The organism is Paenibacillus sp. RC84, assembly GCF_041260495.1.
Taxonomy (GTDB): domain Bacteria; phylum Bacillota; class Bacilli; order Paenibacillales; family NBRC-103111; genus Paenibacillus_F.
Genome location: NZ_JBGBYL010000003.1, coordinates 516181 through 573182 on the forward strand (window position 1 = coordinate 516181; position 57002 = coordinate 573182).

The 57002-nt window shown below is 55.7% G+C and carries 56 protein-coding genes, 1 pseudogene and 1 riboswitch (2 of these 58 only partly in view); of the genes and pseudogenes, 48 read left to right on the forward strand and 9 right to left on the reverse strand.

What is annotated here, in order from left to right:
* Positions 1–2995 carry the 3' portion of a methionine synthase gene (gene metH / locus ABH899_RS09710; protein ID WP_369995813.1) on the forward strand. The gene continues 449 nt to the left of window position 1, outside the view, so the window shows 2995 of its 3444 coding nt (coding positions 450–3444); its start codon lies off the left edge, out of view; it ends in the stop codon at positions 2993–2995.
* 256 nt (positions 2996–3251) lie between these two features.
* Positions 3252–4187, forward strand: a complete 936-nt coding sequence (rnz, locus tag ABH899_RS09715; RefSeq protein ID WP_369995814.1) for a ribonuclease Z — start codon at positions 3252–3254, stop codon at positions 4185–4187.
* Positions 4188–4231: 44 nt separating this feature from the next.
* Here rnz and ABH899_RS09720 read toward each other — a convergent pair whose 3' ends face one another.
* Both ABH899_RS09720 and tlp read right to left on the reverse strand, forming a co-directional pair.
* Positions 4232–4438: a hypothetical protein gene (locus tag ABH899_RS09720; protein ID WP_369995816.1), complete on the reverse strand. Its 207-nt coding sequence runs from the start codon at positions 4436–4438 to the stop codon at positions 4232–4234.
* Positions 4439–4536: 98 nt separating this feature from the next.
* The gene (tlp, locus tag ABH899_RS09725) at positions 4537–4764 is read right to left on the reverse strand and encodes a small acid-soluble spore protein Tlp (protein ID WP_009672545.1); all 228 of its coding nucleotides are present in this window, start codon (positions 4762–4764) and stop codon (positions 4537–4539) included.
* A 160-nt stretch (positions 4765–4924) separates the two neighbouring features.
* Here tlp and ABH899_RS09730 point away from each other — a divergent pair, with 160 nt between their 5' ends.
* On the forward strand, positions 4925–5899 hold the full coding sequence (locus ABH899_RS09730) for a metal-dependent hydrolase (protein WP_369995817.1): 975 nt from the start codon (positions 4925–4927) through the stop codon (positions 5897–5899).
* 43 nt (positions 5900–5942) lie between these two features.
* On the opposite strand, the gene ABH899_RS09735 is transcribed toward ABH899_RS09730, so the two are convergent.
* Positions 5943–6545 (reverse strand): nitroreductase family protein, encoded by a 603-nt coding sequence (locus ABH899_RS09735; protein ID WP_369995818.1) that lies wholly within the window; start codon positions 6543–6545, stop codon positions 5943–5945.
* Positions 6546–6659: 114 nt separating this feature from the next.
* Between ABH899_RS09735 and ABH899_RS09740 the strand changes: the two genes are divergently transcribed.
* Positions 6660–6917: a hypothetical protein gene (locus ABH899_RS09740; RefSeq protein WP_369995820.1), complete on the forward strand. Its 258-nt coding sequence runs from the start codon at positions 6660–6662 to the stop codon at positions 6915–6917.
* 285 nt (positions 6918–7202) lie between these two features.
* Here the strand turns inward: ABH899_RS09740 and ABH899_RS09745 are convergent, their stop codons facing one another.
* The gene (locus tag ABH899_RS09745) at positions 7203–7352 is read right to left on the reverse strand and encodes a hypothetical protein (protein ID WP_369995821.1); all 150 of its coding nucleotides are present in this window, start codon (positions 7350–7352) and stop codon (positions 7203–7205) included.
* A gap of 106 nt (positions 7353–7458) precedes the next feature.
* Here ABH899_RS09745 and ABH899_RS09750 point away from each other — a divergent pair, with 106 nt between their 5' ends.
* The 8 genes from ABH899_RS09750 (at position 7459) to ABH899_RS09785 (ending at position 16564) form a co-directional block, all read left to right on the forward strand.
* Positions 7459–9705, forward strand: a complete 2247-nt coding sequence (locus ABH899_RS09750) for a DEAD/DEAH box helicase (RefSeq protein ID WP_369995822.1) — start codon at positions 7459–7461, stop codon at positions 9703–9705.
* A gap of 52 nt (positions 9706–9757) precedes the next feature.
* Entirely contained in the window at positions 9758–10231 is a 474-nt protein-coding gene (locus tag ABH899_RS09755) for a GNAT family N-acetyltransferase (protein WP_369995823.1), read from the forward strand.
* Positions 10232–10485: 254 nt separating this feature from the next.
* Positions 10486–12198 carry a ribonuclease H-like domain-containing protein gene (locus ABH899_RS09760; RefSeq protein ID WP_369995825.1) on the forward strand — a complete coding sequence of 571 codons (1713 nt, stop codon included), beginning with the start codon at positions 10486–10488 and terminating at the stop codon, positions 12196–12198.
* Between the two features lie 471 nt (positions 12199–12669).
* Positions 12670–13479 carry an Fpg/Nei family DNA glycosylase gene (locus ABH899_RS09765; RefSeq protein WP_369995826.1) on the forward strand — a complete coding sequence of 270 codons (810 nt, stop codon included), beginning with the start codon at positions 12670–12672 and terminating at the stop codon, positions 13477–13479.
* 24 nt (positions 13480–13503) lie between these two features.
* Positions 13504–14376: a deoxyribonuclease IV gene (locus ABH899_RS09770; RefSeq protein ID WP_369995827.1), complete on the forward strand. Its 873-nt coding sequence runs from the start codon at positions 13504–13506 to the stop codon at positions 14374–14376.
* Positions 14376–14708, forward strand: a complete 333-nt coding sequence (locus tag ABH899_RS09775; RefSeq protein WP_369995828.1) for a cyclic-phosphate processing receiver domain-containing protein — start codon at positions 14376–14378, stop codon at positions 14706–14708. Before ABH899_RS09770 ends, ABH899_RS09775 begins: the two co-directional genes overlap by 1 nt.
* Before the next feature lie 41 nt (positions 14709–14749).
* Positions 14750–15514, forward strand: a complete 765-nt coding sequence (locus ABH899_RS09780; RefSeq protein ID WP_369995830.1) for an ABC transporter ATP-binding protein — start codon at positions 14750–14752, stop codon at positions 15512–15514.
* Between the two features lie 3 nt (positions 15515–15517).
* Positions 15518–16564 carry a 23S rRNA (cytidine(2498)-2'-O)-methyltransferase RlmM gene (locus tag ABH899_RS09785; RefSeq protein WP_369995831.1) on the forward strand — a complete coding sequence of 349 codons (1047 nt, stop codon included), beginning with the start codon at positions 15518–15520 and terminating at the stop codon, positions 16562–16564.
* 11 nt (positions 16565–16575) lie between these two features.
* On the opposite strand, the gene ABH899_RS09790 is transcribed toward ABH899_RS09785, so the two are convergent.
* Positions 16576–17046, reverse strand: coding sequence for a TspO/MBR family protein (locus tag ABH899_RS09790; RefSeq protein ID WP_369995832.1), 471 nt, complete (start codon positions 17044–17046; stop codon positions 16576–16578).
* A gap of 344 nt (positions 17047–17390) precedes the next feature.
* Here ABH899_RS09790 and ABH899_RS09795 point away from each other — a divergent pair, with 344 nt between their 5' ends.
* The 12 genes and pseudogenes from ABH899_RS09795 (at position 17391) to ABH899_RS09855 (ending at position 28800) form a co-directional block, all read left to right on the forward strand.
* A complete protein-coding gene (locus tag ABH899_RS09795; protein WP_369995834.1) occupies positions 17391–18518 on the forward strand; it encodes a CpaE/TadZ family protein in 1128 nt (375 codons plus the stop codon).
* Complete coding sequence (locus ABH899_RS09800) at positions 18515–19771, forward strand: TadA family conjugal transfer-associated ATPase (protein WP_369995835.1); 1257 nt, start codon at positions 18515–18517, stop codon at positions 19769–19771. Before ABH899_RS09795 ends, ABH899_RS09800 begins: the two co-directional genes overlap by 4 nt.
* Positions 19768–20700 carry a type II secretion system F family protein gene (locus tag ABH899_RS09805; RefSeq protein WP_369995836.1) on the forward strand — a complete coding sequence of 311 codons (933 nt, stop codon included), beginning with the start codon at positions 19768–19770 and terminating at the stop codon, positions 20698–20700. Before ABH899_RS09800 ends, ABH899_RS09805 begins: the two co-directional genes overlap by 4 nt.
* 4 nt (positions 20701–20704) lie before the next feature.
* Complete coding sequence (locus ABH899_RS09810; protein ID WP_369995837.1) at positions 20705–21574, forward strand: type II secretion system F family protein; 870 nt, start codon at positions 20705–20707, stop codon at positions 21572–21574.
* A gap of 39 nt (positions 21575–21613) precedes the next feature.
* Positions 21614–21823, forward strand: a complete 210-nt coding sequence (locus tag ABH899_RS09815; RefSeq protein WP_009672424.1) for a Flp1 family type IVb pilin — start codon at positions 21614–21616, stop codon at positions 21821–21823.
* A 4-nt stretch (positions 21824–21827) separates the two neighbouring features.
* Positions 21828–22829, forward strand: coding sequence for a TadE/TadG family type IV pilus assembly protein (locus ABH899_RS09820; protein ID WP_369995839.1), 1002 nt, complete (start codon positions 21828–21830; stop codon positions 22827–22829).
* Between the two features lie 38 nt (positions 22830–22867).
* On the forward strand, positions 22868–25132 hold the full coding sequence (locus tag ABH899_RS09825) for a hypothetical protein (protein ID WP_369995840.1): 2265 nt from the start codon (positions 22868–22870) through the stop codon (positions 25130–25132).
* Between the two features lie 36 nt (positions 25133–25168).
* Positions 25169–25807: a hypothetical protein gene (locus tag ABH899_RS09830; protein WP_369995841.1), complete on the forward strand. Its 639-nt coding sequence runs from the start codon at positions 25169–25171 to the stop codon at positions 25805–25807.
* A gap of 14 nt (positions 25808–25821) precedes the next feature.
* The gene (locus tag ABH899_RS09835) at positions 25822–26337 is read left to right on the forward strand and encodes an A24 family peptidase (RefSeq protein ID WP_369995843.1); all 516 of its coding nucleotides are present in this window, start codon (positions 25822–25824) and stop codon (positions 26335–26337) included.
* Positions 26338–26482: 145 nt separating this feature from the next.
* Positions 26483–26773, forward strand: a pseudogene (locus ABH899_RS09840) (DUF6382 domain-containing protein); the annotation flags it as partial.
* Positions 26774–27181: 408 nt separating this feature from the next.
* Positions 27182–28435 carry an FHA domain-containing protein gene (locus ABH899_RS28590; protein ID WP_483312618.1) on the forward strand — a complete coding sequence of 418 codons (1254 nt, stop codon included), beginning with the start codon at positions 27182–27184 and terminating at the stop codon, positions 28433–28435.
* A gap of 74 nt (positions 28436–28509) precedes the next feature.
* On the forward strand, positions 28510–28800 hold the full coding sequence (locus ABH899_RS09855; RefSeq protein WP_009672411.1) for a Dabb family protein: 291 nt from the start codon (positions 28510–28512) through the stop codon (positions 28798–28800).
* 512 nt (positions 28801–29312) lie between these two features.
* Here the strand turns inward: ABH899_RS09855 and ABH899_RS09860 are convergent.
* Positions 29313–30131, reverse strand: a complete 819-nt coding sequence (locus ABH899_RS09860; RefSeq protein ID WP_369995844.1) for a CAP domain-containing protein — start codon at positions 30129–30131, stop codon at positions 29313–29315.
* Between the two features lie 6 nt (positions 30132–30137).
* Positions 30138–30273: riboswitch (cyclic di-AMP (ydaO/yuaA leader) on the reverse strand.
* Between the two features lie 531 nt (positions 30274–30804).
* Between ABH899_RS09860 and ABH899_RS09865 the strand changes: the two genes are divergently transcribed.
* The 6 genes from ABH899_RS09865 (at position 30805) to kapB (ending at position 37267) form a co-directional block, all read left to right on the forward strand.
* Positions 30805–31893, forward strand: coding sequence for a M42 family metallopeptidase (locus tag ABH899_RS09865; protein ID WP_369995845.1), 1089 nt, complete (start codon positions 30805–30807; stop codon positions 31891–31893).
* 107 nt (positions 31894–32000) lie between these two features.
* Positions 32001–33950, forward strand: a complete 1950-nt coding sequence (locus ABH899_RS09870; RefSeq protein ID WP_369995847.1) for an ABC-F family ATP-binding cassette domain-containing protein — start codon at positions 32001–32003, stop codon at positions 33948–33950.
* A gap of 105 nt (positions 33951–34055) precedes the next feature.
* Positions 34056–35672 (forward strand): ABC-F family ATP-binding cassette domain-containing protein, encoded by a 1617-nt coding sequence (locus ABH899_RS09875; protein ID WP_036740543.1) that lies wholly within the window; start codon positions 34056–34058, stop codon positions 35670–35672.
* A gap of 164 nt (positions 35673–35836) precedes the next feature.
* Complete coding sequence (locus ABH899_RS09880; protein WP_369995848.1) at positions 35837–36370, forward strand: hypothetical protein; 534 nt, start codon at positions 35837–35839, stop codon at positions 36368–36370.
* 116 nt (positions 36371–36486) lie between these two features.
* On the forward strand, positions 36487–36849 hold the full coding sequence (locus ABH899_RS09885; RefSeq protein ID WP_369995849.1) for a thioredoxin family protein: 363 nt from the start codon (positions 36487–36489) through the stop codon (positions 36847–36849).
* Between the two features lie 19 nt (positions 36850–36868).
* A complete protein-coding gene (gene kapB, locus ABH899_RS09890) occupies positions 36869–37267 on the forward strand; it encodes a kinase-associated lipoprotein KapB (RefSeq protein WP_009672499.1) in 399 nt (132 codons plus the stop codon).
* Between the two features lie 208 nt (positions 37268–37475).
* Here the strand turns inward: kapB and ABH899_RS09895 are convergent, their stop codons facing one another.
* Positions 37476–39002, reverse strand: a complete 1527-nt coding sequence (locus ABH899_RS09895; RefSeq protein ID WP_369995851.1) for an N-acyl-D-glucosamine 2-epimerase — start codon at positions 39000–39002, stop codon at positions 37476–37478.
* A 268-nt stretch (positions 39003–39270) separates the two neighbouring features.
* Between ABH899_RS09895 and ABH899_RS09900 the strand changes: the two genes are divergently transcribed.
* The 3 genes from ABH899_RS09900 to ABH899_RS09910 are packed head-to-tail and all read left to right on the forward strand — an operon-like array spanning position 39271 to position 41514.
* Entirely contained in the window at positions 39271–40353 is a 1083-nt protein-coding gene (locus ABH899_RS09900; RefSeq protein ID WP_326056518.1) for a Gfo/Idh/MocA family protein, read from the forward strand.
* A 20-nt stretch (positions 40354–40373) separates the two neighbouring features.
* Positions 40374–41054, forward strand: a complete 681-nt coding sequence (locus tag ABH899_RS09905) for a trimeric intracellular cation channel family protein (RefSeq protein WP_369995852.1) — start codon at positions 40374–40376, stop codon at positions 41052–41054.
* The gene (locus tag ABH899_RS09910; protein WP_369995853.1) at positions 41044–41514 is read left to right on the forward strand and encodes a hypothetical protein; all 471 of its coding nucleotides are present in this window, start codon (positions 41044–41046) and stop codon (positions 41512–41514) included. Before ABH899_RS09905 ends, ABH899_RS09910 begins: the two co-directional genes overlap by 11 nt.
* A 149-nt stretch (positions 41515–41663) precedes the next feature.
* On the opposite strand, the gene ABH899_RS09915 is transcribed toward ABH899_RS09910, so the two are convergent.
* On the reverse strand, positions 41664–42338 hold the full coding sequence (locus tag ABH899_RS09915) for a stalk domain-containing protein (RefSeq protein WP_369995855.1): 675 nt from the start codon (positions 42336–42338) through the stop codon (positions 41664–41666).
* Between the two features lie 314 nt (positions 42339–42652).
* On the opposite strand from ABH899_RS09915, the gene ABH899_RS09920 reads away from it, so the two are divergent.
* The 7 genes from ABH899_RS09920 to ABH899_RS09950 all read left to right on the forward strand — a co-directional run bounded on the left by ABH899_RS09920 (position 42653) and on the right by ABH899_RS09950 (position 49019).
* Positions 42653–42811, forward strand: a complete 159-nt coding sequence (locus tag ABH899_RS09920) for a hypothetical protein (RefSeq protein ID WP_009672540.1) — start codon at positions 42653–42655, stop codon at positions 42809–42811.
* A complete protein-coding gene (locus ABH899_RS09925; RefSeq protein WP_326056529.1) occupies positions 42808–43011 on the forward strand; it encodes a hypothetical protein in 204 nt (67 codons plus the stop codon). The genes ABH899_RS09920 and ABH899_RS09925 overlap by 4 nt, the downstream gene beginning before the upstream one ends.
* Before the next feature lie 304 nt (positions 43012–43315).
* Complete coding sequence (locus ABH899_RS09930; protein WP_369995856.1) at positions 43316–44227, forward strand: AAA family ATPase; 912 nt, start codon at positions 43316–43318, stop codon at positions 44225–44227.
* A gap of 2 nt (positions 44228–44229) precedes the next feature.
* The gene (locus ABH899_RS09935) at positions 44230–46206 is read left to right on the forward strand and encodes a nitric oxide reductase activation protein NorD (protein WP_369995857.1); all 1977 of its coding nucleotides are present in this window, start codon (positions 44230–44232) and stop codon (positions 46204–46206) included.
* Between the two features lie 136 nt (positions 46207–46342).
* Complete coding sequence (gene purT, locus ABH899_RS09940; RefSeq protein WP_369995859.1) at positions 46343–47524, forward strand: formate-dependent phosphoribosylglycinamide formyltransferase; 1182 nt, start codon at positions 46343–46345, stop codon at positions 47522–47524.
* A 104-nt stretch (positions 47525–47628) separates the two neighbouring features.
* Positions 47629–48108: an acyl-CoA thioesterase gene (locus ABH899_RS09945; RefSeq protein WP_326052889.1), complete on the forward strand. Its 480-nt coding sequence runs from the start codon at positions 47629–47631 to the stop codon at positions 48106–48108.
* A gap of 128 nt (positions 48109–48236) precedes the next feature.
* Positions 48237–49019 carry a TIGR00266 family protein gene (locus ABH899_RS09950; protein ID WP_369995860.1) on the forward strand — a complete coding sequence of 261 codons (783 nt, stop codon included), beginning with the start codon at positions 48237–48239 and terminating at the stop codon, positions 49017–49019.
* Positions 49020–49231: 212 nt separating this feature from the next.
* Here ABH899_RS09950 and ABH899_RS09955 read toward each other — a convergent pair whose 3' ends face one another.
* Positions 49232–49429, reverse strand: coding sequence for a hypothetical protein (locus ABH899_RS09955; protein WP_009672458.1), 198 nt, complete (start codon positions 49427–49429; stop codon positions 49232–49234).
* 330 nt (positions 49430–49759) lie between these two features.
* Between ABH899_RS09955 and ABH899_RS09960 the strand changes: the two genes are divergently transcribed.
* From ABH899_RS09960 to ABH899_RS09995, 8 genes are all read left to right on the forward strand, one after another.
* Positions 49760–50854: a sulfate ABC transporter substrate-binding protein gene (locus ABH899_RS09960; RefSeq protein WP_009672473.1), complete on the forward strand. Its 1095-nt coding sequence runs from the start codon at positions 49760–49762 to the stop codon at positions 50852–50854.
* 69 nt (positions 50855–50923) lie between these two features.
* Positions 50924–51757 carry a sulfate ABC transporter permease subunit CysT gene (gene cysT, locus ABH899_RS09965; protein WP_218230023.1) on the forward strand — a complete coding sequence of 278 codons (834 nt, stop codon included), beginning with the start codon at positions 50924–50926 and terminating at the stop codon, positions 51755–51757.
* 22 nt (positions 51758–51779) lie between these two features.
* A complete protein-coding gene (gene cysW / locus ABH899_RS09970; RefSeq protein WP_369995861.1) occupies positions 51780–52691 on the forward strand; it encodes a sulfate ABC transporter permease subunit CysW in 912 nt (303 codons plus the stop codon).
* A gap of 3 nt (positions 52692–52694) precedes the next feature.
* On the forward strand, positions 52695–53750 hold the full coding sequence (locus tag ABH899_RS09975) for a sulfate/molybdate ABC transporter ATP-binding protein (protein WP_369995862.1): 1056 nt from the start codon (positions 52695–52697) through the stop codon (positions 53748–53750).
* Between the two features lie 42 nt (positions 53751–53792).
* The gene (locus tag ABH899_RS09980) at positions 53793–54626 is read left to right on the forward strand and encodes an alpha/beta hydrolase family protein (protein ID WP_369995864.1); all 834 of its coding nucleotides are present in this window, start codon (positions 53793–53795) and stop codon (positions 54624–54626) included.
* Positions 54627–54651: 25 nt separating this feature from the next.
* Positions 54652–54873, forward strand: coding sequence for a YezD family protein (locus ABH899_RS09985; RefSeq protein WP_009672490.1), 222 nt, complete (start codon positions 54652–54654; stop codon positions 54871–54873).
* 222 nt (positions 54874–55095) lie between these two features.
* Complete coding sequence (locus ABH899_RS09990) at positions 55096–56403, forward strand: NCS2 family permease (RefSeq protein ID WP_369995865.1); 1308 nt, start codon at positions 55096–55098, stop codon at positions 56401–56403.
* Between the two features lie 38 nt (positions 56404–56441).
* Positions 56442–57002, forward strand: partial view of an alpha/beta fold hydrolase gene (locus ABH899_RS09995; RefSeq protein WP_369995866.1) — the 5' portion only. Its footprint extends 393 nt past the window's final position; the window shows 561 of its 954 coding nt (coding positions 1–561); its start codon is at positions 56442–56444; the stop codon falls past the right edge of the window.

Consider the following 57002-nt stretch of genomic DNA (forward strand, 5'->3'; position numbering starts at 1 on the left):
GATCGAATCGGGCGTCGATGCCATTCTGCTGGAGACTTCCCAGGATACGCTCAACGTAAAAGCGGGTGGGATCGCGATCCAGCGGGCTTTTAAGACGACGGGCATCGAGCTGCCGATTATGATTTCCGGCACGATCGAACCGATGGGCACGACGCTGGCCGGGCAAAATATCGAATCCTTCTATATTTCCCTGGAGCATCTCAATCCGATTTCGGTCGGACTGAACTGCGCGACGGGGCCCGAATTCATGCGGGATCATATCCGGACCTTGTCCGGGCTTGCAGGCACTTATATTTCGTGTTATCCGAATGCGGGTCTTCCCGACGAGAACGGACATTATCATGAGTCGCCCGAATCCCTGGCCAAGAAAATGGCCGCATTTGCGGAGCAGGGATGGCTGAACATCGCGGGCGGCTGCTGCGGCACGACTCCCGCTCATATCCGCGCGCTGGCCGAAACGCTGAGCGCTTACAAACCGCGTACCGAACTGGGTACGCACCCGTCGGCCGTATCCGGTATCGAGACGGTATACATCGAGCCGGAGAACCGTCCCTACATGGTGGGCGAGCGGACGAACGTGCTCGGTTCCCGGAAGTTCAAGCGTCTGATTGCCGAAGGCAAGTATGAAGAGGCATCCGAGATCGCCCGTGCTCAGGTTAAGGGCGGCGCCCACGTCATCGACGTCTGTCTGCAGGACCCGGACCGCGACGAAACGGAAGACATGATCAAGTTCCTGGAGCTTGTCGTCAAAAAGATCAAAGTTCCGCTCATGATCGACTCGACGGATACGCGTGTCATTGAGCTGGGGCTGAAGCACTCGCAGGGCAAAGCGATCATCAACTCCATTAACCTCGAGGACGGGGAAGAAAAGTTCGAGAAGGTGCTTCCGCTTATTCACTGTTACGGAGCCGCGGCGGTAGTCGGTACGATCGACGAGCGCGGCCAGGCGATTACGCGCGAAGATAAGCTGGAAGTCGCGCAGCGTTCGCACGATCTGCTCGTCCACAAGTACGGAATGAACGCCGAAGATATCATTTTCGACCCGCTTGTATTCCCGGTCGGCACCGGGGACCAGCAGTATATCGGTTCCGCCAAGGAAACGATCGAAGGCATCCGTCTCATTAAAGAAGCGATGCCCGCAACCAAAACCATTCTCGGTCTCAGCAACGTTTCGTTCGGCCTTCCCGAAGCCGGACGCGAGGTGCTGAATGCCGTTTATTTATACCACTGCACGAAAGCGGGTCTCGATTACGCGATCGTGAACACGGAGAAACTGGAGCGGTACGCGTCCATTCCCGAAGAGGAAAGAACGCTTGCCGAGAAGCTCATTTACGAGACGAACGACGAGACTCTGGCCCAATTTGTGGCTCATTTCCGGGTAAAGAAGGTTGAGAAGAAGGAAAAGATATCAACCCTTACGCTCGAAGAGCGGCTGGCCTCTTACGTGGTCGAGGGAACGAAGGAAGGGCTTCTTCCCGATCTGGAGCAGGCGCTTCAAAAATATTCGCCGCTGGAAGTGATCAACGGTCCTCTGATGGAAGGGATGGCGGAAGTCGGACGCCTGTTCAACAACAACGAACTGATCGTAGCGGAAGTGCTTCAAAGCGCCGAAGTTATGAAGGCGTCCGTCGCTTATCTGGAGCAGTTCATGGAGAAGAACGAGTCTGCGGTGAAAGGAAAAATCATTCTGGCCACCGTAAAAGGCGACGTCCACGATATCGGCAAAAACCTCGTGGAGATTATATTATCCAACAACGGCTACCAGATCGTGAACCTCGGCATCAAGGTTCCGCCGGAACAGCTGATCGAGGCTTTCCGCAAAGAAAAGCCGGACGCGATCGGGCTGTCGGGTCTGCTCGTGAAATCCGCGCAGCAGATGATTATCACGGCGCAGGATTTGCGCAACGCCGGAATCGACGTCCCGATCATGGTGGGCGGCGCCGCTCTGACGCGGAAATTCACCAAGACGCGCATCTCGCCGGAGTATGACGGCCTCGTGCTGTACGCCAAAGACGCGATGGACGGTCTGGACATCGCGAACAAGCTGAGCGACCCCGTGCAGCGGGAGCGTCTTATCCAGGAGCTTCGGGAATCGAAGGATTCCGATGTGATGGAAGCCGGTCGCAAGGAAGGGACCGAAATGCCGGTCCTTACGCGCGTATTCTCGTCCACGGTCGACCGCACCCTGCCGGTGGCGGTACCGCCGGATCTGGACCGCCACGTCCTGCGGGATTACCCGATCGGCCATCTTATGCCGTACGTGAACATGCAGATGCTTCTCGGGCATCACCTGGGCCTGAAGGGCAAGGTCGACAAGCTCATCGCCGAGCAGGACCCGAAAGCCATGCAGCTGAAGGATACTGTGGACACCATCCTGTACGAAGCGCAGAAGAACGGCATCATCCGTTCTCAGGGGATGTACCGGTTCTTCCCGGCCCAAGGGGACGGAAACGATGTCGTCGTGTACGATCCCGAAGACACGTCGAAGGTGCTGAAGCGCTTCACCTTCCCGCGCCAGGGAACCGAGCCGTTCCTGTGCCTGGCCGATTATCTGAAGCCGGTAGACAGCGGCGTCATGGATTACATCGGCTTCCTCGTCGTGACGGCGGGGCAGGGCGTCAGCGAGCTGGCGCGCGAATGGCGCGAGCAGGGCGATTATCTGCGCTCCCATGCGCTTCAGTCGACGGCTCTCGAAGTCGCGGAAGCTTTTGCGGAGCGCGTGCACCATATTATGCGCGACGTGTGGGGCATTCCGGATTTTGCGGAAATGACGATGCAGGAGCGTTTCGGGGCGAAGTACACCGGCCAGCGGTTCTCGTTCGGGTACCCGGCTTGTCCGAACCTGGAGGATCAGGAGCCGTTGTTCGAGCTGATGAAGCCGGAGGATATCGGGATCGAGCTGACCGAAGGCTGCATGATGGAGCCGGAAGCGTCCGTATCGGCTATCGTGTTCGCACATCCTCAGGCGAGATATTTCAACGTCGATAAAGTTTAACGTTTCGTCTCGTCCGCAGATGAGTATGAATAAATAGACGGCTGAAGAAAGGTTCGGCCGTCAGGCTGCGAAAGGCAGGACGGTTCTTCCGAGAGCCGTCTTTTTTGCCCTCTTCCGGAGGGGGGAAGGACCGGGGCTGTGGAAGACTTTGCGGGAACATCCCGTGGGATGCAGAGCCGTTTGACTTCCGGAACGAATTTTTATAGCATGTTAAAAAGCAGGGAAACTGACATCTGCAGAAACGAGGAACAGGGTCGTGGAATTGTATTTTCTCGGAACGGGAGCAGGCATGCCTGCCAGGCACCGTAATGTGACATCCATTGTGCTGAATTTGCTGCCGGAGCGGGGGAGCATCTGGTTTTTTGACTGCGGGGAAGGGACGCAGCATCAGATCTTGAGATCGCCGGTCAAGCTGAGCAAGTCAGAGAAGCTGTTCGTTACGCATCTTCACGGCGATCATATATTCGGCCTGCCGGGACTTCTGAGCAGCCGTTCTTATCAGGGCGGGGATACGCCCTTTACGATTTACGGACCCAAGGGCATTAAAGCGTATGTGGACATGTCCCTGCAGCTTAGCCAGGTTCATCTCGACTATGAGCTGGTTATCCGGGAAATTCCGTCCGAAGGCGGAGTCGTCTTCGAGGACGAAACGTTTCGGGTCGAAGCCGCGTCTCTGGAGCACCGGATCGAATGCTTCGGCTACCGGATCGTCGAGAAAGACCTTCCGGGGAAGCTCCAGCAGGAGAAGCTGCATGAGCTGGGCATTACCGCCGGACCGCTTTACGGCCGTCTGAAGCAAGGCCAGACGGTTAAGCTGGAGGACGGGCGAGAGCTGCGCGGAAGCGATTTCGTCGGCCCTTCGATCAAGGGCCGGACGATCGCGATCCTCGGCGACACGAAGCCGTGCGGCAATTCGGCGCTGCTTGCGGAAGGCGCCGACGTGCTCGTTCACGAGGCGACGTTTGGAGCCGAACGGGAAGATCTTGCCGCGGCGTACGACCATTCGACGACGGAACAGGCGGCGCGTACAGCCGCGCAAGGCGGCGTGGGCGCGCTGATCATGACGCACATCTCCTCGCGCTATCAAGGAGAGGGAGCCGAACGCCTTCTCGAGGAAGCGAGAGCGGTCCACCCGGATTCGTGGCTGGCCGAAGACTTCTACAGCCACGCTGTCCCGCGCAAGCAGAGCTGAGCAGGGCCGCTCAGACCGGTTGGCCTCGGTCCTTTGAGGCGGATTCACTGCGCGGAGCCTCTGCTGACGGTAAAAGTTTCCGCCAGCGGCAGCGGCGGCTCCGCGGCATAACGGCGGAATCCGCGCGTTGCAGGCCGGAACGGCTGAAGACGCGGGGAAGTCCCCTGTCTGTCAGCCGGTGTGAGCGGTAGCTTGCGGCAGCGGTAGGCGGAAATCGCTAGAGGACGGATACCGGCAATGCACAAACGCATACAGAAAAAAGTCCCGGCCGAAATTCAGCCGGGACTTTTTTCTGTTACAACCGCTCAAGAGCCGCTGTATACTTCCGCTCCACCGGTGAATACCGGAATCACTCGGTCGTATCGAATTTGGCTTCATCCTGCAGCTCGCTTTTGAAGCCGCGGACGCTTTGACGGCGGCGTTCGTTTTTGGCTTCCAGCGCTGCTTGTTCCGTTGCGGAAATTTCGTCCGCATGCTCGTCCAGGTATTCCTGAGATTCATGAAGGCGGGCTTCCGTGTTCCGGATGCTGTTTTTCAAATGAACGGCGTTATCCCCGCGGTTATCTTTCTTGGCCATCGGTATCCCTCCTTTCCATCTCCTACGATTCGCTTTTGGCGCATGCCGTATTCATAAAATCTTCATCTTCTGCTAACGCTCCAATGATGCAGGCTTGCTAGGCTGATCCCAGGGGAGCCGGGAATGCCCCGAAGGAACAGCACTCCAGGGAGGGAATAAGATGGATACGGGTAGTCATCTGCTTTTCGGAGTCACGTTAGCGGGACTGGCCACACTGCAGCCGGAGGTTGCGCACGATCCGCTTCTTCTGCAAGCGGTGCTGGCCGCAACCATAGCGGGCTCGCATGCGCCGGATCTGGATACGATCGCGCGTCTGAAAGGGTATGCCGTCTATCTCAGGCACCACCGGGGTATCACGCATTCGCTGCCAGCCCTGCTGGTTTGGCCCGCTTTGCTGAGCGCTCTGGCCGCAGCGGTCTTCGGCGCAGGGGAACATTACGTGCTCCTCTTCGGCTGGACGGCTGCGGCCGTTACGCTCCACGTGGGGCTGGATTTGCTGAATGCATACGGCGTGCAGTGCTTGAGACCCTTTTCCTCCCGCTGGCTCCACCTCGATATTCTGCCTCTTACCGATCCTTTTCTCTTGACGCTGCACGGAGGCGGGGCTTTGCTGTGGGTGGCGGGAGCCGCAAACCCGGGCATATGGATGGCTGTCGTATATGCGGCCAGCTTTATCTACGTCATTGCGCGATGGTTTCATATGCGCATCCTTCTCCGCAGGTTGACCGGTTATGCGAAAGACTTGCTCGGAGCAGCCGGACCGCTGCAGCTAGTTCCTGGTTTGACCTGGAGAAGCTGGCAGTTTGCGGCGGAAACGGAATACAGTTATCACAGCGGAACGGTGCGCGGGTCGAGAATCGTTCTGAAAGATACCTACGTCAAGGACCGGACTCATCCGGTTATAGAGGCGGCCATGGCTGCCGAGGGTGTCCGGGCATTTCTGGATTTTGCGCAGAGTAGTCATGTAAGCTGGGATTCGCATGGGGAAGGCTATGTGGTGAAATGGCGCGAAGTGAGATTTTGGCACGAGCATAAACTGCCGTTCGGCATTGACGTGACGCTGGATAGGGAAATGAAAGTTCTGTCCGAACAATTGGGATGGACAAAAAAAGCCTGGGAACCTCCCTATGTATAAAGAGAGGACCCCAGGCTTCCCGGCCCGGCTATACCGGTTCGGATTATTCAAAAGCGTTCCCGAATCGTCCCGCGAATAAAGTCTCTTGGAGCTCGCGGCGTCCCGACGGTTGTTCGCGCTGCAGGTGCTGCTCGGAGAGCGACTCCGCATTTCCGTGATACCCGATGGCGACGACGGCATGGATATCGTAATCGTCGGGCACTGCGAGCAGTTGCCGGGCACTCTCCCGGTCGAATCCGGCCATGGCATGGGAGATCAGTCCCTGACGCACCGCTTCCAGAGCCAGATAGCTCCAGGAGGCTCCTGCGTCAAACGCGTGAGAACCGTTCACCCCTCCGGCGGGGGACGGCGTATGAGAGAGAATGAGCGCCAGCACGGGCGCCTTCAGGCACCAGGTTTTGTTGGAAGCCGAAATAAATTCGGCGAACACCCTTTTCTCTTCTTCCGTACGCGCGACAATGTAACGCCAAGGCTGAAGATTGCTGGCGGACGGAGCCCAGCGGGCCGCCTCGAACAGGCTCATCAAAATTTCACTGGAGATTTCCTTTTCGAGAAAGGCCCGCGACGACCAGCGGTTAAGAAAAATCGGATTGATGTCATAAGCGGCATGACGCTCATTTTGTACGTCGAAACGATGTTCCGGCATGACCATTCCTCCTGTCTGTTTCTGACACGAAATCAAACAACGGTTCACCTCTTTATTTGGACGCAAACGGCGAATCCTAAACAAACTGGTGTATGTGCCAGGAAAAAACAGGGCATGCTAGTACAGCTTCATTTTAACAAAATGGGGGTGCTGAACATGAATTTTACGAGCCAAGATATTATTGTGATCGAAAGAGCCCTTCAGCTTGCCATCCGCAGCGAGACGAAGGAGACGAAAGCCGAGGAATACCGCGAGGTGCTTCACAAGCTTCAGCTGAGTTCGATGCAGGCTTTGCAGGAACAGAGCGCCGTCACAACCGCCGTTCAGGATGGCATCCGCTATGACTATGACGATTCGTCGGATCTCGTGTAAACGTCACGGACCGGATAGCTGCGGGATACGGCTTCTGCCGCCAGCATACCGCTGAGGGCGACCATGGGTGTCCCTCCTCCGGGATGTGCGGTTCCGCCCGCATAATAAAGGCCTTGAATCCGGCGGTCCGCGATGGATGGCCGGAATAAGGTCGGTTTCAGTCCGTGGGACGACCGCCCGTAAGGGCTCCGTACCTGGAACCGCTCAATTCGGCCATGTCTCCCGGATGCAATATCCGTTCTACTTCCGTATTCACGGACAAGCCCTGCAGACCCCGCGGTCTCTCTACGAGTATAGAAATGTGCCGACCGGAATGGACGTCTTGCTGTCCACTCCTTTTTTGCGTGCCTGCCTTTCCGATGCTTCGATGGGCTTGTAGCTGCCGACCGCAGAGACGATCTCGCCCTCGCATCCGGCCCCGGTGTTGTGCTTCACGAAAGCCCCGTATAAAAACTGGGGCTTTTTTTCTTTTGCCCGGGAAGCGTATAATAAATGAGAACAGCCGTTCTAAGCAGTTGAGGTATAAGAAGGGACGCGAACCATGAGGAAGAAACAGCTTGCCGAATTAATTCAGGAACTCCGGACCGATGAAAATATAGTGAACTGGCACGAGATCGAACCCCAGGAAGCGAAAACGAAAGCCATTCCCGGAAGCGTGGATACCCGGATCAAGTCCGCTTTGGCAAAGCGGGGGATCACGGAGCTGTACACCCATCAGCACACCGCTTATGAGACGGTGCACACCGGACAGAACATCGTGGCGGTAACGCCGACGGCTTCGGGCAAAACGCTCTGCTACAATCTGCCTGTGCTTCAGGCCATTGCGGATGACGATACGAGCCGCGCGCTGTATCTGTTTCCGACGAAAGCTCTGGCGCAGGACCAGAAGAGCGAGTTGAACGAAATCATCGGTGAAATGGGCATCGATATCAAAAGTTACACGTACGACGGGGATACTTCGCCGGCCATCCGGCAGATCGTACGGAAAGCGGGGCATATCGTCATTACGAATCCGGATATGCTTCATTCCGCCATTTTGCCGCATCATACCAAATGGGTCAGCCTTTTCGAGAATTTGAAATATATCGTCATCGACGAACTGCACACGTACAGGGGCGTATTCGGCAGCCATGTCGCGAATGTTATCCGGCGCCTGAAGCGGATCTGCAAGTTTTACGGCAGCGATCCGGTATTTATCTGCACCTCCGCCACCATTGCCAACCCGAAAGAGCTTGCGGAGCAACTGACCGGCTCTCCGATGAGGCTCATCGACGATAACGGCGCGCCCAGAGGGCGGAAACATTTCGTGTTTTACAACCCGCCCGTTGTGAACAAGCCGCTTAATATCCGCAGAAGCGCCGCAGCAGAAGTGAATAACCTGGCCAAGCAATTTCTGAAAAATAAAATTCAGACGATTGTTTTCGCGAGAAGCCGGGTCAGGGTGGAAATAATTCTGAGCCGAATCCAGGAGCTCGTTAAGAACGAGCTTGGGACCAAATCCATCCGGGGGTACCGGGGCGGTTATTTGCCGAAACAGCGGCGTGAAATCGAGAGAGGATTGCGGGCCGGGGAGATTTTGGGCGTTGTCAGCACCAACGCGCTGGAGCTTGGCGTAGACATCGGACAGCTGCAGGTTTGCATCATGACCGGCTATCCGGGAAGCATCGCGAGCACTTGGCAGCAGGCGGGACGTGCCGGACGCCGGCATGGAGAGGCGCTTATCGTGATGGTAGCCAGTTCTACCCCTATCGATCAATATGTAGTCCAGAACCCGGACTATTTTTTCGACAGGACGCCGGAAGCGGCCCGGATCAATCCGGAAAATTTAATTATTCTGGTCGATCATCTAAAATGTGCGGCATACGAGCTGCCATTCAAAGAGACGGAAGAATTCGGCCCCCTGGAAGTTGCCGAGATTATGGAATTTTTAGTGGAAGAGCGCGTCCTGCATCATAACGGGGATACGTTTTATTGGGCCAGTCAGTCGTTTCCTGCCAATGAAATCAGCCTGCGCTCGGCTTCCCAGGAAAACGTCGTCATCGTCGATCAATCCGATGTGGCGAACGTGCGGATTATCGGGGAGATGGACCGGTTCAGCGCCATGACGCTTCTGCATGACGAAGCGATTTATTTGCACGAAGGCGTGCAATATCAGGTCGAGAAGCTGGATTGGGAGCACAAAAAAGCTTACGTGCGAGAAGTCGATGTGGAATACTATACCGATGCGAATCTGGCTATCCAGCTAAAAGTATTGGAAATCGACAAAACGTCGGACCGGGACCGCTCTTCCCTGAACTTCGGGGATGTCACGATTAATGCCATTCCGACTATTTTTAAGAAAATCAAACTCACGACCGGAGAAAATATCGGATCGGGGCCCATTCATCTGCCGGAAGAAGAACTGCACACAAGCGCTGCATGGGTAGAACTCAAAGAAACGAATTTGGAGGAAGGCACGAAAGCCCTGGAACAAATTTTGTGGGGCATCGCAAACGTGATGAAGCACATTGTGCCTGTTTTGGTAATGTGCGACCGGAACGACGTTCATGTCGTTTCGCAAATTAAAGCGAACCATACCGGACTGCCGACGATTTTTCTCTACGATCATTATCCCGGCGGTATCGGCCTTGCCGAAGAAGTCTATACGCGTTTCGACGAAGTCAGAAAGGCCGCGAAAAATCTCATTCAGAAATGCCCGTGCGAAGACGGCTGCCCGTCATGTATCGGGTCCGAGATTGAAGGAATCCATGCGAAGCGAACGAGCCTTCAGCTGTTGGATCAGTTTTAATCTCCGCGAGTTTTCTAAGCGGTAAATTTATGAAATAAACGGAGGTGTCCGTATGGTCGCGTTAGAACCGATGTCACCCGAGCAGTTTAATGAGTGGCTGCAGCTTTCCGTAAAGGAATACGCCGAAAGTAAAACAAAAGCCGGCAACGTGGCGGTTGAGAAAGCATTGGAGGGTTCGGCCCGTGAATTTAAAGAGCTGTTGCCGGACGGATTAAACACGGCGGACAGTTATATTTTTAATGCGACAGACGAGGAGAGCAATCAAATCGTCGGCACGCTGTGGATCAAAATCCGAAGTGAACAGCAGGAGGTATTTATTTACGGAATTCGCATGAGTGAAGATTTTCGCGGGAAAGGGTTTGGCAAGCAAACGCTGCAGGCTCTGGAAGCTTTCATAAAAGAGAGGGGCTTTCCTCTAAAAATTTCCCTGCACGTCTTCGGAGACAATGAAATCGCCCTGAACCTCTATAGATCTGCCGGTTTCGAAGCGACTAATATTCGCATGTCCAAGGTTATCAGCGGATGAACGCTAAATACCCGTTACCCGAAAATGCCCATGTAAGGATGGATGCCCATCATGTACCGGTACCGAAACAAAAAGACTGAACACCAAACTAAAAAGCCTGTGGCTGCAGAAGAGGCTTTGGCGATCGAAACTTGTGAGTCCGGCGGTTCACAAGAGACCCGTGAATCCCGCGAGGCACGAGGACTCGCACGGTTCTTCGCGCCCGCAGCGCAGCAGGTGCACGGCCTTGGCGGGGCAGCGCCGGGAGCAGCCCGATGAGCGGGCTGCGCGACCGGCTTGCCCGGCATCTGAAGCCGGGCAAGCCGGCGGATAAGGCCGCAGCCGCACCGGAGGCGGGAGCGGAACAGCGGCAGGCTGAGCTGACGCCGGAACAGGCGCAGCAGGGAGCGGCGGAAGGCGGCGGACTGGCCGCCTGTCCGCTGAGCGAGTCCGTCGCCGGCGCTGTGGCGGACTCGGCTGCCGGCCCGGCCCGCGAGCCCGCAGCTGGGCTCGCCGTCGCCGGCAATGCGCCAACTGGGGGCCACGGCTATGCCGGGCACGCCGCCAGCGGCTCCCCGGGGGACGCGCGGCCCGGCAGCGGGCAGGCGGGCGATCCTGCCGCTCCCGCAGCGCCGGCCCCGGCACATCCGGAGGCGGCAGCGTGGGCGAAGCTGGGCGCGGAGCTGTACGAGTTCCCGGCAGGGTCCTTCGTACGGCGTGTATGCACCTACCCGATGGATGCCTACCATGGCCGGTACCGGCTTGACGCGCTCCATGAGCATGTCCGGGAGCTCGGGGCGTTCCACCCCGAAGCGGAGCCGGTCGATGCGGAAGGCCTCCTGTTCTTCGATACGGAGACGACCGGTCTCGGAGTCGGGGCGGGCAATGTCGCCTTTCTCGTAGGCATCGGCTATTACGAAGCCGGCCGTTTTGTCGTCGAGCAGCTTTTTATCCGGCATCCGGCCGAAGAGCGTGCGATGCTGGCTTATCTGGAGGAGAAAATGGAGCGGTTCACCCATGTCGTCTCTTACAACGGGAGGACCTTCGACTGGCCGATTTTGCAGAACCGGTTTATTCTGAACCGGATGCGGCCGGACATCGACCGTTTGCTGCATCTGGATCTGCTGCATCCTTCCCGCAGCTTGTGGAAGCATTCCATGCCGTCCGTACGGCTGGGCAAGGTGGAAGAAGCGCAGCTCGGGTATGCACGCGAAGACGACGTTTCCGGGGCGTTCGCTCCCGAGTTGTATGTCCTGTATCTGGCCGAAGGCAAGACGGACGTGCTGCGGGGCGTCTTCGTCCATAACGAGCGGGATATAGTGTCCCTTGCTGCATTATCCGCTCTGATTACACGGTATTTGGCCGATGAAGAGCCTCTGGAGCCAAAATCGCCCGGAGATCTGTTCCGTCTGGGCCAGTGGCTGCTGAAAATGAACCGCCTCCCTTCCGCCGAGAAGATTCTGGAACTGGGATTTTCCAGACTGCAAGAGCAGGGGGAAGAGGGGCATACGGTCAGCGCCGATCTGCTTCTCCGTTACGCGGCCTACTATAAAAAAGCCGGTGTCCGCGATAGAGCCGTCGAATTGTGGACCCGGCTGATTCGTCAGGCGGGATCGGCGGCTGCGGCGCCGGTGGAAGCCTATATTGAGCTCGCGATGCACTACGAGCACGGATGCAAAGATTATGCGCTCGCTTTGGAGTTGTCGCGCGAAGCGCTGGATGTCTTGCGCCAAAGACGCAGGCTCTTACGGCGCAGCGAGAAGGCGGCCGACGAAGAGCGGCGGATCGCGCACCGGATCGAACGGCTGCAGCGCAAACTCCGGGATTGCGGCAAGTCCGTTTCGGAGAGAAAAGCATCCGCTAAAGCCGCTATTCCGTCCAAGCCGGCCAAGCTCCCCGGCCAAGCCAGGTCGGCCAAGCCGTCCGGCAAGCCCCGGCCCGCTTATGCGGCCGACAGTTTGTTCGACGTGTCCCGGAACCCCGGCTGAACCGGCGGGCAGCGTCCCGCCCCAATTACCGCGGAATAAAATTCCGCAGTCCGATTTTTCCAAACGTCATGCCCTATTACGGGAATGGCGTTTCCCTTTTTTTTTGATAAATAAAACCGAAAAAATGTCTTCTGGCGGGTCACCGATCCGGTGCTGGAGGCTGCGTTTTCGCTGAGTTCGCTGGCCCTCGGAGAAAGCCAGGGCAGGTCGTCCCGTTCCGTCTGCCCGAGGGTCCCGAGCCCGGAACGCGAATACCGCCGGGCTGCGGACCGATCAGACCGCGTCCGTCGTGTCGGCCTTAGGCATCCGTAGCCTCCATTCGGATAACGGAAAACACAGAGTAACGCCTGGCGCGGACCGTCTATCACGGTCCGCGCTGTTTTTTTGCGGGCGGGCTGAAGAAGAATCGGACGTTTAAAGGGGGGAGAGCACGGACATACCAGTAAGAAGGCGGAGAAAGGATGTGGCCTTATGCCCGAATGGCCCGAAATGGAACATTATCGGCAGGAATTGAACAAAAGGATTCAAAACCGCACGATCAGCGGGATTACCGTAAATAGACCGAAATCGCTGAACGTGCCGGAAGAAGAGTTTCGCGCAGCCGTCCTGGGAGCGGTCGTGGAGCGCGTGGACCGGAGGGCGAAGCAGCTCGTTTTCGTGTTGAGCGGAGAACGCTATCTGCTCCTTCATCTTATGCTGGGCGGAATGATGGTTCTCGGCACGGAAGCGGACAAGCCGGACCGGACGACGCAGATCGAGCTTCACTTCGGGGAGACGGCGCTTTATTTTATCGGACTGAGGCTCGGGTATCTGCACCTGTACGACAAACAGGGACTGGAAGCGGAGCTGGCATCCCTGGGACCGGAGCCGTTTGACGCGGATCTGACCGCCGCCCGGTTTGCAGACATGTTGAAAACCGGCAAGGGTAATTTGAAAACGTGCCTGACCGATCAGCACTGGCTGGCCGGAATCGGCAACTGCTATTCCGACGAAATTTGCTTTGCTTCGGGTCTCCTGCCCTCCAGACGTCCGGCTGCTTTGGATGAGCACGAAGCGGTCCGTTTGTACACGTCCATGCGCAGCGTCCTTACCGAAGCGCTCAGAGCAGGCGGCTACATGGAAATGCCTCTCTACGATGGGGATGAGCGGACGGGCGGCTTCAACGAGCTGTGCCGTGTCTACGACCGGGGCGGCGAACCGTGCGTAAGATGCGGGAACCCGATTGTGTTTCAGACGCTGTCTTCGCGTAAATGCTTCTTTTGCGGCAACTGCCAGACATGATAAGCGGAGGGGGAGAGAAGAACCATGGCGTGCAAAAAGAAAAAAGATCTTCACGTCGGAGCTCATATCAGCACCCGGAAAGGGTTTTACCAGGCCGCAGTGACCGCTTCCGCAATCGGAGCCGGGGCTTTTCAATATTTTCCGAAAAATCCCCGCAGCCTCATTCTGAAAACAAACGTAGACTGGGACGACGCCCGGCGGTGCGCGGAATATTCCCGGGAGAACGGTCTTCTTTCCATCGGGCATGCGCCTTATCCAGTGAATCCGGCCGTGGAAGACGGCCGGCAGGACGTGATGGTGGAAGCGATGCTCAACGCGCTGGAGATTGTGGATGCGTGCGGTTCCGTAGGGCTAGTCGTGCATTTCGGGAAGTTTTCCGGAAAAGATCCGTTACAAGGCTATAAAAATATAATACAATGTACGAATAAGACGCTGAGCCAGTGGCGGGGCAGCGCGCTTCTCCTGCTTGAAAACCAGGCCGGCAGCGGTTCCCAGATGGGCACGACCCTGGAGGAACTGGCCCGGATCAGACAGCTTTCGGAATATCCGGACAAAATCGGTTTCTGCCTGGATACCTGTCACGCGTTTGCGGCAGGACTCTGGCACGGGGACGATTGGGACGAGGTGGAGAAAAGAGGCGGCGAGCTTGGGTATTTCGACCATTTGAAGGCCGTGCACCTCAACGATTCCCTCTATCCCCACGGCTCCGGCAAGGACCGTCACGCCAATATCGGCGACGGGTATATCGGCCTGGAAGGATTCAAATCCTTACTGGTTTCGGATACCGTGCGGGGGATTCCGCTTGTACTCGAAACGGGCAGCGGCCCGGACGGTACGCACAGGAAAGAGATTGCGCTAGTCAAGCAGACAGCCGGGGCGGCGGGAAAGGAATCCTGATGAAGATTCACGTTTTTTTGGACGATCAGCGCAGATGTCCGGCCGGTTTTACTCTTGCGCGTAATGTGGAGGAATGCCGTCTGCTTTTGCAGGAATGCGAGGTGGACATCCTGTCGCTTGATTACGATTTGGGCTGGGACGAATCCGGGTGGGATATCGTAGCCTGGATGATCGGGACCGGCACTTTTCCGGCCCGCATTTATTTGCACACGTCCAGCCTGGAAGGCCGGAACCGGATGTACCAGGCTTTGTACGCTTCGGTTCCTTCCACAACCTCTCTTCATCCGGGACCTCCGCCTGCCGGTTTATTGGCCGAGCTTGCCGGGGGCTGACTCATTTATACGTTTTTTTAGAGAAGAGAGGAGTCTTCGACATGATTCATTTGACCGATATTCATTTTATACGCGAAGAACGGCATATCTTGCACGATGTATCTTTTCATGCGGAAAAAGGCGAGCACTGGGTTCTGCTGGGCAAGAACGGGTCCGGCAAAACGACGCTCCTTGAGCTTATGAACGGCTACCAGTTTCCTTCCAGGGGCAAAGTCGAGGTGCTGGGCAACCGATACGGACAAGTCGATGTGCGCGAAGTCCGCAAGCGGATCGGCTATATTTCCCAGTCTCTGTTTGAGAAAATGAATTTGGCGGATACGGTGTGGGAAGCGGTAGCGACCGGCGAGTACGCCTATCTGCGCTTTTACCAGGAAATTCCTGAAGATGTGAAAAAGAAAGCGATCGGCATGCTGGAAAGAATCGGACTGCCGCATGTCGCGATGCAGTCGATCGGAACGCTTTCGCAGGGCGAACGCAAGAAAGTGATGCTGGCCCGTTCCATGATGCAGAAACCGGAACTCCTGATTATGGACGAGCCCTGCTCGGGGCTGGACCTTTACGAACGCGAAAAGCTGCTGGCGGCGATCCGCGAATTCAGCGATCAGGATATGACCGTGCTTTACGTCACGCATCATATCGAAGAAATCATCCCGATGTTTACGCATGTCGCACTGATCGAACAGGGACGGATCATAGCGGCCGGACCCAAGGAAGAAGTGCTGACGCCGGAACATCTCTACGAAGCTTTTCAGGTTCCGCTCGAAGTGGAGTGGTTCCGCAATAGACCATGGATAAAGGTGCTGTAAGGAATGACAGAACATGATTCGACTACAAACACGGCCCGCCTCATCGGCACGGCCAACCGCGGGTTCGCCCAGCATGCTCAGGAAGAAATCCGGCGGCTTATACCTGGCGTGAAATTCCGGACGCTTGTTCCGACGGAGACGTTTCTGGCGGAAGCGCCCGGAAGCTGGGACGAAATCTCGGCAGTCATCCGGGCGCAGGAGCCGATTTTTCTGCGGCATATGCAGCCTGTCCAGGGGGAGCGCGTTTTGTCCGGCACGGACGAGGATATTTTGGCCGCCGCGGAACTGGCGTCCGAACTCGGCCGTCTGCACGCCGGAAGCAGCTCCGCGGTCCAGGTGAGAATCGCCGACGGCACGGAAGTGCCTTACGGCGCCTCCGATGTCCGAGCAGCTTGCGAGATCGCGATGAGCGAGGCGACGGGGGCGGAGACGCTGGTGCGTCATGCGGACACGATCCTTTCGGTCTATGTCGGGCATCAGGCGGTTTATGCCGGGGTCTCCGCACCGGAAGAGAATTTGTCCGACTGGAGCGGCGGCGCCATCCGCTTTCAGCGCGAAGAGAACCAGGTTTCCCGCGCGAAATTCAAGCTGCTCGAGGCGGAGCGCAAGTTTCATCTGCATTTTGCGGATTTCCGCAAAGCGGTCGATGTAGGCGCGGCTCCCGGCGGCTGGACTTCGCTGCTGCTGGAGCGTGGGCTTCACGTGACCGCGATCGACCCGGCCAAAATGCATCCGAGTCTCATCAAGCACCCGCGGCTTACGTATCACGGCAAGAATGCCTCGGACGTGAAGCTGCGCCAGGACGAGTTCGATCTGCTCGTCTGCGATATGAGCTGGAGCCCGCGGCAGATGAGCCGGCTGATCCTCGATCTCCTTCCTGCGCTGCGAAGCGGGGGTACGGCGATCATTACGGCGAAACTGATGCACAAAAAACCCTTTCAGACGGTGAAAGAGCTGAAGCAGGATTTTGAAGGGCAGTTGGAATTGCGGCAGGCGAAACAATTGTTTCACAACCGCGAAGAGCTTACGCTTTATTTTGTCAAAAAATAACCCTGCCGGAGTCATTCGGTGTTCATCATTCGTATGATCCACGTAAAAAGAGTCGTCAGGCAGCTCCAGGCCAGATAAGGCAGGAGCAGCCAGGCGGCTTCTTTCGATAGCGGCGCGGTCAGAATTAGCATCCACCAGCCCGTAAGGGAGGCGATCATGCTGTCTGCCAAAGCCAGCCCGAAACTTTTTGCTTTGAAAAGAAAAAAGCCATAAGCCTGGCCGGCTAAATAATGGAGGATCACAACGAAAATCCAGGCGATCCCCACATTTTGAAATCCGCCCGTTTTTACGTAGACGAGTGCGACGGATGCGGCCATACACGCGTGCATAAAGCCTCTTGCGCTGACGATCAGTTGTCCGGAAGGAGCCCATGCCGGTTTTTTGACGGAAGAATACCACCGAATATCGGCAGGAAAAAGAGCGGCGGACAAGAGAAGGAGTCCGTACGTGACAACGGCGGCCAGCATAAATGGGTAGAACAAAAAGGCACCCCCTCCCGGATTGTTTGTCCATTAGTATAGGTATATGGGAATGCGGGACAGGTATGCCTGTAAAAAATGAAAAATAATCGTTGACCATCTGGGTAATTATGGTATAATTAGCGGTAATTAAACAACCGGATGCACAAAAGCGGAAGCACCGCTGATGTGGAAGAACACGTTTCTTCCTGTCAGTGGTGCTTTTTTGTGTTCATTTCCGGTACTAAGCGAGGTGAACGATGACACGGCAAACCAAATGGCGCATCGCGCTTGCCGCAGGCGTGTCCGGCGCGGTGCTCATACTTGGCGGGATCGCACAATGGACTGGCTGGTAAGGAGGCTGAAAGATGAAAAGGCTGCTGATCTTGATCGGCCCTGACAAGGAATTCGCGTCCGCAATGGAGCGGTTTATCCGGGAAGGGGAGTACCGTGACCGGCTGGATATCCGGTCGGTTATCCATTGCGAGCACGCCGGAACGTTTGTGGAGCAAAACAGAAGGGAGCCCCTGCTGATCCTTCATGCGGAAACCATTGCGGATGAAGAGATCATCCGTTGGCTCGGCGAGGGACATAACGGCCTTGTTTACCGTTTGTCGGAGACCCCGGAACGCGCGGATTTGCCGGCCGGGAACCGGATATACCGGTATCAGCCGTTTCGAACGATGCTCAGAGATTTGCTGCTGCGCGCGGCCGAACAAATCGGCGGTCCCGGACTCGGGAGGACCGGATTCCGAAGCGGCCGTACGAGCGTTCTCGCCGTATATTCGGCTTTCGGCGGAAGCGGCAAAAGCGTTCTTGCGCTGAATATGGCGGCGCAGCTCGCCGCACAGGGAAAGAAGGTTCTGTATGTGTCTCTGGAAGCGGTGAGTTCTTCCGCACTGCTGATGAAGGACGGCCCTCCGGATTCCTTTTCGCGGCTTCTTTATGCGTGGAGGAAGTCCCCGGACCGGACTGCGGACTATGCGGATCTGCTTCAATGCCGTCATCCCGCTTACGGCTTCGATTATTTGGCTCCTCTGCCGAACATCCGGGAAGCGGACGAATTGCAGGCGGAGGACGTGAGCGGGTTGGTCCGGCGCATAGCCGACAGCGGGATTTGTGACGTCCTGCTGCTCGATCTGGACAGTGCCGTCCAGCCGAGGACCTTAGGCGCCTTGCAGGCCAGCGATATCGTCGTATGGCTGGTTACGCAAGATGCGCACGCTTTGTACAAAACCCGCAAAGTCCGGGAGGCCATGGGGTCCATGCGGTCCTTGGAATCCTGCACAAGCAAGAGCTTATTTGTTTTGAACAAATATACGGGAGAGGATTTTGGCTTGGCGAAGGAATATGACGTTGCGATATTCGAAACGCTTCCTTATATTCCTGCCTGGAAGAGTGTTTCGGACCCCGCCGACTGGCTCGGCGAGCCTGTTTTTGCCGCGCAAGTCGGTCATATGCTGCGCAGGTTTTCCGAGGGGGCTGAGGCGTTGTGAATGAAGAATGGGTTCGTACGTTCAAGGAAGCCGTCAACGCCCGTCTGGATCCGACCCAGTCCACTTCGGACGAAGAATTGATGGAATTGATCGAGGAGGTGGTGCTCCGAGAAACAGGGGACGGACGACTGACGGCAGGAGAAAAGTGGGAGATGGTGCAGCGGATTTTCCACTCCTATCGCGGTCTTGATATTTTACAGCCCTTAATCGACGATGCGTCCGTAACGGAAATTATGATCAACAGCCACCGGGATATTTTTATCGAACGTGACGGGCGGGTCAGCCGGAACGAAGCCCGGTTCGAGAGCCGGGAGAAACTGGAGGACATTATCCAGGCCATCGTCGCCAAAGTGAACCGGACCGTGAATGAAATGTCGCCGATCGTAGACGCCAGACTGCAGGACGGTTCCCGTGTCAATGTGGTGCTCCCCCCTGTGGCGCTTCAAGGCCCGACGATGACGATCCGTAAGTTTCCGGCACAACCGTTGACCATGAGCGATCTGATTGCCGTAGGAGCGTTGACGCAGGAGGCAGCGGAGCTGCTCGGCGTTTTTGTGAAAGCGAAATACAACATTTTTATCGGAGGCGGCACCGGTTCCGGCAAGACGACTTTTCTTAACGCTCTGTCCCAGGGAATACCGGCGGACGAGCGGATTATCACGATTGAGGATTCGGCCGAACTGCAGATCCGCACGGTTCCTAATCTGGTGAGCCTGGAAACGCGTAACGCGAACACGGAGGGGAAGGGCGGAATCGGCATCCGGGATCTGATCCGATCTTCTCTCAGGATGCGACCGAACCGGATTATCGTCGGGGAAGTACGCGGAGCTGAGGCGCTGGATATGCTGGCGGCCATGAATACCGGACATGACGGAAGTTTCTCAAGCGGGCATAGTAACTCAACCGCCGACATGCTGAGTCGTCTGGAAATGATGGTGCTCAGCGCGGCGGAACTTCCGGTGGAGGTAGTCCGCAAGCAAATCTCGTCAGCCATAGATCTCATGGTTCATTTGTCCCGGATGAGGGACGGCTCCCGTAAGGTTGTTGAGATCAGCGAGCTGGCTGGACTAACCAATGGCGAAATCCTGTTGAACCCGTTGTTCCGGTTTGAAGACCAAGGGGAGGATGAGAACTGCAGAGTGAAAGGGAAGCTGATCTATACGGGGAATCCGCTCGTTCACGGCTGGAAATGCCACATGGCTGGAGTGGAGCTTCCGGACTGGATCGCCCGTGAGAAGGAGGCGGCGTCATGATGCTTCCGGTTGCGGCCTGTCTCGCCGGGTTGATTCTCTGGCTTGTTTTATTGACGCAGGATAGAAGAAAACGGCGGAAATTGGCGAAGGGAGGCGATAATGGCGGGCATGAAGGGAGTAGGCAGCAGTCTCCGAAAGAAGAGCCCCCTCCTGAAAGGAAAACGGCGGCACGCCCTGCTCCCGCGGGCCTTACGGATTACGGCAGCTACCGGATGACGGGCCGGGAAATGCTGTTGACGTCGGGCTTATCCGGACTGGTTTTTGCGGGGATCGCGTACATTTTTTACAAGGAGCCTCTGCTTGCTTTGCTTTGCGCGCTGCTCGGCTTGCTGGTTCCCCGCTTCCGCAAAGTATGGCTGATAACCGGGCGGAAGGCGAAATTGATCCTTCAGTTCAAGCAGGCTCTTTACTGCATGTCCACGTCTCTTACAGCCGGAAGATCCGTAGAAAATTCATTCCGCGAAGCATGGAAAGATCTTCAGCTGCTCTATCCCGATCCGAACTGCCTGATTGTCCGGGAATTCGAAATCATCATAAGGCGGCTAGACAACGGGGAACCGATTGAACATGCCATTACGGATTTTGCGGTACGGGCACAGTGCGACGATATTACGAATTTTTCCGATGTATTCACGACCTGCAAGAGAACGGGCGGCAACCTGGTGGAGGTCATCCGCCGAACTGCCGGCATTATCGGAGATAAGCTGGACATTGAGCAGGACATTTCGGTTATGGTGGCCCAGAAAAAACTGGAATCGCGCGTTCTCCTTGCCGCTCCCGTTTGTATGGTCGCTGTACTCAGTTTCAGCTCCCCCGACTATATGGCCCCGCTGTACAGCGGGGCGGGACCGCTCATTATGACGGGAGGGCTGCTTGCTCTGGGAGGCTGCTTGTGGCTGACCGGCAAGATTATGGACATAAAGGTGTGACGACATGCATGTACTGCTGTGTTTAAGTATGGGTTCGTTTTTGATGCTGCTGCTTTTGTCCGTCTTGGGTTCCAGGCGTTTTAAAGATGTGAGGACGGACTATCCCTGTACGCTGCATATGAAAAAGCTGGCTCCCGCAGGTCTGTATGCGGTAGAACGGTTCAAAACCATGGAGCGTTTCCCGGATGCGGGCGTCCGGATTATGCAGCGAATCCGTTCGCTTTACGGTCATAAGGATACGTTGGTCATGGCCAAGCTTGTGATGGGGGACATGCTTCTGACCGCACTGCTCGTTCTGCTGCTAAGCGGCCTGCTGGGAATTGCGGGAGGCGGAGACCCCGCTGTCGCTCTTCTGGGTCTGCTGGGCGCCGGTTTGACTCCTCTGCTCATGCTGAGACAGCTCGATCAGCAAATCAGGCTGCGAAAACGCCGGATTGTTCTGGAGCTTCCGGAAGTGCTGAGTAAGATGATTCTGCTCATTAATGCCGGTGAAACCGTCCAGAAGGCGCTTATCCGCAGTGTGGATATATCGCGGGTGGCGGCATCCCCGCTCCATGCCGAGTTTGGGCAAGCGGTGCGTGAGCTGGAAATGAATGTTTCGCTTCCCAAGGTGCTCGAAGATTTGAGCAAACGGTGCGCCATGCAGGAAATGGCACTGTTCACAACGACGATTTTGCTGAATTACCGGAGGGGAGGAGAAGATTTTCTGGTCGCTCTGCGTTCGCTCGCGAAGGAATTATGGGACCGCCGCAAGGCGGAGTCCCGCAAGCTGGGCGAGGAGGCTTCCTCAAAGCTGGTGTTCCCCATGGTTGCTATTTTTCTGGTTGTCATGATTATCGTTGCTTCGCCGGCCGTCCTGTCCATAAACGGCTGACGGATAAACCGATCCACACTTTTTGGGAGGTCATAAACAATGAAAAGCCGATTACAGATGTCCATGATTCGTTTCTGGAACGACGAAGAAGGGCTGGGAACGCTTGAAATTTTGCTCATCGTCGCCGTACTCATAGCCGTAGCCGTTATATTCCGGAAGTGGATTATAAAATGGTTCAACGAGCTGATTGGTAAAGCGGACACGGAATTTAACAATTCCAAAAGCGATGATGCCATTAAAGCGCCGTAGTTGGATGTTCACGGAAATACGGAAATACGGGGTCCAGATTCGCTTGTTCCGTTCCCAATCCGGTAATTTTACCCTGGAAGGGACTTTGCTGTTTCCGGTAGTAATCTTAATTACTTTAACCCTTATCATTTTCGGCATGTTTGTGTACAATCGGGTCGCCCTGCAGCAGCAAGCCGGCGTCGCTTCCGAACGAGCCGCGTTTTCGTGGAACAACAGCCGCAAAGATCCGGCGACAGGAGCTTTTACACCGGGAGCCGGTGACGGGTTGTACTGGCGTTTGACGCAGGACGGCATCCTCGGCATTTTCGGCTACAGCGGAAAAACTTCGGTTTTCCAAGTTCCGGGCACATCTGATGGAAGCGGTCCTGCGGGTAAACTTTCGCGTGCGGCCGCTCTCCTTCCGCCGGGGGTGCATGGCTCGATGTCTTACGTGAATCACATATGGGAACGGAAAGTTTCGGCCGAGCTGGTAGAGCCTTTCCGCACGCGTTCTTTTATGCCCGGGAACGTCATACGCGATCAAGTGACGGGTCAAGGCATTTCCCACGTAGTGGACCCCGTGGAACTGATCCGGACTGTTGATCTGACCCGCAGCTACATCCCGGCGATAAAGAACCGCATAACCGCCTCAAAGGCCAGAGAAGTGCTGACCGAGCCCGCACCCGAGGCTATCCCTCCGACAAGCGTCATCACGAGCGAAGCGCAGGCAAGCGCTTATATCCGGAAACTGGTCAGCGGACGGAAAACGGAGGTGATTACCCCGGAGGGAGATAAAAGAACGATTGACGCTTTAGATGCAAGCGGTACGGCACATCTTGCTTTCTACACGTTCAATGAGAAGAACCTTAAGGAACAAATGCGTAAAGACGTTCTTCTGAAAAAGGAGGGGACACAGGTTAAAGGGATCGTGTGGCACTTTTTCAAAACCAAGTCGGGAAAGGCGCCTTCACAAGCTATCCAGCGGGAGCTGGCTCAGAACGGCATCTCCGTCATTTTGCATGAATAAATCAAGGGCGGCTTCGGCTGCCCGGAAAGGAGCGTGTTTTGAGAAGCTTCTATAACTCCGAGACGGGTACCGTTTCCATTTATTTGATCATTATTCTCGTCCCTATCTTTTTTCTGCAAGCGGTTCTGATCGATTTTGCACGGGTAAAGGCCGCTGAAAGAGAAGCGGATACGGCTGCAAGGGCCGCGGTCCGTTCCGTTCTTTCGGCATTTGATACGGAGCTTCAAAAATACGGGCTGTTCGGACTTACCGGAGAGCCGGAAAGTTCGGAATCCCTTTTCAGCACGATATACAAAGAAAATCTTTCCGGGAGTTCAAGCGGTAGTTTTTATAAAATGCTGGATACAAAGCCGGAAGAGGGGCGCGCGTCACTGACCTCGCTATACACGCTTGCCAATCATCCGGTGTTTAAAGAACAAATCCTTGAACATATGAAATACACCGCGCCGATCGAATTCGTGCTGGAGATAACGGATAAGCTTCAAAAACCCGGTGCGGTCAAAACGCTGGCAAACGGCTCCGCATACGCCAAAGAAGCGGAGAAAATCGAAAAACTGCTTGCCAAACGGGAAGAATCGCTCGATCGGGCATGGGCGGAAACGGTCAAGCTGAAGGAAGAGCTGAATGGCCGGCACCATAATTATCGGGCACGAATAACCGAGCTGAACCGCCTTTCGGAGCTGATCGGCTTAAACACCGCGGACGGGGTAAGGTTGCAAATCAAAACCTTGGAAGAACAAATCCGCTCGCTCTCGGACTCCATTTCAAGTTTGAACAGCTCCCTTGCAGCTGCTGCCGCAGCAGGACCGGAAGCGGCCGCAGCCCTTCAAGGGATGATGGACCGCATACGTTCGCTTCAGGACCAGTTGACTGAACTGCAAAGCAGGCTTTCCGATCTGAAGACGCTGCTTGAAAATATTGTGAAATACACCGCCCTTCTGGCGGCAACCAAGCTTGAAATCGTCAGTGACGACGAGAAAGTGCAAAATCTGCAAAAATCCGTTCAAGAGCTGCTCGGTGAAGCGAAGAAAGCAAACGATGAGTTAAACACGGAGCTAAAACGCGTATCATCCGCTACGGGCAATGAACTTAAAGCCTTCGAAGCGTTCAAAAGCTTGAAAATTCTTAGTGAAGACGATTTCCGTACCTATCAGACAGGAATCGCTTCAAGTGCGGCATTGTTCAGCGGTTTTCGCAGCGGCATCGGAAGCACTAATCTATTCACGAACGCCAACGCTCAGAAGATACACGCCGCAAACGATGCCTACCAGGCCCAAATGGATGAAACCTACCAAAAACAGCTTGTCATTGAAACGGAGCGAACCGAGCAGAACGAAACGATCCGTAAAGAAAAAGAAAAGCAGCGCTCGAAAATACAAGCGGTGTTGGATCGGGCCAAGCAGGCGATGGGAGACTGCGGCACGGATCAGACGGCTGGACCGGTTTCGACTTTCTACGAGACTTTGGAGGGGAAAGGGGAAGACGGGTTATACCGAAAATACATGACTCTAAACGAGAATCCTTCGAATGCCGGTGGCAGCCCGGTGTACGATCTGGAGGGCAAGCCCGACACGGAAATTCAGCATGCCATGAGTTTGCTGGAGCGGCTTGGCCAAACGGGGGAAAGTATCCGCAATGAGCTTTTCGTAAACGAGTATGCCTTGTCTCAGTTTAACTATAGAACCTACGGGCGGGAATTGGACGGATCGGGGCAGCCAAAGCCGCTTCACGCGTTGTCCGAGCCGTCAGGCCATAAGCTTCCAGGCCAAGAAGTCGAGTATTTATTGTACGGATTCAATTCTTGTGCCAAAAACATGTCATCGGCTTATGGTGAAATGTTTGCTTTCCGTTTTGCAGTCCGGACGGTGGAAGAATTGATGGATCCGAAAAACGAACTGCTTCAGGCAGGTTCTCCGCTGCTGGTACTGCTGGCCAGTGCTGCCGAGGCAGCCGTCAAAGCTCTGGCGGATATGGACAGCTTAACCGAAGGAAAAGCAGTTCCGATATCAAGCAAACTGACGAACCCTTTGTTTACTTTCACTTATAAAGACTATTTGAGGATCTTTCTTCTCCTGCACAGCTCTGACACGAACCTGTTGGCGCGCCTTCAATCCTTGATCGAACTGAATACAGAGCGGACGTTGGATCACGCTGTAACTTACATACAGGGGTCCGCTGAATCCTCCGTATCCTTATGGTTTTTGCCGGGATTAATGAAACTGATGAACGGGACGGGCATTTCTTCCTGCGAAGTAAGAGAAAACAGGTGCCGCTTTATCAGTCGTGCGGATTTGGCGTATTAGATAACACGCGAACCGAACAGGACGGGAGCGATGCGTATGCGCATGTTTAGAAAAAGCGAGCAAGGGGGAATGGTGCTGGAAGCGGCGCTTATTCTGCCCATGTTCGTCGGTTTTATCGTCGCCCTTATCGTATGCATCCAGATAGCGGTAGCTGATATGGCGCTGCGGTCTGCGGTAAGTGAATCTACGAAGGTTTTGGCCGCGGGGCTTTATCCGGCGGAGGTACTGTACAGACAGGGTGAACAATCATTCGACCAGACGGCTCTCGCATCAGGGGCTCAGAATGTAGTCGATACTCTTCAAAACTTAAGAGAACAAGCCGCGCAAGCGGGAGAATTTATCGACTCGGTTGAAGCCTACATCCCGGATCCCGTAGTCGGACTTTTGGCATGGGTTCGCCAAGCGGGTGAAAGCGGTGCGGATGGGGTAAAGGAAGCGGCAAGTTCGGCACTCCGTGATGCCATGAAGCCGGTTGTGTACAGTTTTGCGGACAAACGGATTCTGAAGAAGGACCGGTTCCGCATCGGCGGGGTGACACTACCCAGTTTAACGAACCGGGAACGGGCTTATCTCGGTTTCGAAGTTACCTATGATTTCCCTCTTGCCGTTCCTTTCTTCAACCGTACGCTTGTTTTGAAAAAGAAAGCGCTGGAGCGGGTCTGGCTGGGCGCGTAAAAGGAGACATCACTATGGAGGAGCTGCTGCTTTCTCTTCTTATTCTGGCCGCGTTTGTAACCGATGTACGAAAATCGATTATTCCGAATGTCTTGACTGCCGCAGGTGCCGGTACCGGAATGATGTACCATCTTCTTACAAATGGCTGGAGCGGACTTGTTTTTTCTTTGGCGGGCTGCACGACCGGTTTTATTGCGCTTTTTATTTTGTATGCGGCAGGGGCGATCGGTGCGGGGGACGTTAAGCTGTTCGGGGCGATTGGAGCTTTAACGGGCGGGGTCTATGTTTTTACGTGCGCGCTTTATTCTTTATTATTCGCGGGAGCGATCGGCTTGTGTTTGCTTCTTGCGAGAAAAGAAGGAGTCAAACGGCTCGGGCGCTTGTTCGGCGGATTGGCCCTATGTTTGTTTCTTAAAGATTTGTCGTTCTGGAAAAGCTTGAAACAAAGTGATCAACTGCGGTTTCCTTTTATGTATGCGGTACTGCCGGGGGTTCTGGCTGCTTACTGGTACGGAAGCCTCGCTTTTTAACAGAAGCCCGTCAGAGATGCGAAAGGATGAAGCTATGGAAATATTCGGATTGAGGGCAAGCATACGATTGACGCAAGGCAGATGGCTGGAAGTGGGCATGGAAGAAGAGCTGAGCATTGAACGCCTAATGCCCGTGCAGCTTAAGATGCTTGCAGAAAACCCTATTCCGCGGGTACTGCCTTTGAAAGTGGAAGAGATCGATAGTCATGTCAGGCTGCTCTATAACCTGGCTTCAAGACGGTCTCTGGCAGCTATCCTTAAAGAGCGCAGTCCAGATCCCGCCGGATGTCTTCAACTACTGCACGAAGCGGCGGCTTGTGTAAGCGATAGCGGCAATTTTATGCTAAATGAGGCCCAGTTTGTTGTGGATAAAAATTACATATATATCGAAAGTGGCTGGGCAGACGTCTCGCTGCTGTGCCTCCCTATAAAGGAAATTCCGGTTGGATCTGCCTCCGTTATGTGGAGTGCGCTTGTTCGAGACTTGGGCAGTCGGCTTAAAGCGAAAGAGCGTGGAAGTCTCGAGAGACTTGCCAAGTACTGTGAGCATGAAAACTTCTCCGTTCGAGAATTTAAAAGGCAAATCTATCTGGAAATAAGTGGGAACTGGCTAAGTATTGAGGAAAACAGCGGGAAAGGAGGTGTGGAGTCGGACTCGATTGTTCGAACTTCAACCGTACCGGACTCGGAAATGCAGGACCCTGCACGTTTCTGTGAGCGGAGCGTTTATGCGTTTTCTGTTTTGCAGAAGCGAGCGCAAGATATTCCTGTAACGGAACCGCTACAGCTTCACAGAGAGAGTAACGATGTTGATGAGGGGCTTTTGCGAAGAGAGAGCGCACACATGTCCCAAGACAGGATTGGGTCGCCTCATAAGCTTGTGGGTGAAAGCATTACAGATCCCAAGCCGCGGGGTGCAGCAGAGAAGTTTATCCGAAGACGTCAACAAATTACTGCGGACGGCTCCGATTATCCTGTGCCTGTCGAAGGAAACCATACGGCTTCTGCTTCTGCCGCTTTGAGCTATGCGCATCCGGTCTCGCCGAACAAGGCCGCTTCCGATGCGGGTCCCGATTTGACTCCGGCATCCTTTGCAGTAGGTTCATCCGCAGCCGCTTCCGGAGCCGGAACCCGCTTTTCCGCGAGCGCTGAGGTAAATCCCACCGGCACCGGAGAGACTGTTCTCCGTACGACAGCTCCGCGTACCGCCTCACCGCCAACTGCAGCTCCAATCGCTGCGGCGCAAACCCAACCTGCTGCGGTTGTTGCGCAAACCGCGCCGCAGCCTGCTGCGGCTGTGCCGCTCAGCCGGCGGCAGACCGGCTCCGGCATGCAGGCGGCAGGGCACCCGCCGCCGCCTCACGCCGCGCCGCAGCCGCAAGCCGCGCTCGCCGGAGCGGCTGCCTCCGCGGGACCGCTTCCCGGGTCCCGCGGCAAAATCCTCGCGCTGGGAGGCGCATTCCTGATCATCGGGATGATCTGGAACGCTTATTTCAGCGCGCCCGGGCCCCCGCTGCTGTACATCAGCAGCGGAGCGACGCTGCTGGTGCTAGATGCCGCTTACGTACTGCTGGCAATCGGCCTTCCGGGCCGACGCAGCAGCCAGTTGAAAGAAGCGGCACCCTCCGGCAGCAGCCCGTATCCGCCTGCGGCGGAACAGGAGCCGGTGTCGCTCGAGCAGTACTACGCCGGACTGGGCGAACGTACGACGCTTCTGGCTCCGCCGCTATCAGCGGTGAACAACGCGGATGAAACCGTTTATCTCGGCGCTGAGTCAGCCCCGCCGCATGCGAAGTTCCGCCATCCCGTGCTCCAAGTGATGCGGGAAGGCCGGAAGGAAACGATTCTGCTCGACGCGGATTCTTTTATTATCGGGCGAGGGGTAGGAGATGCCGACTATATCGAAGATGTACTCGGAATCTCGCGGATTCACGCGCAATTTTTGCGGACACCTGAAGGTTATGCGGTCAAAGACCTCGGTTCGCGAAACGGTACGTTTCTAAACGACGGGATGCTCGTTCCTTATCAAATGGTCGCTTTGAAAGACGGGGATGTGGTGCGGATCATTCACACCGAATTTACCTTCCGATTCGGCTGACCGGTTCCTGTCGTGGAACGATAATGGTATAATGGGACGGGTTATTGAAGAAACGGGAAAGAGGAGAATGTCCAATGATTACACATGTCGTGTTTTTCAAGCTTAAAGACCGCAGCCCGGAGTCCGTCGAACAAGCAAGAGCCAAGCTGCAGAACATGGAAGGCAAAATTTCCGAACTGCTGCATATCGAAGTGGGCGCGGATGTGATCCATTCCGAACGTTCTTATGACTTGGCTTTGATTACGAAGTTTAACTCGCTTGAAGATCTCAAAGCTTATAATGTGCACCCCGTCCACCAGGATGTGCTCGCCTATATGGGCGAAGCCAAAGACGGCGTCGCTCCCTGCGTAGACTTTGAAAGCTAATCTATTCGAAAAAAATCAGGTAACACTCGTAAGAACTTGCCGTTTTTCGCGGCAGGTTCTTTTTATGGTGCAGCCGCCGGCAAAACACTCGATGTGAAAGTCATGGCTGCCATCATCTCTAGGTGAGCGGATTCCTACGTACCGATGTCATTCAACGCCGGAAGCCTCTTTCCGACTAGCGCAATGCCACTGCAACGCCATCTGAAGTATCACAACAGCATAAAGCTCTACTGTAGAATTCCCTTATCTTAAGGTTGCCGAAGGATTACCCGATGCCTTACTTCAATAAATCGTCCAGCAATCGTCCCACTTAGTTTCCCCCACGCCTTCTGTATTATGACTCCTTACTTCTACCCGGAGCACTAGGCCCCTAGCCCCCAGTTTTTTCGCAAAAAAAGCGGCCGGTTCCGGGTCAGGAACGGGCCGCTTTTCAAAGCTGCATTAGATTGAATTGTAGGATCAAATTATAGCCTTAAATTGTATATTCGCATTCGTGCATTTGCAAAATCGAATTAGTTCGCGATAAACTCTTGAACCCATTCGCCGTTATAGTAAGCGACTCCGATTTTCGTAAAGTTCGGGCTCAAAATGTTTTCACGGTGACCCTGGCTGTTCATCCACGAGTTCATCACATCTTGAGGAGTGCGCTGTCCTTTGGCGATGTTTTCGCCTGCATACGTATAGGAGATGCCATAAGATTTCATCATATCAAATGGAGATCCGTACGTCGGAGAGTTGTGATCGAAATAGTTGTTTGTATACATATCCTTCGCTTTGTCCAATGCCATCGCGGCAAGCGCGCTGTCGGAAGCGAGCGGTTTTAATCCCGCTTTGGCACGTTCTTGGTTCACCAGCGTTACGACCTGATCCGCGAATTCCGATTGGGAAGCGGCCGGTTTTTCAGCCGGTTTCGGTGCCGGAGTCGCGACAGGTGCGGACGGCTTGGTTGTCGGTTTCGGCGTGTTTACGGGTGCCTGAGTTTCCGGAGCGGGCTTGCTCGGTTTTGCCGGTGGTGCAGAAGGTTTCTGGGCTTCCGGTTTCTTTTCGGGCGCGGTTGGCGCGGCCGGTGCCTCGGCAGACGGTTTTTCCGCAGCGGGAGGCGCTGCCGGTACGACGATCTGCATGCCTTTCCAAATGAAATTCGAATTTTTCAACTGCGGATTCGATGTAAGAAGAGAGGCGAGATCAATGCCGTATTTGTTCGAAAGGGTCGCGAGTGTGTCCCCGCCGGAAACGTTGCACGGCTCGGCGGATGCGGATGCGGCGCCTGCTCCGAAAACGGACGTAAGAGCAAAAACACCAACGAGAGTTGCTTTTTTGATAGATTTCAAAGTAAAATCTCTCCTTTTTTCGGCCTGCGAGGTTAGCTGACGGATTCGGGTCAAAGAGCAATCACCCGGCCATGAGCATCATGGCTTCACCCCAAAAATGGGTTCCCCCGTGCTTCCGGAGAAGCTTCGGCCTTGTTTTTTTTTGCTTTCTGTCTGAGAAGAGGAGCCTGCATGATGCGCTGCTCTGCACTCTCTCCCGGAAGAAGCCTTTTAATCCTAGCATGCGATTTGCTAGATTTCACGGGACAAAGTTTTCCAGCCGCGGCCGGATTGTTTTTCCGGAAACGGGTTTATCGTTTGAAAACAACGGGGAAACAGTGTAGTATCACCAGTAAGAGAACGCTTTTGAAGGCATGCCAAATTGGCGTAAAATTCCGGAATTTACAGTCTTTTTTATGGGAATTTGCAAGATTGTAAATAAGTGAGATCTTTAAAAGGAAGTTCACCGGTTAATTTTTTCGGCAAAACCGTCCGGACAGATAGAATCCGGCGGATGTGCGACATTTAGGGTTGATGATAGAGGGATTTTCGGGGTATTAAGTAGAAGCAAGCCTTTACATAGCGCTCAGAAACGGAAACCGGCCGCCGGTCAGGCGGAGAGCTTTACCTTTGAACGGTTTCGTTTGCAGAGCGACACTACTCGTACCGGGATGGAAAAGGAGAGGTTGAGTTTATGGAGCAAGTAAACAGAACGTATCTGCTGGAAGTGCTGGACATGCTTTTGCAAACGCCAAGCCCGAGCGGATACACCCACCACATTATGGATAAAGTGAAGGCGGAAGCCGAGAAGCTGGGCTACAAGCTGGAACTGACGAATAAAGGCTGCGGCATCATTACGATTCCGGGCAAACGGAGCGATTACACGATCGGGCTCTCGGCTCATGTGGATACGCTCGGGGCGATGGTGCGGTCCATCAAGGACAACGGGCGTCTGCGCCTCACGTCGGTGGGCGGTTTTATGATGGCTGCCATCGAAAACGAGTACTGCCGCGTTCATACGCGCCAGGGACTCAGCTATGAAGGCACCATTTTAACGACTAAGCCTTCGGTTCACGTTTTTCCAGATGCGAGAGACCACAAGCGCCTCGAGGAGAACATGGAAGTTCGCCTGGACGAACTGGCTTTTAACAAGGAAGAGGTACAGAAGCTGGGAATTCGTGTCGGGGATTTCGTGTCATTCGAGCCGCGGGTCCGCATGCTGGAGAACGGGTATGTCAAGTCCCGTCATCTCGACGATAAAGCGAGCGTGGCCGCGCTGTTCGCTCTTATGGATCTTCTGAAGAACGAGCTGATCGAACCGGCCTGTACCGTTAAAATCATATTGACCACTTACGAGGAAGTCGGCCACGGGGCTTCCTACATCCCGGCCGACATTGATGAGCTCCTTGCCGTCGACATGGGAGCCATGGGGGACGATCTGACCTGCACCGAGCAGGACGTCTCCATTTGTGCAAAAGATTCCAGCGGCCCTTACGACTACGCGATGACCTCTCAGCTTATCCGCCTCGCGGAACATTCCGGGATCCGCCACGTGGTGGATGTGTACCCGCAGTATGGTTCGGACGCTTCGGCGGCGCTCCGCGGAGGCAGCAACATCCGTGCGGCGCTGATCGGCCCCGGCGTTCATGCCTCCCACGGCATGGAACGCACGCATGTGGACGCCATCGCGGGAACGGCCTCTCTGCTGCTGCAATATATTCTGCACCCGGCCGCGGCAGCGAGCGACCCCGAACAGCCGGAAAATCCGGTCAGCCCGGTTTAAATCCGAAGAAATCGATTCTACATCCGGCTGGTCTCATCCCTACGCCCGACGGCGGGCATGAGGGCAGCCGGATTCATTTGGCGCGGCGCTTAAGGACGGAGGAACTCATGAGTATTATTCATGCCGAACATCTAGTAAAAACTTACGGAGAGAAAGTTCTCTTCGACGACATATCGTTTACCATCTCGGAAAAACAGCGGATCGGTCTGATCGGTGTCAACGGCACCGGCAAGTCTTCTCTGCTGAGAATTTTGGCCGGTTTGGAAACGCCGGACTCCGGATCGATCGTTCATTCCAATCATTTCAGAGTGGAATACTTGCCTCAACAGCCGGAGTTTGATGAACGTTCAACGGTTCTGGAGCAGGTTTTCTATGGAGAAACGCCGCTTATGAAAGTGCTCCGCGACTACGAGCAGGCGCTCGCGGCTCTTGATAGCAGCCCCGAAGACGAGGCAGCGCAGCAAAAGCTGATGCGGGTGCAGGGGAGAATGGACGAGCTGGACGCTTGGGAGGCCGGCACAACGGCCAAGACAGTCCTGACGAAGCTCGGCATCACGGAATTCGGCAAGCCCGTCGGCGAACTGTCCGGCGGCCAGCGGAAGCGTGTCGCGATGGCCCGCGTACTGATCCAGCCCGCCGACCTGCTTATTCTCGACGAGCCTACCAACCACATCGACAACGAGACGGTGGACTGGCTGGAGCAGTTTCTAAGCAAATGGAAAGGCGCTCTGCTGCTCGTCACGCACGACCGCTATTTTCTGGAGCGCGTGACCAGCCGCATCCTGGAGCTCGATCGCGGCAGCATATACAGCTATGAAGGCAATTACACGACGTTTCTGGAGAAAAAGGCCGAGCGCATGGAGCGTGAAGCCTCCAGCGAAGACAAGCGGCGCAACCTGCTCCGTAGAGAGCTTGCCTGGCTGCACCGCGGCGCGAAAGCCCGCACGACGAAGCAGAAAGCCCGCGTCGAACGGGCGGAGGAGCTGCGCGACCGCAAGGTCGACGGGCCTGCGGCAAAGCTCGATATGGCTCTGGCAGGCAGCCGCCTCGGCCGCAAAGTCATCGAGCTCAACCAGGTGAGCAAAGGCTACGAGGGCCGTGAGCTCATCCATGATTTCAGCTACATTGTGCTGCCGGACGACCGGATCGGCATTATCGGCCGCAACGGAAGCGGCAAATCGACGCTGCTGAATATGCTTGCCGGACGCCTTAGCCCGGACAGCGGCGAAATCGAGCGGGGGAGCACCGTCAAGCTTGCCTACTACACACAAGAAAGTGTGGAGATGGATGACAAGCAGCGTGTCATCGAGTATGTCCGGGAGGCGGCCGAGGTCATCCGAACGAAGGACGGAGAGAGCATCACGGCGGCGCAGATGCTGGAAAGATTCCTGTTCCCGCCGAATCTCCAGTGGACGCCGATCGGGAAACTTTCCGGGGGCGAGAAACGCCGGCTCTATCTGCTGCGTACACTGATGGGAGAGCCGAATGTCCTGCTGCTCGACGAGCCGACGAACGATCTGGATATTCAGACCTTGTCCATTCTGGAAGATTATCTGGAGCAGTTTCCGGGGGCCGTCATCACGGTATCCCATGACCGTTATTTCTTGGACCGGACCGCCGACCATCTGTTCTCGTTTACGGGCGAGGGAGAGATCGAACCGTATATCGGAACGTATTCCGAATACCTGGAGCTCAAACAGCAGCGTGAAGCTTCCGAGCTTAAGCCCGACGCCAAAGAAAAAGCCCGGACCCAGGCCTCCGCATCATCGGCTCCATCCACGGGCACAACCGGAGCGGTCTCCGGCGGGGAACGCGCGAAGAAGAAAAAACTCTCCTTCAACGAGCAGAAGGAATGGGATACGATCGAAGACCGCATCGCGGCGCTCGAAGAGAAGCTGGAGCGGATCAAGAGCGATATCGCGAAGGCCGGAAGCGACTACGGCCGCGTACAGGAGCTGTACGCCGAGGAGATCGCCGCCGGTGAAGAGCTGGAGCAGGCGATGGAACGCTGGACCGTCCTCTCGGAGCTCGTGGAGGAAATCGAACGCGGCAAGTAAGCTCATTCCCGCAATTACGAGCGGGGAGCCCTTTTTTATGGTATACTAAAAGGAATTGGCTTGGAAGAAGCCGTGATTCTACAAAAAGGCAGGTTAACCGCACTTATGATCACTGTAACGGATGTAACGCTTCGATACGGCAAACGCGCTCTTTTCGAAGACGTTAATATTAAATTTACTCCCGGCAACTGCTATGGCCTGATTGGCGCTAACGGAGCGGGAAAATCCACGTTTCTGAAAATTTTGTCCGGCGAAATCGAGCCCAACAAAGGGGACGTTCATATCGCTCCGGGCGAGCGTATGGCGGTTCTGAAGCAGAACCACTACGAATTCGATGAAACCGATGTTCTGAAAACGGTCATGATGGGCCATGCGCGCCTCTTTCAGATTATGGAAGAGAAAGACGCTCTCTACGCGAAATCGGACTTCTCCGAAGAAGACGGTATCCGTGCCGGCGAACTTGAAGGCGAATTCGCCGAGCTTGACGGCTGGCAGGCGGAGTCCGACGCGGCCGAGCTTCTGATCGGCCTCGGCATTCCGAAAGAGCTTCACGACCAGAAGATGAAAGATCTGGACGGCAACGAGAAAGTCCGGGTCCTTCTTGCGCAGGCCTTGTTCGGCAGCCCGAATATTCTGCTGCTCGATGAGCCTACCAACCATTTGAATCTCGAATCGATCCAATGGCTGGAGAACTTCCTGGCCAGATTCGAAGGCACCGTCATCGTGGTATCCCATGACCGTCACTTCCTGAACCAGGTTTGTACGCATATCGCGGACATCGACTTCAGCAAAATTCAGATGTACGTCGGCAACTACGACTTCTGGTACGAATCCAGCCAACTGGCTTTGAAGCTTGCCAGAGAGCAGAACAAGAAAACCGAAGAGAAGCGTAAAGAACTCGAAACGTTTATCGCGAGATTCAGCGCCAACGCCTCCAAGTCGAAGCAGGCGACATCGCGTAAGAAACAGCTCGAGAAGCTTACTCTGGACGACATCAAGCCGTCCAACCGCAAATATCCGTTCATCAATTTCAAACCGGAGCGGGAAGCGGGCAAGCAGCTTCTGGCGATTGACAGTGTCAGCAAATCCGTTGAGGGCCAGAAAATTCTCGATAATATTTCCATCACCGTGAACAAAGGCGACAAAATCGCTTTCGTAGGTCCCGACGGACATGCGAAAACGACCCTGTTCCAGATTTTGATGGGCGAAACGGAAGCGGATGAAGGCACCTACACATGGGGCGTCACCACAACCCAGGCTTATTTCCCGAAAGACAACTCGCAGTACTTCGAGGGTGTGGATATGAACCTCGTCGACTGGCTGCGTCAATATTCCAAAGATCAGGACGAATCGTTTATCCGCGGCTTCCTGGGCCGGATGCTTTTCTCCGGTGAAGAAGCGCTTAAGAAAGCGAGCGTTCTGTCCGGGGGCGAGAAAGTGCGCTGCATGCTGTCCAAAATGATGCTCGCAAGCGCCAACGTTCTTATTCTCGACGAGCCGACGAACCACTTGGATCTCGAATCCATTACGGCTCTCAATAACGGGCTGATCGACTTTGACGGCACGATGCTGTTCGTGTCCCATGACCATCAGTTCATTCAGACGATTGCCAACCGCATTATCGAAATTACGCCTAAAGGCGTGATTGACCGGATGATGCCTTACGATGAATATCTGGAAAACGAAGATGTGCGCCGTCTGCGCGAAGAGTATTACGCTTAAAGCAGCAGAGGCTTGCGAACGGGATACACAGAAGAGGCGCTTGGATGTTTATCATCCGGGCGCCTTTGCTGCGCTCCGGAGATGCGGGAACAGACGGATTATCCGCTTGCCGCTGCCGCACAACCGTAATGCAATAAACACTGATCGAAAAGGAGCTGCCCGGTATGTTTGATCCGACGGTTTACGAGAATTTAAAAGTCGTTTTGGAAGGCGCTGTCTACGATTTGGATCTGTCCGGGGGGATTCTGGTTACGAACCGGTCGGACGTCATGAATCTGTCCAGCCTGGGCCGCCATTACCGGATCCGTTTTGTCCTCCGCGGCGGTGAAGAGAACACGGCTTCTCCGTGGGCGGAGCTTCATCTGGCGGCTGAACTGGAAGATTTGGCTGCGGAGCTGCTGAGCCGCAAAGGAGCCGAGCCGGGTTGTGCGCTTACGGTGAGATTCGGATTCCTTGTCGGCGATCCCTCGCGGGACTGTCCCGCGGTCGGATCGTCTCTGGAATCCATCTGGAGCGGAAGGCCGCTCATCACCCAGACGCTTTCTTATGTGTTCGGCTCCGAAAACGAAGGCTGGCACAATGAGGTTTTGCTTGAGTTCGGCCGCAAGGTCAACGAAAGCCATCTCGACGACTTCGAAGGGCTGCTGGAACATACGCTGTTGTCGCTGTCCGTGCTCAGGGACAAACATGCTTCCTGAAACGGGTCGGGACCCATTTTTTTGCGACCGGCTTCTGCCCTTTAGGGAACCTCTTAGTCTTAGATACTCCCGAGCTTTGCAGCCGGAACACGGCTTTTTATGGAAAGGAGATTGGTATGCAGGAATGGAACGATGACCAAATCAAGCAGGCCCTCCTAGAAAAACAGTCGTTCGCCGTATTTTTTCATACCCCGTTTTGCGGAACTTGCAAAGTCGCCGGACGAATGCTGGACGTGGCTCTGACGATCGAGCCGGAACTGCCCCTTAAAGCCTGCAACGCGAATTACGCGGGGGCGTCCGTGCAAAAGTGGAAAATCTCGTCCATCCCCTGTATAGTGGTGGTAGAGAAGGGAATTGCCGCACGATTCATTTACGCCGTGAAATCGGTCGACTATTTGCTGGCCGAGCTTCGTCATTTGACGGGTATGCAGCATTTGAGGATCGTCGCATCGTCGGATTTTCCGGAAAATACTCCGTAACAGAGAGGAGCATCCACTTATGAACTATAGAAACGAAAGCACTGCTTCCGTCGGTGATCTGGTCATAGCATCTTACAAAACAGGGGAGTATATAGGCCGCATCGTGGAACCGCCGTCCAATATAAAAGCAGCCGTTCAGGTTCTTGCGGTCGTTAAGCATCCTTCGCAAGGGGATCTTCATAATCCGCAGCAGGGGGATGTCCCTTTCTTTCACCAGCGCCGCGCGCTGGCCTATCAGGAAATTGCGTTGATGCCGCTGTCCAGCATCCATGCCTACCACGGGAATGTTCCGGATTACACCCTTTCGCTCCAGCAGGCTCTCGAACGCGAGCTGAACATGCTGCATCAGACGGAGGAGTGGGCAAGGCGTTCCATTGCGGAGCTGGAAGAGCTGCATCGCGAATATTTTCCGCAGTAATACGGCCGGCTGTACAAGTTTTAGAGCCAGGATAAACAGATAACATGCGTAAATAAATCCGTTAGAAAGCAAAAAAATCCTGCATTCACGAATCGTGAACGGGATTTTTCTGCTTTTTACCCCTTTCTGTATGTTTCGTATTCAGGAAGAAGCCCGTAACGTAATAGGCTGTTCGCTTCATTTATTGGAGCAGGTATTCACGCGAAGACTAATGCTTGGGCACATCCACGACAATATCCCCTCCGATTACGTTGGGCGTTTGCGTCTTGTTATAGAACCAAAAGCCAGGCGTGTCTTTAATACCGCGCAAAGTCAGCCGGAATTCTTTTTTGGGCAGGTGGCCCGAGCGGATCAGCAGATTGCTGCCGTCAACCGAGATTTCCCCGGGATTAAGGGTAAAGCTTTCCGCGCCTGCCGAAACCGTCACGTTTCCTTCGCCTTTCGCCGAGCCTTCGTCGATTCTTTTCTGAAAAGGGATCTTTACTTCCGTGCGTGAAAGCCGCTGCGCTTTGCCGGGGATGGGGGCTTCCTTGTACATATATCCGCCCAGATGGTATTCGTACGCGGTCCAGGTGGAATAGCCGAGTGAACGGACGGAATCGGAAAAAGCGCTCACCCACCCGCCGTCCTTAACCATCAAGAGGGCCGAGCCGATATCCGCCTGAACCCCGAGCGGAAGATCCGGATGCTCCGCTTTGATTTTATCCGCAAAAACCTTGTAATGCTTCACGTAATCGGGAGGAAGACTCTCCTGCGGTTTAAGCCAGTCGGGCCAGTGGGTTTGCAGGAAATGGATGTCCGGTTTGACCCGGCCGACCATGGCCGCTGCATCGAGGCCCTGCCATTCCCTCAGCTTGTCAAAGGAACCGGGACCCGCGTCTATAGCCAAAGACCAGGTCGCCACCAGAATGCCCGGACGGGCTTCCCGCACTCCGCCTTTCCCGTTCATCAGTTCGTTCAGGAAATCGTTCACGGCTTCAACCCGGAAATCGACCCACTTCAGGTAGGCCGCCATGTCGGTTAAATAATAACGGGGCGAGGAGGCGTTGGTAAAATCGGGCATCTCCAGGCCCGTTTTGTCGCGGAACGCTTTCTGCGCGAGCGGCCCGACGTCCCCGTACACGCCTCGGTTGATTCCGTCCCATTCGGGAAAGTAGGGTTCGGCGACCTCAATCCCGTCGAAAGGATAATCGCGCACGAGCTTAGCCAGCGCCTGCTTTTTCCACTGGACATAGGCCGGGCTGTGGGGAGAGAACCGGTAATACCCGTCGTTCAGAGGCTTAAGCAGCCCCATCTGCCACGAAGGCCAATCCGCCGGAAAACGTGCCGTAGAGTAACTCCCGTTACCGAGGACGAGCGCCCATACCCCGATGCCTTTTGCCTGGAGGGCTTCGATAAAGGTGCGATTCACATCATTTTCGTTGACGACAAAATAATGGACCGTTTTGTACCCGCGCTGAAGAAGCTCGTCGGCTATGCTTTCGGGTGTTCGGTTCTGATAATAGGGAAAAGAGGGATCAACCTGGATGGAAGGGCCTTTCAGGGCGGCTTCTTTGCGTTTTTTCTCCGCTGCTTTGGAGTGAGGGGACGGGGCTGTCAAATCTTCCTGCGCGAGTGCGGGCACGGCCGACAAAAGGTGAGTGAGGAGTGTCACCAGGATCATCAGCGTAAGGGTTTGAACTAACCTTCCCTTGCTCCGCCGGGGACCTGGGCCGTGCTTTTTCCAACTGTTCATGTCGTCATTCCTCCTTGCTTTCCGTTAGGATGGGCATTTCGGGGACGGGCTTATGAGTCGTATGGAAGTTAAAATATTTCACTTTTTTAGTATATCACGGAAAAAATGTTCTTTATATGTCCGCGCATAAAAAAGACAGCGTTTTATTCTTTCGAAAACCGCTCGGAGAAATCCTTTTGAAAATATGGCCGGAAGGCTGATGCTGTCCTCCATTTGTGTTAAAATAAAGCCGAACTTACTTTATCGTGATATCGGAGGGTTTTGCACAATGGCACTCAATGATGAGATCAGAATCGGCGTCATCGGCGCGGGCAATATCGGTAACGTGCACATACTAGGGCTGCTTGAAACCCCGGGCGTTACGGTAGCTGCGGTTGCCGACGTGTTTCTTCCGCTTGCCGAAGCGCGGGCCAAAGAACATCAGATCTCTAAAGTTTACGGAAATGGTGAAGATTTGATCCATGATCCCGACATAGATGCAGTGGTTATCGCCGTATCGAACGAATGGCACGCTCCCCTTGCGGTAAAAGCGCTTCAGGCCGGCAAGCACGTCCTGCTGGAGAAGCCGATGGCCATCGATGTTAAGGCCGCGAAGGAAATCGTCCTGGCCGAACGCGAAAGCGGCAAGGTACTGATGATTTCACACCAGCGCCGCTGGGAACCGCTCAATATGCAGGTGAAGGAGCTCGTACAGCGCGGCAAGCTGGGCAGCATCTACCATGCCAAAACCGGCTGGCTGCGCCGCAAAGGAATTCCGGGCTGGGGCACCTGGTTCACCCAGATGTCCAAATCGGGCGGCGGCCCGCTGATCGATATCGGCGTCCATATGCTGGATTTGTCTCTCTCGTTGATGGGAAATCCCCGTCCGGTTTCCGTCTTCGGCGCGACCTATTCGGAATTCGGTCCCAAACGCCGCGGAATCGGCAGCTGGGGCAAACCGAACTGGAGCGGCAGCTATGACGTGGAAGACTTGGCGACAGCCCTGATCAAGATGGACAACGGGAGCACGCTGACGCTCGACGTGAGCTGGGCGGCACTGACCGAAACCGACAATCAGCCGTATATTCATCTTCTCGGCACGGAAGGCGGGGCCACCTTGAGAGGAAGCTCCTACGGTAAACTGTTTGCGGAAATGTTCGATAAAGAAATCGACGTGGAGCTTGAGCTGCCCGAGCAGCAGACCGATCCGCGCCTCCTGATGAACATGCATTTTCTGGAATGCATCCGGACCGGAAGCGAGCCGATGACATCCGTCATGTCGGGCTATACGAACAACTTGATTCTCAATGCAATCTACGAATCGTCCCGTACCGGCAAAGAGGTTGAACTGGACTGGGATTTATCTAACTAACCCGGGGGAGCTGCAGAAAAGTGGATTGGATGGCGTTAAGCTTAATCGGAACGATCGCGTTTGCCGTCAGCGGCGCGATTGTCGCAATGGAAGAAGATTATGATATCCTGGGCGTTTATGTCCTGGGCTTTGTAACCGCATTTGGCGGAGGGGTGGTCCGCAACCTGCTGATCGGAGAGAAAGTGACGATGCTCTGGCAGCAGGGGTTCCAGTTCACGATTGCGCTGGCCGCAATGACGCTGGTCTTTATATTTCCGCTGGCCTGGATCAAGCGGTGGAAATCCTGGGAATCGTTCTTCGACGCCATCGGTCTGGCGGCCTTCTCGATTCAGGGGGCGCTCTACGCGTCCAATCAGGGACTTCCTGTAAGCGCCTCGATCGTTGCGGCCGTACTCACGGGAATCGGCGGCGGGGTTATCCGCGATCTCCTGGCCGGGCGCAAGCCTCTCGTTTTAAGAGATGAAATCTACGCGGTCTGGGCCATGCTGGCCGGCTTTCTGATCGGCATCGGCTGGCCCCAGAATCCGCTCGGTCTGATTATTTTGTTCATGATCGTAGTCGTGTCCCGGATGTTCTCCGTAATCTTCAAATGGAAGCTCCCGCGCCGTTCTCTCCGGACACTGCTGCAGCAAAATGACGTGCCGAACCAACAGCGGCCTCCCGCATTGCAGGAAGAAAGGAGAGAGTTCGATGTCAGCTGAATCTTTCTCGGCCCACGGCAAAATTTCTGGGGATCTTCTGCAGGAAAGACTAGAAACGGTCAAAGATTTGAAGCAGGGCGAGCTGGACATGTACGCCTTGTCCAAAGATAAGGAAACCGGGGAGCACTACGTGCATTACGCATACAAACACCGGCAGATTTCGGGTACGGGCGAAGAAGAGCAGTTTCATCAGTTGCTCCCCGTGGAGAGCGACGATGTGCTCGGAATCCTGTTCTCGGAACAGCCGTACGAATATCCGGACGCCTGGAACCGGCCGTTCCTGCGCAACGGTCCCGAAGGGTTCTACATCTGGTTTGATCCCGGTTACGTCGAGGATACCGATGCGGATGAACATTTTGCCCGGGAAGTGTCGGAACGGCTGCTCAAAATGAAGCAGGCGGGAAAAGTGGACGAAGAGGCGGTAAGAAAGCTTTTTCGCGAACTGGATGACTTAAAATAAGTGTTGCGGAAAGCGTCCTTGCGAGGGCGCTTTTTTGCTTCTCCTCCGCCTGGAGAAAGGTGAACGGCCAAAGAAGCCGATCCATCTGCAGAAAGTAAAAAATCTCCTTGCACCATGCGCAAGGAGATGAAGACGTATTAGGAATGCATTTATTTAAAGTACGAAGTGGTGAGAGGTACGAACATGCCGCCGTCTCCCTTGATATCCGCGTTGATGAAGATTTCTTCCACACCGGCAATATCGACTTCGATGGTCTTCAAGCCTTCTTGGATGGCGATCGTCGTTGTTTTCAATTTGATGTCTTTTTTGCTGTCTTGCACAAAAAATCTTTCGATATCATTACCGGTAGCCGCCACCTGAAGCACAAGCTTCTGGTATTTGCCTTTGGGATACAGCATGAAGCCGCTGGAGCGGCTTGACTTCGCGTTATCGAAGTAGACATCTTTGTAATCTTTGCCGCCGTAAGTCGTCAGATTGGGGTCTTTCGTGTGATAGGACGAATCTTCGAAGTCCTTGGCCAGGGCGACCCCTTCCGCTTGCTCGCCTAACAGGACCGTGTTGGTTGCTCCGTCGTAATTGACGGCTACGTTCAAGGTTTTGGCAATGCTCCGGACAGGCAGATAGGTGTTGCCGTCATACGTGATCGGAAGCACGACAGCTCCCTGCTCATCCTGTAGTTGGACAGGGGAACCGTTATATTTGACCGTAATGGAACCGTTCAGATAGGCTTTGATTTCCTGTAGATTGGCCCCGGCCAACACTCCGGTTCCCATACTCAGTACCATGGCGGCGCCGATTGCGGTTGCTGCTAGTTTCTTCTTCAAATCATTCTCACTCCTCTTCGGGATTAGGTCACCTGAAAACGCAAGGACCCATTCAGGCGGTTGGTCACTTTATTTACGTTAAGTTTTTACATTAGTTGCAGATAATTAACATTATAATGAGGGTTTATTATCCTAATAAGGGTCGAAGTACCTAAATTATACGGAGGCATCCTTGCGAGGATACTTTTTTTATTGGAGCCCGGCAACGGGAAGGGGTAACTTTTAAAAAAGAACAGGCATGGGAAGAATAAGAAGCGGTACGGCTCAAGCCGGAAAACATTCAACGGGAAGACATCCGACAGGAGGCTTAACACATGAAGATGAACGGATACACGTTTGCCGAATTGAACGGAAAAGAAGAACTAATAGAAGAGATCCGCAGTCTGGAAAGCAAATTGCAGGAACAGACAGGGGAACCGATCACCTTGATCGCTTACGAAAAAGAGCAGGCCGGGAACGGAGAACGGGCATGATTAAACAATACTTCGCCGAAGTCGTACTGGATGAGAGCGCAACGCTGAGCGATAGTCTGAACAGTCTCGTGGACCGGGCGGAGAATGAATTCGGCACCTCTTATATCGAGATCGCCTCGATCGTGCCGACGAAGCCCGACCGGTTTACGGTCATTTTGAATCTGGATTTCAACCGCAAAAAAGGGGAGGACAAGGCTTAACGCCTGCGTCCTCCGGAAAAGAGGCCGGCAGTGGCAAACGCATATAAAGTCCGCGCGACTTGCGGATCTTCTTCTTGCGCGTATGTGCATCCCCATGACATTATTCGGGCGGTCAATTATGAGTCTTCATACGCAATGGCGCTGATGCTCAATGACATCCCTTCCTATATGAGCTGTCCTTCCTGCGGAAATGATTTGCATTTTTATCCGTTTGCGCTTATCGAGGAGCTGGGAACTTGACACCGCTTGCTCTTTTGACAGATAGTTAAAAAGAGAGAACGCAACACGGGAAGGAAGACGCCGGATGAATGTGACACCTGCCGCTATGGTGCGGCAATGGGAATTGCCTGATAAGATTACAAACCGAATCCTTACACTGCGCAGCCGGATTGAATCGGGGCCGCTAACTGAGGAACAGCTCCGTTTAATCGGAAAACCGGGGTTCGTCCCCGCACAGCCCGAAGTGCTCACAGACGCGATCATCGCTTTGGCGCTCGGCAAGCCCGTTTTGCTGAAAGGACCGACGGGTTCCGGCAAAACGAAGCTGGCCGAGCACTTGTCTTTTCTGACGGGTCAGCCGATGCACAGCGTCAATTGTTCCACGGATCTCGACGCGGAAGCTTTACTCGGGTTCAAGACCCTGAGCCGGTCCGGGGAAGGCACGACGATTGAATTTGTGCCGGGGCCGGTCATTACCGCCATGAAAGCCGGGCATATCCTTTACATAGATGAAGTAAATATGGCGAAGCCCGAGACGCTGCCGCTTATTAACGGGGTTCTCGACCACCGGAGAACGCTGACCAATCCGTTTACGGGCGAGACGGTCACGGCTCACGAAGATTTCCGCGTCATTGCGGCGATTAACGAAGGATACATCGGGACCGTTCCGCTTAACGAAGCGCTGAAAAATCGTTTCGTGGCCGTCGACGTCCCTTATCTTCAAGGAGAAGCGCTCCTCCGTCTGCTGACGGAGCGTACGGAACTGCGGGACACCCGTCTTCTCGAAGCGTTTGCGGCCCTGTCCGCCGATTTGCTCGCTCTCGTGCAGATGGGTCAGCTGTCCGACGAAGCGGCGTCCATCCGCGCCCTGCTGGACGCGTGCGATCTCGCCGCGTTCATGCCGCCCCGGAGGGCCGTGGAACGGGCCATTGCCGCCAAGCTGGAAGACGAACGAGAAAGGGCCGCCGTGCGCAACGTGGCGGAGACGCTCTTTTAGCGATGTTCGTCGGGAAGCTGAATCTGCTCGATAACCGGCTGGAAGCCTTTATGCTTATGCAGCTTGTGGATCTGGCCCGGACCTTTACCCGGAACGGGGATCTGGAGCTTCAGCTCGCTTTTCATTCCCATTATGAGGAAAGTAAGGCGCTGCTGACGGTCAGCCAGTTCTGGCGGGACTGGAAACCGGCGCAGCGGGAAGCCGGAATGAAAAGCGACGTCTATCTCCGCGCGCTCGGCAGTGCGTGGTATTCAGGAAAGCGGGAAACCGATGTGTTTCTGGAGTCCGTTGCGGAGTCGCCGCTCTCCAGGCTCGGCATGGAGCTGTTTGCCCTCTGCGAGGACTTGCGGCTGGAACAGATCTGCCGGCGCAACCGTCCCGGTACCTCAGCCGTGTTTGAGGAGAGAGCGGACGTGTATAAAGGGTATTTCACGCACAAATTCAGAACGCATCTCGCCCGTCAAGAGCTTGCGGACGCGTTGTTCGTTTCCGTTTACCTCTGGTTTAAAGGGGCGGACGTGCATGCGCTCTATAGTGAAGCGGGCAGCAGGATAGGCGAAACTTCCGGGGAATCTACTGCGCCACCAAAGCATGTAGAGGAACTGCTCCGGCTTGTGCAGCCGCTGCTGGAGGAGGCCGAAACGGCGGAGACGACGGCAGAAAACGCCCGGCTGTGCCTGCATATGCTGGAGCTGCTGGAATACCGGCTGGAGCGCGATGCGGCGGACGCGTATTTCTCGGTCCGGCCCGGAAGCGGTACGGACGCGCCCTTGAGGCGCGGCGAACGTCCTGCCGGCAAGAAGGCGAAACGCCTCGCGAATGACGATGCGGAGCGGCTTAGCCCCCGGCAGGACGAAGACCGCAGAAGCGAGCGCCAGTCGATGTGGCACCGGGAGACGCGGAGCACCGCCGGGGAAGCGCTGAAGCAGTCGGTCGAGCGGGGCACGCGGACCGCGCGGTTCAGCGGGGCGGCGGCGAGGCCCGGGGACGACACGTCCGAAGAGGCTGTGGCCGCCGCACGCGGGCGTTCCGCCGCCTCCGACCGGAAGTCCGAGCCGCCGCCGGACAGCAGCGCGCCGTTCCTACCGTCCGGCGCTTCCGCCGGAAGCGGGGAAGGCCCCTCCGGGCTGCGCGCCACCGCCGAGTTTCAAGCCCCGCGGAGGCCTACCCCGGCGGAGGAAGACGCTTATCGCGAAGCGATCCGTGCGGTGGAGCCGCTGACGAGGCAGTTGACCCGCACGGTGAGACTTACACTGGAGCGCAAGCGGGTCGCCCCGCGGAGCGATCTGCTCTACGGCCGGCTCGGCCGGAGGCAGCTGCTGCGCTACGTGACGGACGAAGCGCAGCGGCTCTTCACCAAGAAGCAGAACCCCGCGCCGGAGCTCGATGCGGCCTTCTCGCTTCTTGTCGATTGCTCCGCTTCCATGTACGATAAGATGGAAGAGACGAAGCTGGGCATCTCGCTCGTTCACGAGACGCTCCGGACTCTGCGCATCCCGCACGAGGTGACGGGCTTCTGGGAAGACGCGGAGCGGGTCACGGCCGAAGAAGCGCCGAACGTGTTTCACACGGTCATCGACTTCGGCTCGTCCTCGGCTCCGCGGAGCGGCGCCGCTCTGCTGCAGCTGGAGCCGCAGCAGGACAACCGTGACGGGTTCGCGATCCGTCACGCCGCCCGGCGGCTGCTGCGGCGCCCGGAGAAGCAGCGCGTGCTGCTTGTCTTCTCCGACGGCGAGCCTTCCGCCGCCGAATACCAGGAGGACGGCATCCTCGACACGTACGAGGCCGTCCTGGAATGCCGCAGGCTCGGGATCGACGTCATCAGCGTCTTCCTAGCCAGCGGCGAGGTGCACGAAACGCAGCGGAACACAATGCGCAACATCTACGGCAGGCACGGGATCGTGGTCCCGCACGCCGCCGAGCTGCCGGAGCATCTCGCTCCGCTGCTGCGAAAGCTGTTGCTGCGCAGCGGCGGGTAGGGGGTCTTCCTGAATAATCGGCCGGCTCTTTTAGGCGTCCGCCGTCAAGAACGTTATCGCACATAGGAATACTTGCCTAACCGCAAGCCGACAAAATATAGATGCACATTGCTGCACTCAGGGGAGAGGACACCGTATGTTTGGAGCACCGCTATCAGGGAAATCGAAGAAAATCATGCTGCTCGGTTCCGGGGAGCTTGGCAAAGAAGTCATTCTGGAGGCGCAGCGGCTCGGAATCGAAACGATTGCGGTCGACCGCTACGATCACGCGCCTGCCATGCAGGTGGCGCACCGCAGCTATGTCATCGACATGCTGGACAGACAGGCGCTTCGCGAACTCATCGAGCGGGAGCGGCCCCATCTGATTGTGCCCGAGATTGAAGCGATCGCCACTCAGGAGCTTGTCGAGCTGGAGCAGGAAGGCTACCGTGTCATTCCGACCGCCAACGCGTCGCGCCTGACGATGGACCGGGAAGGCATCCGCAGGCTGGCTGCCGAGGAGCTGGGTCTGCGCACGGCGAAATACGCTTTCGCGGATACGCTGGACGAGCTCCATGCCGCGGTCGCGGAAATCGGCACGCCCTGCGTCATCAAACCCATCATGAGCTCATCGGGCAAGGGCCAGAGCGTATGCCGGTCCGAAGCGGACATCGAGGCCTGCTGGAATACGGCACTGGAAGGCGGACGGGCGAAAAAAGCCCGCGTCATCGTCGAGGCGTTCGTCACGTTCGAGTCCGAAATTACGCTGCTTACCGTCCGCTCCGTAAGCGGCACTTCCTTCTGCGCTCCGATCGGTCATGTGCAGAAGGAAGGCGACTATATCGAATCGTGGCAGCCGCACGCGATGAGCGAGGCCCAAATCGCGGATGCCGAGCAGATGGCACGGACGATCACCGATGCGCTCGGCGGTTACGGAATTTTCGGCGTCGAGCTGTTCCTGACGCGCGAAGGCGTATACTTCAGCGAGGTTTCGCCGCGTCCGCACGATACGGGCATGGTCACCATGGCGACTCAGGACCTGTCCGAATTTGCGCTCCACGCCAGAGCGATTCTCGGGCTGCCGATTCCGCAAATCCGCCTGCTTACGCCAGGCGCTTCCCATACACTGAAGGCGGACCGCGGCAGCACCGATTTCGAAATCGGCGGGCTGGAAGAGGCGCTCGCGGTGCCGGATGTCCAGGTGCGGATTTTCGGCAAGCCGGAAACGAAGCCGGGCCGCCGGATGGCGGTTGCCCTTGCCGCCGCGCAGGACACGGAAACGGCAAGAGCCATGGCCGCCGAGGCGGCGGGCAAGCTTTTTATCCGGTACGGGGAATAAAGCCCGTACCCGCAGATCTGCACGTTAGCGTTTCGTACAGCCGGGACGGAAGTTGAAGTATACAGGCTTTCGCTCCGGCCGACGAGAAGGAGGCTTTGACCCATATGGAAGCGAAACCGACGAGCATCTCCCGCTCCATTATGACTGAAGTTATTTTTCCGCTGGATACGAACTACCACGGAACGGTTTTCGGCGGCAAAATTATGGAATATATCGACAAGATCGCAACCATCGCAAGCATGCGCCACTGCCGGCGCGGAGTCGTAACGGCTTCAAGCGACAGCCTTGACTTCCTGTCACCCGTGCATCTGGGGGAAGCTATCGAGCTGGAAGCCTTCGTTTCCTGGACGCACCGGAGTTCCATGGAGGTTTACGTGCGTGTGGTGGCCGAAAACATGTTTACCGGCGAAAGACGGACTACCGCCACCTCGTTTATCACGTTCGTTGCCTTGGACGACGAAGGCCGGCCGACTCCCGTTCCTGCGGTTATACCCGAGACGGAACGGGAAATGCGCCTGTACGAATCCGCCCCGGCGCGCTACGAGGCGCGCAGGAAACGCAAAGCGGAACGGGAAGCCGATTGAAGAATCGGCGCGTGTTTGGATTTTTTGGCCGGAAACGGAACCGGCGCCTTTCATGGCCGTACCAACGGGTAAAAGATACGCGTTAACGATATCGGTTCTTATCCCAATGAACAGAGGAGTGCTTGCGCTTGAACGCTCATGAAATTGATTACAAGATCCACGGCAATGAAATGCAGTACCTAGAGATTGAGCTTGACCCGCAGGAAAGCGTCATTGCCGAAGCCGGCAGCATGATGATGATGGAAGGCAATATCGGCATGGAAACGATTTTCGGCGACGGATCGGGCGGCGGCGGCCGGGGTCTGATGGGCAAGCTGATGGGAGCGGGCAAGCGGCTGCTTACCGGCGAGAGCTTGTTTATGACCGTGTATACCAACAACGGGCGGGGCAAAGAGCACGTCACGTTCGCGGCCCCGTATCCGGGCAAAATCATTCCGATGGATCTGCACGCGCTGGGCGGCAAGCTCATCTGCCAGAAGGACTCGTTCCTGTGCGCGGCCAAAGGCGTATCCATCGGGATCGAGCTGCAGCGCAAGCTGGGAGCGGGTTTCTTCGGAGGCGAAGGCTTCATCATGCAGAAGCTGGAAGGCGACGGACTGGGCTTCGTGCACGCCTGCGGTTCTATTCTGGAGCGCGAGCTTCGGCCGGGCGAGGTGCTTCGTGTCGATACGGGCTGCTTCGTTGCGATGACGCCGGAGGTCCAATATGACATCGAGTTCGTAAAAGGCATCAAAACGGCCGTTTTCGGCGGCGAGGGGCTGTTCTTCGTTACTTTGAGAGGCCCCGGCAAAGTGTGGCTGCAGTCCTTGCCGTTCAGCCGCCTGGCCGAGAGAGTGATGGGCGGAGCTATCCGGGGCAAGGAAGAAGGCAGCGTGCTCGGGGGCCTCGGCAATCTGTTCCAAGGCCGCTAGGGCTTCCAACGCTCCAAGCAGCCGGCGTTCCCGCTTTCAGAGAACGGCTGGCGCTTCATGATTTTCCGTTTCCGCGCGGGGCGCCTGTTGCTTTGATCGCTCCGCTTTCTCCACAGCCAAGCGAACCTTGGCATACACATTGAAAAAGGCAGTTCCTTTCCGATGAAAGGAACTGCCTTTTTATGTGAAAAGCCCGGGGGCTTCTGTTTTAATCAATAATGAAGCAGCATCTGATCCAGGCGTTCGTTAAACTCGCCCATCGAAATCAGCTCGACTTGGCGCGCGTCGTAATCCTGTTCGTCGAGATAAGAGTCCACATCGACTTCGCCCGGTACATTTTCCACCACGATATCATTATTCAAATAAACGATTAAAACGCGTTCGGCGTCAGCGGTTAGGTTGTTGTTCATCTTTCTTTGACCTCCAATGAAGCAAGTGATTTCAAAAGCTTGCGCGTTTGTTTCCAACATAACTCCCACGCCTTTCTTACACGCTGCAAGAGCGTTTGAAACGGGGATTTTTTTCCTCGGAGTCCGGCGGACGGGCACTTACAATTTTTACAAAAAAACGTATTGACACGATTTATAGGCGATGCTATATTGATGTATAAATAATTCTTACTAAACTTATAGGATTTGTTTATTTTGTCCACCGGATCACCGGAGACGCGAAAAAAAAGTTCAGTAGGGAATGTGAAAAGTTAGACAACGAGGTGCCAAATTCGAAAGGGGTATATTTACATGGCTGCTTTAAAATCGCATTCTTTCAAAAGGGTTCTCGGACGCTCCGTTTCCGTCCTTGCCCTGACTTCGCTGCTCACCGGTTTGACCGCATGCGGCGGAGGAAACGAAACAACATCTACGAAAACGGGAACCGAAAACGGCGGCTCCGCACCAAAATCGGTCGAACTGCTTAATGTATCTTATGACCCGACGAGAGAACTGTACCAGGCATACAACGAAGCATTCATCAAGTACTGGAAAGAAAAGAAAGGCCAGACCGTAACGGTCAGCCAGTCTCACGGCGGTTCGGGCAAACAAGCCCGCTCGGTCATCGACGGACTGGAAGCGGACGTGGTTACGCTTGCGCTGGCTTACGATATCGATCAGGTTCAAGCGGCGGGTCTTATTGATAAAGGCTGGGAAACGGAATTAAAAGATAACAGCACTCCATACACATCCACGATCGTATTTCTCGTACGCAAAGGCAATCCGAAAGGAATCAAGGACTGGGACGATCTCATCAAGCCCGGCGTGTCCGTTATCACCCCCAATCCGAAAACTTCCGGCGGAGCGCGCTGGAACTACGTGGCGGCCTGGGGCTACGCGCTCAAGAAAAACAACAACGACGAGGCCAAAGCCAAGGAATTCGTCACCCAATTGTTCAAAAATGCGCCGGTGCTCGGAACGGGAGCGCGCGATTCAACGACTACCTTCGTGGAAAGAGGACTCGGCGACGTCCTGATCGCGTGGGAGAACGAAGCCTACCTGTCGCTCAACGAGCTGGGCAAGGATAAGTTCGAGATCGTGACGCCTTCGATCAGCGTGCTGGCGGAGCCTCCGGTAGCGGTAGTCGACAAGAACGCCGACAAGAAAGGCACGAAAGAAGTGGCTCAGGCTTATCTGGACTACCTGTATACGGAGGAAGGACAGAAAATCGCCGCGAAAAATTACTACCGGCCGCGTCTGGAATCCGTTGCGAAGCAGTACGAAAATCAATTCAAGCAAGTGAACCTGTTTAAAATCGACGATCCTGAATTCGGCGGCTGGGCCAAAGTCCAGAAAACACACTTCGCCGACGGCGGCGTATTCGACCAGATTTACAAACCGAAATAATTATGCGTGCCCGGGTGCGACGGTACAAACCGGCACCACTCGGTCTGCGATCAAGGGGACGTGTTCGCAATGGGAAGACGAAACAAAACGAAACGTATTTTACCCGGGTTCGGCTTGTCGATGGGCTTTACGGTGCTTTACTTGAGCCTGCTCGTGCTTTTCCCGCTTTCCGCGGTCGTGTGGAAAACGACGGGGCTGACCTTCGACCAGTTCTGGCAGGCAGTTACCGATGAACGGGTGGTCGCTTCCTACAAGCTCAGCTTCGGAGCTTCTTTAGCGGCAGCGCTGGTCAACACCGTATTCGGCCTGCTCGTGGCCTGGGTGCTTGTGCGCTACCGCTTTCCGGGCAAGCGATTCGTCGACGCGCTGGTCGACATGCCTTTCGCGCTTCCGACGGCCGTGGCCGGCATCGCGCTGACAAGCCTGTATGCCGACAACGGCTGGATCGGCAGCCTGCTCGCTCCGCTCGGCATCAAGGCGGCGTATTCGCCGCTTGGCATCATCATCGCGCTCACGTTTATCGGGCTTCCGTTCGTGGTCCGCACCGTGCAGCCTGTGCTGCAGGAGCTGGAGCACGAAACGGAAGAGGCCGCCGTGAGCCTCGGCGCTTCACGCTGGCGTACGTTCCGCCGCGTCATTTTCCCGCAGCTGGTGCCCGCGCTGCTGGCGGGGTTTACCCTCGCCTTCGCCCGGGCGATCGGCGAGTACGGCTCCGTCGTCTTCATTTCCGGCAACATGCCGATGAAGACGGAGATTACGCCGCTGCTCATCATGACGAAGCTCGAGCAGTACGACTATGCCGGGGCGACGGCCATTGCTCTGGTCATGCTGATCATCTCGTTCGTGCTGCTGCTCGTCACCAACGCGCTGCAAATGAAATCCAACCGGCGGGTGAGCGGATGACCGCGAAAGGAGCTGAAGCAACATGGCAGGCAATGTAGCTGCAAATTTGAGCGGGCCTTCCTCGGAACCGGCGAAGCATATCACCGAGCCCAGGGCCGTCCAGTGGCTTCTGATCGGGGGAGCCCTGTTGTTTCTCGCCCTGCTTCTGGTGCTGCCGCTGGCGACGATTTTTATCCAGGCGTTCAAAAAAGGCACCGAGGTCTATCTGGCGGCTCTGACCCAGAAGGAGGCATGGGCGGCCATCCGGCTGACGCTGACGACAGCGGCCATTGCCGTTCCGCTAAACGTAGTGTTCGGCGTGGCGGCCGCCTGGGCAATCACGAAGTTTAAATTCCGCGGCAAGAACGTGCTGGTTACGCTGATCGACCTTCCGTTCGCCATTTCGCCCGTCATTGCCGGTCTCATGTTTATCCTGCTGTTCGGGACGAAAGGATGGTTCGGTCCGTGGCTGGCCGATCACGATCTCAAGATCGTGTTTGCCCTGCCGGGCATCGTGCTCGCGACCGTCTTCATCACCTTCCCGTTCGTTGCCAGAGAACTGATTCCGCTTATGCAGGCTCAGGGCACGCAGGAGGAAGAGGCGGCGGCCACACTCGGCGCCAAGGGCTGGCGCATTTTCTGGAAAGTGACCCTCCCCAATATCAAGTGGGGACTGCTGTACGGAATTATTTTATGTAATGCGAGAGCGATGGGGGAGTTCGGGGCCGTCTCGGTCGTTTCGGGTCATATCCGGGGCAAGACGAATACCGTTCCGCTCCATATCGAAATTTTATACAACGAATATCAATTTTCGGCTGCATTTGCGGTTGCTTCCCTGCTCGTCATGCTGGCCGTGCTGACGCTGATCGTGAAAAGTCTGGCCGAATGGAAGTTCCACCAGTCCAACCGGCAGCAAACCGATTCCGGCTTAAATCACGTAACGGAGGGGAGTTAACCCATGCACATCAGTGTAAGAGGAATTAACAAGTCATTCGGCTCCTACGAAGCCGCCAAAAATATTTCGTTCGACATTGAGCAGGGCAAGCTGATCGGCCTTCTGGGCCCGAGCGGAGGAGGCAAAACGACGATCCTCCGGATGCTTGCCGGACTGGAGTCGCCCGATTCTGGAGAGATTCTGTTCCACGGCGAAAAGGTGAATGGCCTTATGCCGCAGGAACGCCATATCGGGTTTGTTTTCCAGAACTATGCGCTGTTCAAGCACATGTCCGTGTACGACAACATCGCTTTCGGCCTCCAGGTGCAGAAGCGAGGCAAAGCGGAGATCCGCACCCGCGTCCATGAGCTGCTGCAGCTGACCGGCCTGGCGGGGCTTGAGAAGCGTCTGCCGCATCAGCTTTCCGGCGGACAGCGCCAGCGGGTGGCTTTCGCCCGGGCGCTCGCTCCCGAGCCCCAGCTGCTCCTGCTGGATGAACCGTTCGCGGCCATAGACGCGAAAGTCCGCAAGGAGCTGCGCAGTTGGCTGCGGGAAATGATTTCCCGGGTCGGCATCACGACGATCTTCGTCACCCACGACCAGGAAGAAGCGGTCGAGGTAGCCGACGAAATCATGATCGTCAACAAAGGCCGGATCGAGCAGAAAGGCTCGCCGATCGACATTTACCGCGAACCGCTGACTCCGTTCGTCGCTTCCTTTATCGGCGAATCTTCGCCGCTGGAGGAAGCCGGCTCCCTGATCGGGTTCGCCGAAGCGGGCGACGCGTCCGCTATCGTCCGGCCGGAGTTCGTGGAGATCGGGCTGCCCGGCGAAATCAGCCGCCAGACGGCATCGGCGGAGGCCGTTGTCAGAAGCACCTATTTCCGCGGATCCAACTGGCAGGTTGAAGTGGAGAGCGGACCTTACCGGCTGGTTGGTTACCGTTCGCTGGAACTGCCCCAACTGGAAGAGGGGGACCATGTCCATGTTCTGGTCCACCGGCTGTACATCTTCGACGGCAATGAGACAAGAACCGTTGAAAATGCCTTAAAAAACGATCCCATGCCGGTTCATATCTGATCCGGACCTCACAGAAGCGCACTTGCAGAAAGGACTAGGGCTATGGAACATCACATCACAATCCCGAGCGGGGATTTGGAACTGGCAGCTACGCTGCACTATCCGACGGACGGGGAGGACGCCGACTGCCGAGGAGGCGCGGGCAAATGGCCGGTTGTCATTATCTGCCACGGCTTTATCGGCAACCGGATCGGCGTCGACCGGCTGTTCGTCAAGACAGCGAGGGCTTTGAGCAGCCAGGGCTACATGGTGCTCCGCTTCGATTACGGCGGCTGCGGCGAAAGCACCGGCGATTACGGAGCGGGAGGACTCGATCCGATGATCGCCCAGACCCGCCGTGTGCTGGATTACGCGCTCAGCCTGGACTGCGTGGATCCCGGCAGCGTGACGCTGCTGGGCCACAGCCTGGGAGGTGCGGTCGCCCTGCTGACCGCAGCTTCCGACCACCGCGTGCGGACCCTGGTGATGTGGTCGGCCGTAGCCCACCCGCACAATGACATCGTACGAATTGTAGGCAAGGAAGCTTATCGCCAGCTGGAGCCGGACAAAGGCATCGACTATCAGGGGTACCTGCTTACCCCGGCTTTTTTCGACTCTCTCTCCAAGCATCAACCGTTCGAGCAGCTGCGCAAATTCGGGGGAGATGTTCTCATCGCACACGGCACGGCGGACGAAGACATACCGGTAGATTACGCCCCGCTTTATCAAAAAATGTTCTGGCTCCGGGCGGACGGACGCTGCGATCTGGAACTTATCTTCCAGGCCGACCACACGTTCTCGAACCGGGACGCCACCTTTACTTTAATAGGCAAAACGTCCGCTTGGCTGGTAGACCTGCAGAAGCGTAAAAAAGAATGGTACGATTGGATGATTTGAATCGAGGGTAGAGAGGATGAGAATTATGGCCAAACCTGTTGAACTGAATGAAGTCTGGATTGACCGGATCATTCAAAGCATTAACGGATTGGAGTACGGAACCGTTCAAATCATTATTCATGACGGCCGGGTCGCTCAAATCGAGCGGACGGAACGGAAACGTTTCGACAACGAGACGAAGCGGAGCGCGGCCGGCGCCGATGCCAAGCTGCATATCGAACGCAAAGCGAGCGACGGCAGGGGATAGCCTCCTTTTTCCTGAATCGTGTACGTAATGAAGACCTGTTATCCATGGGGATAACGGGTCTTTTTCGTCGAAATGGCTTGAAACGAACCTGAATGGGAAATAATGTTAGATATAGGAATCGTAAAAGGTGCGGCCGTTCAGGCACGAAATAAATTCAGCGTGAAGTCTATCTCAATCCATGATACAATTCTTGATTAGCGGCAAGGAAAGGACTGGAATTGATTGGACAAGGCAGAAGCATGGTTTAAATTAAAAGAACGCCAGACGACGATCGGGACGGAAGTGCTGGCGGGATGTACGACGTTTATGACGATGGCGTTCGTAGTGATCGTGAATCCCGGCATTTTAAGCGCATCGGGCATGGATTTTCATGCGGTTTTCATCGCAACGATCCTGACGACTATATTTTCGACGCTCATTATCGCACTGGCGGGCAACTACCCGATCGTCATAGCTCCGGGCATGGGCATCAATGCGTTCTTTGCCTTCGGCGTCGTCCAGGGAGCGGGGGTATCCTGGCAGGTAGCGCTGGGCTCCGTATTTTTGGCCGGACTTCTATTTATGCTGATTTCACTCAGCCGGCACGGCCGGTTGTTGATCGAATCCATTCCCGCCTCGTTAAAATATGCGATTACAGCCGGTACGGGATTGTTTATTTGTTTTGTAGGGCTGCAAAACGCCAAGCTGATCGTCGCTTCACCGGATACGCTCGTCACAATCGGAAGTCTGCACGAGCCGGCGGCTCTGCTGTCCGTTATCGGACTTGTGCTCACCCTGGTCTTGATGTCTTACCGCGTCCGTGCGGCGCTTTTTATCGGAATGCTGCTGACGGCCGCGATCGGCTGGCTGATGGGGCTGCTGATTTTACCGGATCACTGGTTCGCCTGGCCCGGAACGATGACGGGGACGTTTATGCAGATGGACGTGAAAGGCGTATTCGAGCAGGGACTGTTTGCCGTTACGTTTACGTTTCTGCTGATCTCGGTGTTCGATACGACCGGAACATTGGTCAGTCTGGCGGAGCAGGCGGGACTCATGAAAAACGGCGTTTTTCCCCGTTCCCGAAGCGCGCTTATGGCGAACGCCGCCGGCGTTACGGCCGGTGCCGTAATGGGGACAAGCCCGGTTACGACGCTGATCGAGTCGGGCTCGGGAATAGCCGCAGGGGGCCGGACGGGCTTAGCGGCGGTCGTCACCTGCGCGCTGCTGGCCGCCACGTCGTTTTTGGCTCCCGTGGCGGAAACGCTGGCTAACCTGCCGTCGGTCACGGCGCCCGCGCTGATTGTGGTCGGGTATTATATGATTACCGATCTGCTGCATATCGACTGGAAAGATTTCGAAGAATCTTTCCCCGCTTTTCTCGTTCTTGTTACGATGCCGCTGACGTACAGTGTATCGACGAGCATCGGAATCGGGTTTATTTTTTACATTGTGCTGAAGGCGGCCCGGGGACGGTTCAAGGAAATCCATCCTGTGCTTTACGTGTTCGCTGCGCTGTTTATCGTGCAGATCGGATTTTTCCACGGCTGATCCCCGTCCCGCTCAAACCGAAAAACAAGGGTGATCGGATGAAGGAAACACATTTTCATTTAAACGAAGAGACGGAAATGCCTGTCTTTGTTTACCGGTGGGAGCCGGAACGGGGCACTCCCCTTCGAGGCGTCGTACAGATCGCGCACGGCATGGCGGAACATGCGCTGCGCTACAAGCGGTTTGCGGAGAAGCTCACGGCCCGCGGTTATATCGTCTACGCGAGTGACCACAGGGGGCACGGAAGAACGGCCGCCCACAAGAACGACTTGGGATACCCGGGGCCGGACGGGTTCGCGGGGATGACGGACGATATGATCGATCTGGGCAGACGGATACACGAGGAACAGGGCGGGCTGCCACTGTATCTGATCGGGCACAGCATGGGATCGTTCCTTTCCCAGAAAGTCATGTACCGGGCTCCGCAGCTTTATGCAGGCGTGGCTCTTCTCGGGACGAACGGACCGAAGGGCGCGATTTTGAAAGCGGGCATTCTGCTGGCGAAAATGCTCGTTTCCCGCAGCGGTGACCGCGTCCGCAGCAGGTTCCTGAGCCACACGGCGCTCGGCAGCTTTAACCGGCCTTTCCGTCCGAACCGG

Bases quoted from the DNA above. Each gene is read 5' to 3' on its own strand.
- ABH899_RS09720 (WP_369995816.1), bottom strand. From the start codon at position 4,438: ATGCGTTTGTGCATTGCCGGTATCCGTCCTCTAGCGATTTCCGCCTAC.
- tlp (WP_009672545.1), bottom strand. From the start codon at position 4,764: ATGGCCAAGAAAGATAACCGCGGGGATAACGCCGTTCATTTGAAAAAC.
- ABH899_RS09730 (WP_369995817.1), top strand. From the start codon at position 4,925: ATGGATACGGGTAGTCATCTGCTTTTCGGAGTCACGTTAGCGGGACTG.
- ABH899_RS09735 (WP_369995818.1), bottom strand. From the start codon at position 6,545: ATGCCGGAACATCGTTTCGACGTACAAAATGAGCGTCATGCCGCTTAT.
- ABH899_RS09740 (WP_369995820.1), top strand. From the start codon at position 6,660: ATGCTAGTACAGCTTCATTTTAACAAAATGGGGGTGCTGAACATGAAT.
- ABH899_RS09750 (WP_369995822.1), top strand. From the start codon at position 7,459: ATGAGGAAGAAACAGCTTGCCGAATTAATTCAGGAACTCCGGACCGAT.
- ABH899_RS09755 (WP_369995823.1), top strand. From the start codon at position 9,758: ATGGTCGCGTTAGAACCGATGTCACCCGAGCAGTTTAATGAGTGGCTG.
- ABH899_RS09760 (WP_369995825.1), top strand. From the start codon at position 10,486: ATGAGCGGGCTGCGCGACCGGCTTGCCCGGCATCTGAAGCCGGGCAAG.
- ABH899_RS09765 (WP_369995826.1), top strand. From the start codon at position 12,670: ATGCCCGAATGGCCCGAAATGGAACATTATCGGCAGGAATTGAACAAA.
- ABH899_RS09770 (WP_369995827.1), top strand. From the start codon at position 13,504: ATGGCGTGCAAAAAGAAAAAAGATCTTCACGTCGGAGCTCATATCAGC.
- ABH899_RS09775 (WP_369995828.1), top strand. From the start codon at position 14,376: ATGAAGATTCACGTTTTTTTGGACGATCAGCGCAGATGTCCGGCCGGT.
- ABH899_RS09780 (WP_369995830.1), top strand. From the start codon at position 14,750: ATGATTCATTTGACCGATATTCATTTTATACGCGAAGAACGGCATATC.
- ABH899_RS09785 (WP_369995831.1), top strand. From the start codon at position 15,518: ATGACAGAACATGATTCGACTACAAACACGGCCCGCCTCATCGGCACG.
- ABH899_RS09795 (WP_369995834.1), top strand. From the start codon at position 17,391: ATGAAAAGGCTGCTGATCTTGATCGGCCCTGACAAGGAATTCGCGTCC.
- ABH899_RS09805 (WP_369995836.1), top strand. From the start codon at position 19,768: ATGATGCTTCCGGTTGCGGCCTGTCTCGCCGGGTTGATTCTCTGGCTT.
- ABH899_RS09810 (WP_369995837.1), top strand. From the start codon at position 20,705: ATGCATGTACTGCTGTGTTTAAGTATGGGTTCGTTTTTGATGCTGCTG.
- ABH899_RS09815 (WP_009672424.1), top strand. From the start codon at position 21,614: ATGAAAAGCCGATTACAGATGTCCATGATTCGTTTCTGGAACGACGAA.
- ABH899_RS09820 (WP_369995839.1), top strand. From the start codon at position 21,828: ATGTTCACGGAAATACGGAAATACGGGGTCCAGATTCGCTTGTTCCGT.
- ABH899_RS09830 (WP_369995841.1), top strand. From the start codon at position 25,169: ATGCGCATGTTTAGAAAAAGCGAGCAAGGGGGAATGGTGCTGGAAGCG.
- ABH899_RS09835 (WP_369995843.1), top strand. From the start codon at position 25,822: ATGGAGGAGCTGCTGCTTTCTCTTCTTATTCTGGCCGCGTTTGTAACC.
- ABH899_RS28590 (WP_483312618.1), top strand. From the start codon at position 27,182: ATGTCCCAAGACAGGATTGGGTCGCCTCATAAGCTTGTGGGTGAAAGC.
- ABH899_RS09855 (WP_009672411.1), top strand. From the start codon at position 28,510: ATGATTACACATGTCGTGTTTTTCAAGCTTAAAGACCGCAGCCCGGAG.
- ABH899_RS09865 (WP_369995845.1), top strand. From the start codon at position 30,805: ATGGAGCAAGTAAACAGAACGTATCTGCTGGAAGTGCTGGACATGCTT.
- ABH899_RS09870 (WP_369995847.1), top strand. From the start codon at position 32,001: ATGAGTATTATTCATGCCGAACATCTAGTAAAAACTTACGGAGAGAAA.
- ABH899_RS09875 (WP_036740543.1), top strand. From the start codon at position 34,056: ATGATCACTGTAACGGATGTAACGCTTCGATACGGCAAACGCGCTCTT.
- ABH899_RS09880 (WP_369995848.1), top strand. From the start codon at position 35,837: ATGTTTGATCCGACGGTTTACGAGAATTTAAAAGTCGTTTTGGAAGGC.
- ABH899_RS09885 (WP_369995849.1), top strand. From the start codon at position 36,487: ATGCAGGAATGGAACGATGACCAAATCAAGCAGGCCCTCCTAGAAAAA.
- kapB (WP_009672499.1), top strand. From the start codon at position 36,869: ATGAACTATAGAAACGAAAGCACTGCTTCCGTCGGTGATCTGGTCATA.
- ABH899_RS09895 (WP_369995851.1), bottom strand. From the start codon at position 39,002: ATGAACAGTTGGAAAAAGCACGGCCCAGGTCCCCGGCGGAGCAAGGGA.
- ABH899_RS09900 (WP_326056518.1), top strand. From the start codon at position 39,271: ATGGCACTCAATGATGAGATCAGAATCGGCGTCATCGGCGCGGGCAAT.
- ABH899_RS09910 (WP_369995853.1), top strand. From the start codon at position 41,044: ATGTCAGCTGAATCTTTCTCGGCCCACGGCAAAATTTCTGGGGATCTT.
- ABH899_RS09920 (WP_009672540.1), top strand. From the start codon at position 42,653: ATGAAGATGAACGGATACACGTTTGCCGAATTGAACGGAAAAGAAGAA.
- ABH899_RS09925 (WP_326056529.1), top strand. From the start codon at position 42,808: ATGATTAAACAATACTTCGCCGAAGTCGTACTGGATGAGAGCGCAACG.
- ABH899_RS09930 (WP_369995856.1), top strand. From the start codon at position 43,316: ATGAATGTGACACCTGCCGCTATGGTGCGGCAATGGGAATTGCCTGAT.
- ABH899_RS09935 (WP_369995857.1), top strand. From the start codon at position 44,230: ATGTTCGTCGGGAAGCTGAATCTGCTCGATAACCGGCTGGAAGCCTTT.
- purT (WP_369995859.1), top strand. From the start codon at position 46,343: ATGTTTGGAGCACCGCTATCAGGGAAATCGAAGAAAATCATGCTGCTC.
- ABH899_RS09945 (WP_326052889.1), top strand. From the start codon at position 47,629: ATGGAAGCGAAACCGACGAGCATCTCCCGCTCCATTATGACTGAAGTT.
- ABH899_RS09955 (WP_009672458.1), bottom strand. From the start codon at position 49,429: ATGAACAACAACCTAACCGCTGACGCCGAACGCGTTTTAATCGTTTAT.
- ABH899_RS09960 (WP_009672473.1), top strand. From the start codon at position 49,760: ATGGCTGCTTTAAAATCGCATTCTTTCAAAAGGGTTCTCGGACGCTCC.
- cysT (WP_218230023.1), top strand. From the start codon at position 50,924: ATGGGAAGACGAAACAAAACGAAACGTATTTTACCCGGGTTCGGCTTG.
- cysW (WP_369995861.1), top strand. From the start codon at position 51,780: ATGGCAGGCAATGTAGCTGCAAATTTGAGCGGGCCTTCCTCGGAACCG.
- ABH899_RS09975 (WP_369995862.1), top strand. From the start codon at position 52,695: ATGCACATCAGTGTAAGAGGAATTAACAAGTCATTCGGCTCCTACGAA.
- ABH899_RS09980 (WP_369995864.1), top strand. From the start codon at position 53,793: ATGGAACATCACATCACAATCCCGAGCGGGGATTTGGAACTGGCAGCT.
- ABH899_RS09985 (WP_009672490.1), top strand. From the start codon at position 54,652: ATGGCCAAACCTGTTGAACTGAATGAAGTCTGGATTGACCGGATCATT.